Source organism: Lonsdalea iberica (assembly GCF_002111585.1).
Classification (GTDB): Bacteria; Pseudomonadota; Gammaproteobacteria; order Enterobacterales; family Enterobacteriaceae; genus Lonsdalea; species Lonsdalea iberica.
In genome coordinates, this window is the sequence record NZ_LUTP01000025.1 from 1 (window position 1) to 57462 (window position 57462).

The 57462-nt window shown below is 57.5% G+C and carries 47 protein-coding genes, 1 other RNA gene and 1 pseudogene; 17 read left to right on the top strand and 32 right to left on the bottom strand.

Annotated features, from left to right (window positions below; genetic code table 11):
* From urtB to urtE, 4 genes and pseudogenes are all read left to right on the top strand, one after another.
* A pseudogene (gene urtB, locus AU511_RS17545) lies at nt 1-1454 on the top strand (urea ABC transporter permease subunit UrtB); the annotation flags it as partial.
* Nucleotides 1454-2530, top strand: a complete 1077-nt coding sequence (gene urtC / locus AU511_RS10900; protein WP_094101292.1) for an urea ABC transporter permease subunit UrtC — start codon at nt 1454-1456, stop codon at nt 2528-2530. The pseudogene urtB and the gene urtC, both read left to right, overlap by 1 nt.
* On the top strand, nt 2523-3314 hold the full coding sequence (urtD, locus tag AU511_RS10905; RefSeq protein ID WP_094109659.1) for an urea ABC transporter ATP-binding protein UrtD: 792 nt from the start codon (nt 2523-2525) through the stop codon (nt 3312-3314). The genes urtC and urtD overlap by 8 nt, the downstream gene beginning before the upstream one ends.
* A gap of 1 nt (nt 3315) precedes the next feature.
* Complete coding sequence (urtE, locus tag AU511_RS10910) at nt 3316-4014, top strand: urea ABC transporter ATP-binding subunit UrtE (RefSeq protein ID WP_094109660.1); 699 nt, start codon at nt 3316-3318, stop codon at nt 4012-4014.
* Nucleotides 4015-4251: 237 nt separating this feature from the next.
* Here the strand turns inward: urtE and AU511_RS10915 are convergent, their stop codons facing one another.
* The 8 genes from AU511_RS10915 to AU511_RS10950 form a co-directional block, all read right to left on the bottom strand.
* Complete coding sequence (locus tag AU511_RS10915) at nt 4252-5022, bottom strand: SDR family oxidoreductase (protein WP_094109661.1); 771 nt, start codon at nt 5020-5022, stop codon at nt 4252-4254.
* Nucleotides 5023-5047: 25 nt separating this feature from the next.
* Nucleotides 5048-5770 carry a 4'-phosphopantetheinyl transferase family protein gene (locus AU511_RS10920; RefSeq protein WP_094109662.1) on the bottom strand — a complete coding sequence of 241 codons (723 nt, stop codon included), beginning with the start codon at nt 5768-5770 and terminating at the stop codon, nt 5048-5050.
* Between the two features lie 90 nt (nt 5771-5860).
* Nucleotides 5861-7132, bottom strand: a complete 1272-nt coding sequence (locus AU511_RS10925; protein WP_100059668.1) for a NupC/NupG family nucleoside CNT transporter — start codon at nt 7130-7132, stop codon at nt 5861-5863.
* A gap of 396 nt (nt 7133-7528) precedes the next feature.
* Complete coding sequence (locus AU511_RS10930) at nt 7529-8392, bottom strand: TatD family hydrolase (protein WP_094109664.1); 864 nt, start codon at nt 8390-8392, stop codon at nt 7529-7531.
* Between the two features lie 290 nt (nt 8393-8682).
* The gene (locus AU511_RS10935; protein ID WP_071999747.1) at nt 8683-8844 is read right to left on the bottom strand and encodes a DUF1328 domain-containing protein; all 162 of its coding nucleotides are present in this window, start codon (nt 8842-8844) and stop codon (nt 8683-8685) included.
* 247 nt (nt 8845-9091) lie between these two features.
* On the bottom strand, nt 9092-9709 hold the full coding sequence (gene osmY, locus AU511_RS10940) for a molecular chaperone OsmY (RefSeq protein WP_094101298.1): 618 nt from the start codon (nt 9707-9709) through the stop codon (nt 9092-9094).
* A 398-nt stretch (nt 9710-10107) separates the two neighbouring features.
* Entirely contained in the window at nt 10108-11697 is a 1590-nt protein-coding gene (gene prfC, locus AU511_RS10945) for a peptide chain release factor 3 (RefSeq protein WP_094101299.1), read from the bottom strand.
* Nucleotides 11698-11968: 271 nt separating this feature from the next.
* Nucleotides 11969-12652: a YtjB family periplasmic protein gene (locus tag AU511_RS10950; protein WP_094101300.1), complete on the bottom strand. Its 684-nt coding sequence runs from the start codon at nt 12650-12652 to the stop codon at nt 11969-11971.
* Between the two features lie 139 nt (nt 12653-12791).
* Between AU511_RS10950 and serB the strand changes: the two genes are divergently transcribed.
* From serB to nadR, 3 genes are all read left to right on the top strand, one after another.
* A complete protein-coding gene (gene serB, locus AU511_RS10955) occupies nt 12792-13769 on the top strand; it encodes a phosphoserine phosphatase (RefSeq protein ID WP_094109665.1) in 978 nt (325 codons plus the stop codon).
* A 20-nt stretch (nt 13770-13789) separates the two neighbouring features.
* A complete protein-coding gene (radA, locus tag AU511_RS10960; protein WP_094101302.1) occupies nt 13790-15175 on the top strand; it encodes a DNA repair protein RadA in 1386 nt (461 codons plus the stop codon).
* A gap of 74 nt (nt 15176-15249) precedes the next feature.
* A complete protein-coding gene (nadR, locus tag AU511_RS10965; RefSeq protein WP_094101303.1) occupies nt 15250-16494 on the top strand; it encodes a multifunctional transcriptional regulator/nicotinamide-nucleotide adenylyltransferase/ribosylnicotinamide kinase NadR in 1245 nt (414 codons plus the stop codon).
* A gap of 10 nt (nt 16495-16504) precedes the next feature.
* Here nadR and AU511_RS10970 read toward each other — a convergent pair whose 3' ends face one another.
* The 3 genes from AU511_RS10970 to zapA form a co-directional block, all read right to left on the bottom strand.
* Nucleotides 16505-17122, bottom strand: a complete 618-nt coding sequence (locus tag AU511_RS10970; RefSeq protein ID WP_094109666.1) for a 5-formyltetrahydrofolate cyclo-ligase — start codon at nt 17120-17122, stop codon at nt 16505-16507.
* Between the two features lie 39 nt (nt 17123-17161).
* Nucleotides 17162-17344: non-coding RNA, 6S RNA (gene ssrS, locus AU511_RS10975), on the bottom strand.
* Nucleotides 17345-17426: 82 nt separating this feature from the next.
* Complete coding sequence (gene zapA, locus AU511_RS10980; RefSeq protein WP_026739504.1) at nt 17427-17756, bottom strand: cell division protein ZapA; 330 nt, start codon at nt 17754-17756, stop codon at nt 17427-17429.
* A gap of 190 nt (nt 17757-17946) precedes the next feature.
* Here zapA and AU511_RS10985 point away from each other — a divergent pair, with 190 nt between their 5' ends.
* From AU511_RS10985 to AU511_RS11030, 9 genes are all read left to right on the top strand, one after another.
* On the top strand, nt 17947-18528 hold the full coding sequence (locus AU511_RS10985) for a YecA/YgfB family protein (protein WP_094109667.1): 582 nt from the start codon (nt 17947-17949) through the stop codon (nt 18526-18528).
* A 57-nt stretch (nt 18529-18585) separates the two neighbouring features.
* Nucleotides 18586-19911, top strand: a complete 1326-nt coding sequence (gene pepP / locus AU511_RS10990; protein ID WP_094109668.1) for a Xaa-Pro aminopeptidase — start codon at nt 18586-18588, stop codon at nt 19909-19911.
* Nucleotides 19908-21086, top strand: a complete 1179-nt coding sequence (gene ubiH / locus AU511_RS10995) for a 2-octaprenyl-6-methoxyphenyl hydroxylase (RefSeq protein WP_094109669.1) — start codon at nt 19908-19910, stop codon at nt 21084-21086. The genes pepP and ubiH overlap by 4 nt, the downstream gene beginning before the upstream one ends.
* A gap of 35 nt (nt 21087-21121) precedes the next feature.
* Entirely contained in the window at nt 21122-22333 is a 1212-nt protein-coding gene (gene ubiI, locus AU511_RS11000) for an FAD-dependent 2-octaprenylphenol hydroxylase (protein ID WP_094109670.1), read from the top strand.
* A 564-nt stretch (nt 22334-22897) separates the two neighbouring features.
* A complete protein-coding gene (locus tag AU511_RS11005; protein WP_094109685.1) occupies nt 22898-23425 on the top strand; it encodes a DUF1440 domain-containing protein in 528 nt (175 codons plus the stop codon).
* A gap of 1036 nt (nt 23426-24461) precedes the next feature.
* A complete protein-coding gene (locus AU511_RS11015) occupies nt 24462-25097 on the top strand; it encodes a carbonic anhydrase (RefSeq protein ID WP_051616503.1) in 636 nt (211 codons plus the stop codon).
* A complete protein-coding gene (locus AU511_RS11020) occupies nt 25094-26563 on the top strand; it encodes a SulP family inorganic anion transporter (RefSeq protein ID WP_094109672.1) in 1470 nt (489 codons plus the stop codon). The genes AU511_RS11015 and AU511_RS11020 overlap by 4 nt, the downstream gene beginning before the upstream one ends.
* A gap of 414 nt (nt 26564-26977) precedes the next feature.
* Nucleotides 26978-28123, top strand: coding sequence for an MFS transporter (locus tag AU511_RS11025; protein ID WP_240503812.1), 1146 nt, complete (start codon nt 26978-26980; stop codon nt 28121-28123).
* Nucleotides 28124-28186: 63 nt separating this feature from the next.
* A complete protein-coding gene (locus AU511_RS11030) occupies nt 28187-28714 on the top strand; it encodes a chorismate mutase (protein WP_094109674.1) in 528 nt (175 codons plus the stop codon).
* Between the two features lie 345 nt (nt 28715-29059).
* On the opposite strand, the gene uhpC is transcribed toward AU511_RS11030, so the two are convergent.
* The 4 genes from uhpC to AU511_RS11050 all read right to left on the bottom strand — a co-directional run bounded on the left by uhpC (nt 29060) and on the right by AU511_RS11050 (nt 33490).
* The gene (uhpC, locus tag AU511_RS11035; RefSeq protein ID WP_094109675.1) at nt 29060-30391 is read right to left on the bottom strand and encodes an MFS transporter; all 1332 of its coding nucleotides are present in this window, start codon (nt 30389-30391) and stop codon (nt 29060-29062) included.
* Between the two features lie 100 nt (nt 30392-30491).
* Nucleotides 30492-32024: a signal transduction histidine-protein kinase/phosphatase UhpB gene (uhpB, locus tag AU511_RS11040; protein ID WP_094109676.1), complete on the bottom strand. Its 1533-nt coding sequence runs from the start codon at nt 32022-32024 to the stop codon at nt 30492-30494.
* Complete coding sequence (gene uhpA / locus AU511_RS11045) at nt 32024-32614, bottom strand: response regulator transcription factor UhpA (RefSeq protein ID WP_094101315.1); 591 nt, start codon at nt 32612-32614, stop codon at nt 32024-32026. The genes uhpB and uhpA overlap by 1 nt, the downstream gene beginning before the upstream one ends.
* 108 nt (nt 32615-32722) lie before the next feature.
* On the bottom strand, nt 32723-33490 hold the full coding sequence (locus tag AU511_RS11050) for an HNH endonuclease (protein ID WP_094109677.1): 768 nt from the start codon (nt 33488-33490) through the stop codon (nt 32723-32725).
* 150 nt (nt 33491-33640) lie between these two features.
* Here AU511_RS11050 and AU511_RS11055 point away from each other — a divergent pair, with 150 nt between their 5' ends.
* The gene (locus AU511_RS11055; RefSeq protein WP_094109678.1) at nt 33641-34753 is read left to right on the top strand and encodes a DUF1615 domain-containing protein; all 1113 of its coding nucleotides are present in this window, start codon (nt 33641-33643) and stop codon (nt 34751-34753) included.
* 199 nt (nt 34754-34952) lie between these two features.
* Here the strand turns inward: AU511_RS11055 and AU511_RS11060 are convergent, their stop codons facing one another.
* The 17 genes from AU511_RS11060 to AU511_RS17550 form a co-directional block, all read right to left on the bottom strand.
* The gene (locus AU511_RS11060; RefSeq protein ID WP_240503813.1) at nt 34953-36326 is read right to left on the bottom strand and encodes a tetratricopeptide repeat protein; all 1374 of its coding nucleotides are present in this window, start codon (nt 36324-36326) and stop codon (nt 34953-34955) included.
* Nucleotides 36327-36415: 89 nt separating this feature from the next.
* Nucleotides 36416-37831: a VasL domain-containing protein gene (locus tag AU511_RS11065; protein ID WP_094109687.1), complete on the bottom strand. Its 1416-nt coding sequence runs from the start codon at nt 37829-37831 to the stop codon at nt 36416-36418.
* Between the two features lie 48 nt (nt 37832-37879).
* Nucleotides 37880-41383 (bottom strand): type VI secretion system membrane subunit TssM, encoded by a 3504-nt coding sequence (tssM, locus tag AU511_RS11070; RefSeq protein WP_094109679.1) that lies wholly within the window; start codon nt 41381-41383, stop codon nt 37880-37882.
* A gap of 24 nt (nt 41384-41407) precedes the next feature.
* On the bottom strand, nt 41408-42808 hold the full coding sequence (gene tssA / locus AU511_RS11075; RefSeq protein ID WP_094109688.1) for a type VI secretion system protein TssA: 1401 nt from the start codon (nt 42806-42808) through the stop codon (nt 41408-41410).
* A 17-nt stretch (nt 42809-42825) separates the two neighbouring features.
* On the bottom strand, nt 42826-43416 hold the full coding sequence (vasI, locus tag AU511_RS11080) for a type VI secretion system-associated protein VasI (RefSeq protein ID WP_094101319.1): 591 nt from the start codon (nt 43414-43416) through the stop codon (nt 42826-42828).
* Nucleotides 43416-44954: a sigma-54 interaction domain-containing protein gene (locus tag AU511_RS11085; protein WP_094101320.1), complete on the bottom strand. Its 1539-nt coding sequence runs from the start codon at nt 44952-44954 to the stop codon at nt 43416-43418. The genes vasI and AU511_RS11085 overlap by 1 nt, the downstream gene beginning before the upstream one ends.
* 2 nt (nt 44955-44956) lie before the next feature.
* Nucleotides 44957-47590: a type VI secretion system ATPase TssH gene (gene tssH / locus AU511_RS11090; RefSeq protein WP_094109680.1), complete on the bottom strand. Its 2634-nt coding sequence runs from the start codon at nt 47588-47590 to the stop codon at nt 44957-44959.
* A gap of 16 nt (nt 47591-47606) precedes the next feature.
* Nucleotides 47607-48383, bottom strand: coding sequence for a type IVB secretion system protein IcmH/DotU (gene icmH / locus AU511_RS11095; protein WP_094109681.1), 777 nt, complete (start codon nt 48381-48383; stop codon nt 47607-47609).
* 19 nt (nt 48384-48402) lie between these two features.
* Nucleotides 48403-49737: a type VI secretion system baseplate subunit TssK gene (gene tssK, locus AU511_RS11100; protein WP_026739481.1), complete on the bottom strand. Its 1335-nt coding sequence runs from the start codon at nt 49735-49737 to the stop codon at nt 48403-48405.
* A 2-nt stretch (nt 49738-49739) separates the two neighbouring features.
* Nucleotides 49740-50255: a type VI secretion system lipoprotein TssJ gene (gene tssJ, locus AU511_RS11105; protein WP_094102052.1), complete on the bottom strand. Its 516-nt coding sequence runs from the start codon at nt 50253-50255 to the stop codon at nt 49740-49742.
* Nucleotides 50255-51493, bottom strand: a complete 1239-nt coding sequence (gene tagH, locus AU511_RS11110) for a type VI secretion system-associated FHA domain protein TagH (protein ID WP_094109682.1) — start codon at nt 51491-51493, stop codon at nt 50255-50257. Before tagH ends, tssJ begins: the two co-directional genes overlap by 1 nt.
* A 2-nt stretch (nt 51494-51495) precedes the next feature.
* Nucleotides 51496-52494 carry a type VI secretion system baseplate subunit TssG gene (gene tssG, locus AU511_RS11115; RefSeq protein WP_094109683.1) on the bottom strand — a complete coding sequence of 333 codons (999 nt, stop codon included), beginning with the start codon at nt 52492-52494 and terminating at the stop codon, nt 51496-51498.
* Nucleotides 52458-54224 carry a type VI secretion system baseplate subunit TssF gene (tssF, locus tag AU511_RS11120; protein ID WP_094102054.1) on the bottom strand — a complete coding sequence of 589 codons (1767 nt, stop codon included), beginning with the start codon at nt 54222-54224 and terminating at the stop codon, nt 52458-52460. The genes tssG and tssF overlap by 37 nt, the downstream gene beginning before the upstream one ends.
* Nucleotides 54225-54226: 2 nt before the next feature.
* The gene (gene tssE, locus AU511_RS11125) at nt 54227-54661 is read right to left on the bottom strand and encodes a type VI secretion system baseplate subunit TssE (protein ID WP_026739477.1); all 435 of its coding nucleotides are present in this window, start codon (nt 54659-54661) and stop codon (nt 54227-54229) included.
* A 6-nt stretch (nt 54662-54667) separates the two neighbouring features.
* Nucleotides 54668-56146 (bottom strand): type VI secretion system contractile sheath large subunit, encoded by a 1479-nt coding sequence (tssC, locus tag AU511_RS11130; protein ID WP_094109684.1) that lies wholly within the window; start codon nt 56144-56146, stop codon nt 54668-54670.
* A 30-nt stretch (nt 56147-56176) separates the two neighbouring features.
* Nucleotides 56177-56680: a type VI secretion system contractile sheath small subunit gene (gene tssB / locus AU511_RS11135; protein WP_026739475.1), complete on the bottom strand. Its 504-nt coding sequence runs from the start codon at nt 56678-56680 to the stop codon at nt 56177-56179.
* Between the two features lie 600 nt (nt 56681-57280).
* Nucleotides 57281-57462: hypothetical protein (locus tag AU511_RS17550; protein WP_205756448.1), on the bottom strand; the 182-nt coding region annotated here is incomplete at its 5' end.

The window sequence follows — 57462 nt, forward strand, 5'->3', positions numbered from 1 at the left end:
CTTGAACAGTGGGCCGCCGCGCCGCAGGCCGCGCGCCTGCCGTTGCTGGAGGCGCTGCGCCGCGAATCCGTGGTCATCGACCAGAACAAACAGCCTTTCAGCAGACAGGACGACGTCTTCACGCCGCTCGACAGCGCGCGGCAACCGAGCGGCGATACCAAAAAGTTGTTTATGAACAACCGACTGCGCGTATTGGTCGCCAGCTCACTCGCCGCACACCAACTGGTCAGCGATGACCCTACGACCCGCCTGCATGCGGCGCAGCAGCTGCAAAGCACAGGCGCGGCCGCTCTGCTGCCGGTGATCGAACGGCAGCTCGCCGGCGAAACCGACGACCAGGTGCGGGCCTCGCTGGCAATGGCGGCCGCCAATCTCCAGCTCGCCAGCCCCGATGCCGCGGTACGGCTGCAGGCGGTGAAGCAGCTGGGGGAGTCGAGCCATCCCGCCACTCAGGCCCGGCTACAGCGCCTGACGCAGGCCCCCGACGAGCCCGACGCCGCCGTCCGCAACGCCGCCGCGGACAGCCTGCAGCACATCGAACAGCGCCTGATGTGGGGCGAACTGCTCGGTCAGGCATTCACCGGCCTTTCGCTCGGCTCGATCCTGCTGCTTGCCGCCCTCGGTCTCGCAATCACCTACGGGCTACTCGGGGTGATTAATATGGCGCACGGCGAAATGCTGATGCTGGGGCTTACGCCGCCTGGCTGGTGCAGTCGCTGTTTCAACAGTTCGCGCCACAGTGGCTGGCCTGGTATCCCTTGCTGGCGCTGCCCGCGGCCTTTTTTATCACGGCGGCGATAGGTATGGTGCTGGAACGCGTCGTCATCCGCCATTTGTACGGCCGCCCGCTGGAAACCCTGCTCGCCACCTGGGGCATCAGCCTGATGCTGATCCAACTGGTGCGCGCGCTGTTCGGCGCGCAGAATCTGGAAGTCGCCAATCCCGCCTGGCTCTCGGGCGGTCTTCAGGTGTTGCCGAATCTGGTGCTGCCGTTTAACCGTATTGCGGTGATCGTGTTCGTGTTCGCGGTGCTGGGCCTCACCTGGCTGCTGCTGAACAAAACCCGTCTCGGGCTCAATGTGCGCGCTGTCACGCAGAATCGCGCGATGGCGGATTGCTGCGGCGTCCCTACCGGCCGCATCGATATGCTGGCGTTCGGCCTCGGCTCCGGCATCGCCGGACTCGGCGGCGTGGCGCTGTCGCAGTTGGGGAACGTCGGTCCGGAGCTCGGGCAGAGTTACATCATTGACTCTTTCCTCGTCGTGGTGCTGGGCGGCGTCGGTCAGTTGGCAGGCACCGTGGCGGCCGCGTTCGGCCTCGGCATCCTCAACAAAGTATTGGAGCCGCAGATCGGCGCAGTGCTTGGCAAGATTCTGATCCTGGTGCTGATCGTTCTGTTTATCCAGAAACGTCCGCAGGGCCTGTTCGCCGTGAAAGGGAGGGTGATTGACTGATGAGCACGCCACTGACATTAACCCTGGCGCGCAAAGCGCCGCGCCTGACCTTCAGCCTCGGTATCCTGTCAACGCTGGCGCTGCTGGCGCTGCCGTTCTGTGCACTGCTGCCCGCCGACCATCCGCTGGCGATCTCCACCTATACCCTGACGCTGGTCGGCAAAATCCTGTGCTATGCCGTCGTCGCCGTGGCGCTCGACCTCGTATGGGGCTACGCCGGGCTGCTGTCGCTCGGCCACGGGCTGTTTTTTGCGCTGGGCGGTTACGCCATGGGCATGTACCTGATGCGTCAGGCCGCGGGAGACGACCTACCGGCGTTTATGTCGTTTCTGTCCTGGAACGAGTTGCCGTGGTTCTGGGCCGGCACGCAGCATTTCGCCTGGGCGCTGTGCCTGATTATGCTGACGCCCGGTCTGCTGGCGCTGGTGTTCGGCTTCTTCGCCTTCCGCTCGAAAATCAAAGGCGTCTACTTCTCGATCATGACGCAGGCGCTGACCTACGCCGGGATGTTGCTGTTTTTCCGCAACGAAACCGGCTTCGGCGGTAACAACGGGTTTACCGGCTTCACCACCCTGCTCGGCTTTAACGTCAGCGCCACCGGCACGCGCATCGGCCTGTTCGTCGCCACCGTGCTGTTGCTGCTGACCAGCCTCGGCATCGGCTTCGCGCTGGCGCGCAGCAAATTCGGCCGGGTGCTGACGGCGGTGCGCGACGCGGAGAACCGGCTGATGTTCGTCGGGTACGATCCCCGGGGCTTCAAGCTGTTCGTCTGGACGCTCTCAGCGGTATTGTGCGGGCTGGCGGGCGCGCTGTATGTGCCGCAAGTCGGCATCATCAACCCCAGCGAGATGTCGCCGACCAACTCTATCGAGGCCGCCATCTGGGTGGCGCTCGGCGGACGCGGCACGCTGATCGGCCCGCTGCTCGGCGCTGGTATCGTCAACGGCGCAAAAAGTTGGTTCACCATGGCGTTTCCCGAATACTGGCTGTTCTTCCTGGGCCTGATGTTTATCCTAGTCACGCTATTTCTGCCGCGTGGCGTCATTGGCCTGTTGCGCGGGAGGCGTGATGACTGAATCCCTGTTTACCCAACCACTTCCGGCAGATCGCTACCGCCATCAACACGATCCGGTCCTGCTACTGGAGAAGATCAACGTCTCGTTCGACGGCTTCCGCGCGCTGACGGATCTCTCATTGCAGATCGGCGTAGGCGAACTGCGCTGCATCATCGGCCCCAATGGCGCGGGAAAAACCACGCTGATGGATGTGATCACCGGCAAAACACGGCCGGACACCGGCCAGGCGATCTTCGATCAACACATCGATCTGACCCGACTGTCGCCGGTGGAGATCGCGCGTTTGGGCATCGGCCGCAAATTTCAGAAACCCACGGTGTTTGAAGCCCTGACGGTGTTCGACAACCTCGACATCGCGCTGAAAAACGATAAATCCGTCTGGGCCAGCCTGCGCGCGCGGCTGGACGGCGAACAACGGGACCGTATTGACGAGACGCTGACGCTGTTGCGCCTCGACGCGGCGCGCAGTCGCAAAGCCGGGTTGCTGTCGCACGGACAAAAGCAGTTTCTCGAGATTGGCATGCTGCTGGTGCAGGAGCCGCATCTGCTGCTGCTCGACGAACCGGCGGCCGGCATGACGGATGCCGAGACCGAGTACACCGCCGAACTGTTTCGCGGTCTGGCCGGCAAGCACTCGTTGATGGTCGTGGAGCACGATATGGGCTTCGTCGAAACCATCGCCGACCGCGTCACCGTGCTGCATCAGGGCCAGGTGCTGGCCGAGGGGTCGTTGCGCGAAGTGCAGGCGGACGATCGGGTTATCGACGTTTATCTGGGGCGCTGACATGTTACAGGTATCGGAACTGAATCAATATTACGGCGGCAGCCACATCCTGCGCGGCCTGTCGTTCGAGGCCCGGCCCGGCGAAGTCACCTGTCTGCTGGGGCGCAACGGGGTGGGGAAAACGACGCTGCTTAAATGCCTGATGGGCTTGATCCCAGCTAAATCCGGCGAGATCCGCTGGCAGGATCGCGTTATTAACCACCGTAAACCGCATCAGCGGGTCCAGGCCGGCATCGCCTATGTTCCGCAGGGCCGGGAGATCTTTCCACGCCTGACGGTGGAAGAAAATCTGCTGATGGGTCTGGCGCGTTTTTCCGGCGCGCAGGCCAGATCGGCGCCGGAAGAGATCTACCGGCTATTTCCCGTCCTGGAGGAAATGAAAGCGCGGCGCGGCGGCGACCTATCCGGCGGCCAGCAGCAGCAGTTGGCGATCGGCCGCGCCCTGGCCTGCCGGCCGCAGTTGCTGATCCTCGATGAACCCACCGAGGGCATCCAACCTTCCGTGATCAAAGAGATCGGCGCCGTGATCCGACAGTTGTCCCAGCGGGGAGATATGGGGATTTTGTTGGTCGAGCAATTCTACGACTTCGCCGCAGCGCTGGCCGACCGTTATCTGGTCATGTCGCGGGGCGAGATTGTCCAACGCGGTCTGGGGCCGGACATGGAGAAAGACGGCGTGCGCCATCTGGTCGCGATATAGCCGCGGAGGGGCGCTGCTCCGCTTGCAGCAGAGACGTTTCATGCAGCTCATGGGGTCGCCAAGGAACGTAACGCGCACAGAAAAGTCCCCATCGCAGCAACTGTCCCAGGCAGGTATCAGGAATATCCGCGTCATTAATGGCCACACGGCTCTATTCCCCATTGTGCTGGCCGGAAAAGGCGAAAGGATCTGCGAAAGAAGACGCTGCCCGGCCCGCGCAAACGGCGCCAGGGCGCGTCAATCTGCGTTGTCGGGCGACGCCGGATCCGGCGCGTTGAACGCGAGAAACCGCGCGTCGTAATCGTCGCTTCGGGGCGCATCGCGCAGGTGTTGGGCGCGGGCGACGACGATCTCCTCCGCCTCCGGCCTGTCTCGCAGCAACGTCATCGTCTCACGGATAAACGCGTCCAGCGGCATCGCCCGCGGATCGTGTCCCTGCTCGCCCTGCAAATCGGTCTGCACCCAGGGCGGGATGATCTCGATGACCTGCACCGCGCTATCGCGCAGCTGAAAACGCAGCGATTGCGTATAAGAGTGCAGCGCGGCTTTGCTGGCGCAGTAAGTCGGCGTGACCGCCTGGGGCAGAAATGCTAGTTCGGACGTCACGTTGAGAACCGCCGCACGAGGTTGCTGAAGCAGATGCGGCAACAACGCGGTGGTCAGATAGATCGGCCCCAGCAGATTGGTAGAGACCGTCTCCCGCACCGTTTGCCAGTCGCGCCCGGTCACCTCTTCCCGCCGCTGAATACCTGCGTTGTTGATCACGCCATTCAATGTCGGGAAACGCGCCGTCAGCGCCTGAACAAAGGCTTCCACGCCGTCCGGCGAGCGCTGGTCAAGCACGAGATACGCCATGCCCGCATGGGCGAACGCGACCTTGCGCAGACGGGACTCGTCACGCCCCGCGATAACGACCTGGTTCCCGGCCCGATGAAACGCTTCCGCCAATCCGCGACCGATCCCCGATCCGCCGCCGGTAATGAGCAACGTGTTTCCCGTCATCTGCATGATGCGCCCTCCGCCTCCCGATTCATCATTGGTGGTAGATGAAGGTTGTCACATCATTATCACGCAGTTGATACGTCCCGCTGAAGCGGCGTCCTCGCAGGAAGTCCGGCGACAGGTCGCACAGCAGTTCCAATGTGAAAGAGTGACTCGCACGATCCAGCTCCAATATTTTGACATCCAGAAAATCAAAATAGTGTTTTACTTGCGGATACAGTGCCTTATACAAACTTTCTTTGGCGGAAAACGTCAGCGTCAACAACGAGGAAAAGCGACCGGGGAAAACCTCATGCATCCAGTCGAACTCTTCGTCGTTGATGATGCCCGGCCATAGGCTATTCGCCCGCTCTTCGCTCATGAGCGTCTCTATATCCAATCCGACGTAAGAGGCCGTATCCTGACGCATGTGGGCCGCGCAGAGCGCGGAGTCTGCGTTGTGGCTCAATGAGCCGACGATAAAGTCCGGCCACTGCGGCGAACGATCCTCGCCGTTTTTCAACGTGTATCGTTCAATCCCCAAGCGTTCAAGCACTTTGCGAGCGAGATAACGTCCGGCCAGATACTCAGCCCGACGCTTAGGCACTGAGCGGGCAATTTCTGCTGTGAAAGGAATCCCTGCGCGAAAGAACAAATCATCACGATAAGTCCGCAGGGAGAAATGACAGCGAGCCCCTACCCCAGGGTAAATAGCTTCGCTGTCAGCCTGGTGGAACGTAACCCACTCTATATCTTCTATAAAAACAGAAAGCATATTTGTTAACTCTTCAAGCGGAACCTAGTGCATATGCCACTAGTTTACAGTACAGAGAAGCAGCAGCGCTACCTCCCTGTAAAACACTACTCACAAAGCCAGAAAGAAACCGGCGATACTGGCGCTCATCAGATTCGATAACGTTCCCGCCGCAATGGCCTTCATTCCGAAGCGGGCAATGTCCTGACGTCTATTCGGCGCCATGCTGCCCAGACCGCCGATGAGTATGGCGATAGAGGACAAATTGGCGAAGCCGCACAGAGCAAACGAGACAATCGCTTTAGTGTGTGTAGACAGCACCTGTAAACCGGAGGCCGCGACGACATCGTCAGGCTTGAGGTAGGAGCTCAAATTCAAATAGGCCACAAATTCATTAACAACCAGCTTCTGTCCAATGAACGATCCGGCAACGGTCGCTTCACTCCATGGCACGCCGATCAGGAATGCCACGGGTGCGAAAATCCAGCCCAGAACCAGCTCCAGAGACAACTGAGGGTAATCGAACCAGCCTCCAACTCCGCTGAGGATACCGTTAAGTAAAGCAATCAGAGCGATAAAAGCCAGTAACATTGCCCCAACATTTAACGCCAGTTGCAAACCCGACGCCGCACCGCCCGCCGCCGCATCGATCACATTGCCCGGCTTTTGTTCTTCGCCGTCGAAATGCTGAACGTTCTCGCGGTCATGCGTCTGTTCCGTTTCCGGAATAATCAACTTGGCAAACAGCAGACTCCCAGGCGCGGCCATAAAGGAAGCGGCAATCAGATACTCCAGCGGCACGCCCATCTGCGCATAGCCCGCGAGAACGGAGACGGAGATAGAGGCCAGCCCGCCGCACATAACGGCGAACAGTTCGGACTGCGTCATGCCCGCGATGTAAGGACGCACCACCAGCGGCGCCTCCGTCATGCCGACAAAGATATTCGCGGTGGCGGAGAGAGATTCGGTGCGCGAGGTCCGCAACAGCAATTGCAGGCTGCCGCCCAGCAGGCGTACGACCCACTGCATGATGCCGAGGTAATACAGCACCGCGATCAGGGAAGAGAAGAAAACAATCATCGGCAGTACCCGCAGCGCAAAGACAAAACCGCCGCCGCCGAAGATCTCGAACATTTTATCCGAAGCCAAACCGCCGAACATAAATGCGATCCCGTCATTGCCATAGGCGATGACGTTACCTACGCCGGACGTGATACTGGCAAGAACCTGACGCCCCAAGGGAACATATAGCGCCAATACACCAATGCAGACTTGGATCAAAAAAGCGCAGATGACCGTACGAACGTTAATTGCGCTACGGTTATGAGACAGCATGATTCCGACCAGGATCAATACAGCCATCCCCACCAGACTCATCAACATTTCCATGGAAAAATCCCTTTAGTAGAGAAAGTAATGAACTAAGAAAGTGTGTGCTACTGCCTCGGCGCATCCCATGCCTCAGAAAACTTAACAAGCTAAGAAGCCCGGCGACGAAAAGGCATATCGGCAGCAATCAACGATGCATACAACATTAAATGAATAAAAACGTCAAATATTCTTAAATATTGTATATTTTGGGATAAAAGTGCATTATTCCTCTTCTTTCTACTCACTATTCATCACGTTACCTATTGTCATAAAACAAAAAAACCCATCTAACGATGGGAGATAAAGTGATACAGAAGGGAAAAATGAACGAGTCTGGCAGAAATAAAAAGGGACTATTCCGGCATTGTCAAACTGGATGTTAAATTTTTCAACATTGATAACATCTGATCAGGATTTACTCACCTCCGCAGGACCCGTGCCTTTATCCGCAAGATCGAACACACGCCATGTATTCGCCAATAAGGCCGCCACGATTTGCGCCGGGCTTTCTTCTCGCAGTTCACATAATGACGATAAAACGTTGCGGATACGCTCGGGGCGATTGGGCGCGCCCTGATGCCCATACACGGGCATATCCGGCGCATCCGTCTCCAGCAAGAGACTGTCCAGCGGCAATTGCGCGATGGCCTTGCGCGTTTTACTGGCGCGCGGATACGTAATGGTTCCCCCAACGCCGATATAAAAGCCGAGTCGGACGAACGCCATCGCCTGCTCATAGCTGCCTGAAAAACCGTGTACAACGCCCGTACGCGGCAGGGAGCATCGCCGCAGTATCGCCGCCAGACGGTCATGTGTACGCCGGGAGTGCAGTATCGCCGGCAGATCGTAACGACGCGCCAGTGCTAACTGTTCGCCGAGAAAGTGGCACTGGCGATCGAACTGCGGATCGTCCATGTAAAGATCCAACCCCACCTCACCTACCGCCACCAGGTCTTTGCGGTGCGACTGCAACCGGGCATCCAGCAACGCCAAATCCTCGTCGTCATGGCGGGCGATGTACAACGGATGCAGTCCCAGCGCTGCGTGCAGACCAGGCCAGCGTTGGGCGAGTTGTAAGATGAGATCGAAATGATGGGAATCCACCGCGGGGATGATGATGTCAGTAATGCCCGCGTCCTGAGCACGCCGTACGCTGGCCGCCTCGTCGTCCAGAAACAGCGGAACGTCAAAATGACAGTGGGTATCTATCAGCGGACCCGGCGCGTGGGAGCGCAGGTCGGTCTGGCTGGCGGTGTGATCGGAACCCGGCATGATCAATTGACGACCTCTTTGCTGAACAAGAGGGTATGAGGATAGCAGTTACCGAACCTGAACGTCATGCCCCTGCAATAGGGCTAACCGGCAGCAACGCCCATTCATTTCCCTCTCGATTCACCGATGCAGGCCGACAAAGGGGACACCGCCCCATCGGAGTATCGAGCATGACAAAGAAACACCGGTCGCCTGACGAAAAACCGGCCCGCGCATCCTAAGGGATGCCGGGCCAGCGTTATCAGACGTGATGGAGAACAGACCGAAGCGGCAAACTCATGCCGCTATCCTTAGGGTCGCTTACGTCCCATAAAAAGACTGATCAGGAATAGAATGATACCGATCACGAAGACAATTTTAGCGGCACTCGCTGCTACGCCCGCCAGCCCGCCGAAACCTAGCGCGGCGGCGATCAGCGCCACAATCAGAAAAATAATACCCCAACGAAACATACGCTCTCCTTCAATATCCGGTGATTAAGGTGGTGTTGTTGCAGCCTGCGTCATGGTACGCAACGCGTCTATCCGACGGGACAGCGTCATGAGCCCAAAAGCGCTCATTCGTCGGATGGCGCCAAAGCCGCCCTGAGCGAAGATACCGTCGGTGAGTCGTCCTGACAGGCGCGGCGGAGAAATTACCGCCGCGCTGACGTGATCGCGGGTGACCCGTTGAACGGCATAACCCGGAGTCGAAGCTAGATTAGGATTTCACCGTCAGGTCGTTCTTGACGCTTTTAACCCCTTCAACAGCCTTGGCCAAACTTTCCGCCTGAGCCGACTGCGCCGCCGTCGATACCTGACCGGTTAGCTGCACAATACCGTCGTGCGTTTCAACTTTGATGTGGCGAGACGGAACGATGCTGTCCGCCAGAAGTTTCGCTTTAACTTTGCTGGTGGTTACCGTGTCTCCGGCATAAGCGCCGACGGTCTGGGAACCTTTTTCATCTTTGACCTGCAGCTTATCACTGACGGACTTCACGCCTTCGGTCTTGGTCGCGATGCTGACCGCGTGCGCAGAAAGGTCCTGACTGGCGACAAAACCGCTCAGGGTCACGACGCCTTTGGACGTTGCGACGGAGATGTCACCGCTGTCGATGGTTTTATCTTCCAGCAGCGCGCTTTTCACCTTGGCGGTGATCGTGCTGTCATCCAGATAGCTCCCTGCAGAAGTCATGGAGCTATCGACTTTCTGTCCGGTGGTGTCGGCCACGTTCTTCACCTTCTGGCTGAACGTTTCTTGTGCCATCGCCTGACCGCCCAGCAACATGGTACCCAGAACAACGGCCATTACTGATTGTGCAATCTTGGTCTTTTTCATCTAGATCTTCCTTTTTGTTGCCACTATTTCACTGCACGGAATGTGCTCATAAAGAGTCAATCACGAGGCTAGCGCGTCGTTGCCGACATCGGCTACCGAATAGATTGTCATGCCGTAAATTACCTGCACTCCAATATAACTCACTACCTCTCGTTAAATTAACAGTGAAACAAACTAGAAATGTCGTACACATAGTTAACTATAGTCGACTGTGGATAAAAACCCAGGTAACCGAAGGAAAAAGGCCGCAGATTAGAGAGATTCAGATTTGTCTGTGCGGGGAAAGGGTGCCTGACGATGAGGGATTTTTCGTTAATTCACTGAAAAATGGGAACAAAAAAACAAAAAGCCAGGCATATGCCTGGCTTGCGTCATTTGTGTGAATTCTAAGCAGAGAATCAATGTTCCCGTGTTTTATGGAACTGCACGTCCGGGTAGCGATCCTGCGTCAGGTTCAGGTTCACCATCGTGGGGGCCACATAGGTGAGGTTGTCGCCGCCGTCGAGCGCCAGATGCTGCTCGTTCTTACGCTTAAACTCTTCCAGTTTTTTGACGTCGTCGCACTCCACCCAGCGTGCCGTCGAGACGTTGACCGACTCATAAACCGCTTCTACGTTGTACTCCGTCTTCAGACGGGCAACGACCACATCAAACTGCAGCACCCCCACCGCTCCCACGATCAGATCGTTATTGATCAACGGACGGAATACCTGCACAGCGCCCTCTTCGGACAGCTGAACCAATCCTTTCAGCAGCTGTTTCTGCCTCAGCGGATCGCGCAGGCGAATGCGGCGGAACAGTTCAGGGGCAAAGTTCGGAATACCGGTGAACTTCATATCTTCACCCTGCGTGAACGTATCGCCGATTTGGATGGTGCCGTGGTTATGCAAGCCAATGATATCGCCGGGATACGCTTCTTCCACGTGGGAACGGTCGCCCGCCATAAAGGTTAGCGCATCCGCGATCGTCACATCTTTACCAGTCCGCACCTGACGCAGCTTCATACCTTTTTCATATTTACCCGACACCACGCGCATGAAAGCCACGCGGTCACGGTGTTTCGGATCCATATTGGCCTGGATCTTGAAGACAAAACCGGAGAATTTCTCTTCCGACGCAACCACTTCGCGCGCGTTGGTGTTACGCGGCATCGGCGTCGGCGCCCAGTCGACCAACCCGTCCAGCATGTGGTCAACGCCGAAGTTACCCAGCGCGGTGCCGAAGAAGACCGGCGTGAGGTCGCCGCTCAGGAAAGCCTCTTCTTCAAATTCATTGGAAGCGCCTTGCACCAGCTCCAGCTCTTCGCGCAGCTGGGCCGCCAGCTCTTCGCCGACCTCGCTGTCCAGCTCAGGGTTATTCAGCCCTTTGATAACGCGCAATTCCTGGATGGTGTGCCCCATTCCGCGCTGATACAGGTAGGTTTCATCTTTATATAAGTGATAGACCCCTTTAAACATCTTTCCGCAGCCGATAGGCCAGGTGATAGGCGAACAGGCGATGTTCAGCTCGCTTTCCACTTCGTCCAGCAGCTCCATCGGATCGCGGATGTCGCGGTCAAGCTTGTTCATGAAGGTGAGAATCGGGGTATCGCGCAGGCGGGTGACGTCCATCAGTTTACGAGTACGATCTTCCACCCCTTTCGCGGCATCAATCACCATCAGACAGCAGTCGACGGCGGTCAGCGTACGGTAGGTATCTTCCGAGAAGTCTTCATGCCCTGGGGTATCCAGCAAGTTGACCAGGCTATCCCGATAGGGGAACTGCATCACAGACGTCGTGATGGAGATACCACGCTGTTTTTCCATTTCCATCCAGTCGGATTTGGCGTGCTGATTAGAGCCGCGGCCTTTTACCGTACCGGCGGTCTGGATCGCCTGTCCGAACAGCAAAACCTTTTCCGTGATGGTGGTTTTACCGGCGTCAGGGTGGGAAATAATGGCAAAAGTCCGTCGTTTCGAGACTTCGCGGGCAAATTCACTTGGAGACATGTTGTTCAGGCTTCTTCAGGTTAGCACCCGGCGTCAGCATCAGATCGCAGCGATGTCACGTCAGGCAGAGCGGAAATCAATCGTTAAGCGGGGCATTTTCTCTGATTTACCGGTCATAAACAATCGGTGACTGAAAGACGCCCCTTTTCTTTACCGTTTATCGCCCCACATCGGCAAACGAGCCTCACGTCCGCGACGTCTCCGCCGCGAGCGCAGCGGGATCCGTTTTTTTTGATCCGTGGGGGAGTGGCATCGAAGATAGCGTTTTCGTTCAGCGACGTGTGTCGGACTTTCGCGAAATCTGGCCGCTCTCGTCGTCGTCGCTGTCCGGCTCGTCATCTTCAACCGGCGTGTTGGCGGTCAGCAGATAGGGCGACTGCTGCCAACGGGAGCGGCGGTGCTGCAACAGCGTACGCGCGAGAATGATGCCGATGGCCAGCGCCAGCAAAATCATCAGCCGAAGAATGTTGGTCGTGTTGTCCACCTGCTTGGCCTCGGTCGCCAGCACGTGGGTGTCCAGCGTCACGCGGAGAAAGCCAATCGGTCCATCCCTACCGTTGATCTGCTCCACCAGTTGATGGTTGAAGTAACTCCCGGCCCGATTGCCATCGAGCGCCAGCCGGTCACGCAAAGGGATCTGCTCGCCGGCCCGCGATATCAGTGTGCCATCCAGTGCATAGAGGCCGGCATCCAGAATCCGGCTGCGATCGGTCAGATTCCGCAACACGTCGTGGATCCGCTGGCTGTTGTCATCGTTGCCTTCCAGCAACGGGGTCAGGCTGAACGCCACCTGACGAGTCAACGTCCGCGTCAGCTCTTCAACCTGTTCGGAACGAGCCATCTGATGACTAAGACTAAAGTAGGACGATCCCTGCATCAGGATCACCAGCAGCGCCAGACAGATCAGCACAATAGCCGTACGATGTAAGCGAAATTTCAACCGAGCCCGAACCATGGGAACACCTGCGCGATTAGGAGAGTTTAATGTTGCCAGAAGCGTTGACGATAGGATAGCTTGTTCCGTTGTTTTATCATTGTCCTCTTTTGACCGTTCTACTTCGTCAACACAACACCCGCAGGAAAGGATTTACCCCATGTCGAACCGTTTGACCTATCGCGATCTGCCCGTCGAGATCAATTGCTGGCCCAATTTGCCGCTGTCGCTCAGCGGTGACGAAGTCATGCCGCTGGACTATCGGGCGGGCAATACCGGCTGGTTGCTCTACGGCGACACCCTCGACAAAAACGCGTTGTCCCGCATGCAGCATCTGCTGGACGAACCCATGGTCATCGTCAGCGCCTGGAGCGTGGGCGACTATCAGGTCGTTCGACTGGCGGGGATCCTGACGCCGCATATCGCCGAGTCGGCGCACACGCTGGGGCTGGACGTGGCGGCGATGGGCAATCACCCGACGCTGCGATCGCCCGGTTTGCTGGTCATGGACATGGACTCCACGGCGATCCAGATCGAGTGTATTGATGAAATTGCCCGTCTGGCGGGCGTGGGCGATCAGGTGGCGGCGATCACCGAGCGCGCCATGCAAGGCGATCTGGATTTCTCTTCCAGCCTGCGCGAGCGCGTGGGTACGCTGAAAGGCGCGGATGCGAATATCCTCTTGCAGGTTCGTGACACTCTCCCGCTGATGCCCGGCCTGGAACAAATGGTGCAACAGCTACAGGAAGCCGGATGGCATCTGGCGATCGCTTCCGGTGGTTTTACCTTTTTCGCCGATCATCTGCGCTCGAAGCTGGATCTGGTCGCCGCCGTCGCCAATTCCTTGGGCATGCGTGACGGCAAGCTGACGGGCGAAGTCGAAGGCCCGATCGTCGACGCCCAATATAAGGCGGACACCCTGCGGCAGTTAGCCGACAAACTGGAAATTCCTTTGGAGCAGACGATCGCCATCGGCGACGGCGCCAACGATCTTCTGATGATAAAAGCCGCCGGGCTCGGGATTGCCTATCACGCCAAACCCAAGGTCTATGCCCAAACGGCTACCAGCATCCGCTATGCGGATTTGACCGGCGTGCTGTGTATTCTCAGCGGCAGCCTGCGACACGAACAACGTTAAATAAAGAAGTGAGGTAAACCGTGGCAAAAGCCGCTAAACGCGCCTTCGTCTGCAACGAGTGCGGCGCTGATTATCCGCGCTGGCAGGGACAATGCAGCGCCTGTCAGGCCTGGAATACCATCACAGAGGTTCGTCTGGCGGCAGCGCCGTCGTCAGCACGCAGCGACCGCTTCGCCAGCTATGCGGGCGACAGCGCCGGGGTCAGCCGGGTACAGAAACTCTCTGAAATCAGTCTTGAAGCGCTGCCTCGCTTCTCTACCGGCTTTCAGGAGTTTGACCGGGTGTTAGGTGGGGGCGTCGTGCCCGGCAGCGCCATTTTGATCGGCGGCAACCCCGGCGCGGGTAAAAGTACCTTACTATTGCAAACGCTGTGCAAGCTGTCCGAACAGATGAAAACCCTGTACGTGACGGGCGAAGAGTCGTTGCAGCAGGTCGCGATGCGCGCGCACCGGCTCGGCCTCCCCGCGCAGAATCTCAATATGCTGTCGGAAACCAGCATCGAGCAGATCTGCCTGATCGCCGAGCAGGAACAGCCGAAGCTGATGGTCATCGACTCCATTCAGGTGATGCACCTGTCCGATATCCAGTCCTCGCCGGGCAGCGTCTCACAGGTGCGTGAGACCGCCGCCTATCTGACCCGTTTCGCTAAAACCCGCGGAGTGGCGATCGTGATGGTTGGGCACGTCACCAAAGACGGTTCGCTGGCGGGTCCGAAGGTGCTGGAGCACTGTATTGACTGTTCCGTACTGCTGGACGGCGACGCGGACTCCCGTTTCCGCACGCTGCGCAGCCATAAAAACCGTTTCGGCGCCGTCAATGAACTGGGCGTTTTCGCCATGACGGAACAGGGACTGCGTGAAATCAGCAACCCGTCCGCCATTTTCCTGAGCCGGGGCGATGAGATCACCTCCGGTAGCTCGGTGATGGTGGTATGGGAAGGCACCCGGCCGCTGCTGGTGGAGATTCAGGCGCTGGTCGATCACTCGATGATGGCCAACCCCCGTCGAGTCGCGGTGGGGTTGGAGCAAAATCGTCTGGCGATCCTGCTGGCGGTTCTGCATCGCCACGGCGGCCTGCAGATGTCGGATCAGGACGTGTTCGTCAATGTCGTGGGCGGTGTGAAGGTTACCGAAACCAGCGCCGACCTGGCGCTGCTGCTGTCGTTGGTCTCCAGCCTGCGCGATCGCCCGCTGCCGCAGGATCTGGTGGTCTTTGGCGAAGTCGGATTGGCAGGCGAGATCCGACCGGTGCCAAGCGGACAGGAGCGGATCACCGAAGCCGCCAAGCATGGCTTCAAGCGCGCGATCGTGCCTTATGCCAATATGCCCAAGAAGCCGCCGGCCAACATGCAGGTGTTTGGCGTCAAGAAGCTGGCGGACGCGCTTGCCATTCTGGATGAACTCTAACGGCAGATAGCTTTGGATTATGACCCGGCCACTGTGGTATTTTGTTTAGTAAGCTAAACAAGGAGCGCCGGATCATGTCACCATTCGATTACCTCAAATCGGCTATCAGGCAACAGGGCTGTACACTACAGCAGGTTGCCGACGCCACCGGGATGACAAAAGGCTACCTTAGCCAACTGCTGAACGCTAAAATCAAAAGCCCCAGCGCGCAGAAGCTGGAAGCGCTGCATCGATTCCTGGGGCTGGAATTCCCCTACCACCAAAAAAGTATCGGGGTCGTGTTCGGTAAATTTTACCCACTGCATACCGGCCACATCTATCTCATCCAGCGCGCCTGCAGCCAGGTGGATGAACTGCATGTCATCATGGGTTTCGACGAGGAAAGGGATCGCACCCTCTTCGAACACAGCTCCATGTCGCAGCAGCCGACCGTCAGCGACCGCTTGCGCTGGCTGCTGCAAACCTTCAAATATCAGAAAAATATTCATATTCATGCCTTCAACGAAGAAGGCATGGAACCCTACCCGCACGGCTGGGACGTCTGGAGCCAGGGCATCAAAAAATTCATGGCGGAAAAAGGCATCGAACCCAACTTCGTCTACACCAGCGAAGAGCAGGACGCGCCGCAGTACGCACCGCATCTTGGGATCGACGCCGTGTTGGTCGACCCGAAGCGCTCTTTCATGAATATCAGCGGCTCGCAAATCCGACAGAACCCGTTCCGCTACTGGGAATATATTCCTACGGAAGTGAAACCCTTCTTCGTGCGCACCGTGGCGATTCTAGGGGGCGAGTCCAGTGGAAAATCGACGCTGGTCAATAAGTTGTCCAATATCTTCAACACCACCAGCGCCTGGGAATACGGTCGTGACTACGTGTTTTCACATCTGGGCGGCGACGAGATGGCCTTGCAATACTCCGACTACGACAAAATCGCGCTCGGTCAGGCTCAATATATTGATTTTTCGGTTAAATATGCCAATAAAGTGGCCTTTATCGACACCGACTTCATCACTACGCAGGCGTTTTGTAAAAAATATGAAGGACGCGAGCACCCGTTCGTTCAGGCGCTGATTGAGGAGTACCGCTTCGATCTGGTGATTTTGCTGGAAAACAACACGCCGTGGGTGGCGGACGGTCTAAGAAGTCTGGGTAGCACAGCGGACCGCTCTGAGTTCCAAAATCTCCTGAAGGAGATGCTGGCGCAGAATAACGTCGACTATGTCTATGTCACGGAGTCAGACTATGACAGCCGCTTCCTGCGCTGCGTGGAGCTGGTGCAGAACATGTTGGGACATGACAGTCGCAGCATGAATTAGACTAAGCGCTTCACGCCGGCCACTGCCATGCGCGGGACGGCGTGAGGATTTCCGGGAGCGGGACGTCCCAGTGGGCGGCGGGCACCTGCTCGACCTGCTGACAATCGTGAGCGAGTCCGATGGGATATGGCCCGCGCTCCTGCCAATGTTCTAACGTACGATCGTAGAATCCCCCCCCCATGCCTAATCGTTGTCCCCGGTCGTCAAACGCCACCAGCGGCGTCAACAGGATATCCAGCTGGTGCGTCGGCAATACCTGACGCACGTCCAGTCGCGGCTGTAGGATACCGAGCCGGTTGAGCGTCAGCTCCGTGTCAGGTTCGTAGCGCAGAAACAGCAGCTGACCGGCGCTGAACGGATGCAAAACGGGCAGGTAGACCTGTTTGCCCAGCCGCCAGAGCGCGTCAATTAACGGAGTGGTATCCAGCTCGCCGTCAAATGAGAGATACGCCGCCACATGTCGGCCCTGCTGAATTCGAGGATGATTGATGATGCGTTGCGCCGCCTGTTGAGAGAAACTCGCCTGCTGTTCGGCGCTGAGCGCTCGGCGCCGTTGGCGTATACGCTGGCGGAGAGTCTGACGGTCGAGATCGGCGGAGCGATCGGCAGAAGAATCGGGCGTCTGCATATCGGTTATCAGCCTGTAGGAAAAGGATATTAAGAGGAAGGAATCTCCGAGATGCCGCCGCAGGCTGTAACCCTTGAACCCTTGGTTCAAGGTGAACGTCACGTCGCAGTTTTTAGGCTTCTCGGACGGACCGAGCATGCGCACCAACCACAAGCACAACATTCTGTTGGTTGTAAATATCGGCTCAGGGGACTGGCCCGCTGGCAAACATCTCAGAGAAATTTTATTCGTTACTGCTGTTACCCTAACATGTATAACAGCGTTTTGTTACCCGAAATCCACGGCCTTTTACCAAAATGCGCGCTTATTCAAACTGGGCATCCTGACGGTCGGTAATGCGACCTTGCTCCAACAGCGCCTGTTCGATGGTCTGCTGCAGCATGCGAATCCGTTGTTCCATATTGGAGGCATAGTCACGGGTTTTTGTCCGTTCCTGCGCCAGCTCATGGCACACGTTGAGCGCGGCGATAAAGACCAGTTGCTCTGTGTTTGTGACTCTAGTGCGAACTTTGAGATCTTGCAACCGCTGGTTAAGATCTTCCGCAGCCTGATTCAACGCATCCTGTTGTTCTGGCGGACAATTCACTCTTAACGAACGGCCAAAAATTTGAATATCTACCGGTTGTGCAGACATGCCACCTTCCTGCCCTTGTGTCGTTTCGCGCCCGCGCAGTTTGATTACCTGATGCTGCCCGGCAGCTCGTCCAGGTAAAAAGCGGGCGCTACTATATATACCCCAAATAGAAGATACAAGCCCTTTCTGGTATAGCAACGGAGCTTGGTGTTAGCATAACACGAACTCCCCGCAACGACGATGAATGCGCATGTCTATACAGAACAAACTCCCTGGCTACGAAGCCACTGAACAACTACTGCAACAGCACCAGGTCGCCCTGACGACGGCGGAAATGCACGGCCTGATCAGCGGCATTTTGTGCGGCGGCAATCACGACGACAGCTGGAAAACGCTGGTATCGGAACTGACCAACGATGGCCTGTCTTTCCCACAGGCGCTGGCGCAGCCGCTGCTGGAGATTTATCAGATCACTCGCAATACGCTGGAAGATGAAGGCTTCATGTTTCAGCTGTACCTGCCGGACGACACGCAAGACAACGTGACCGTGTTCGAACGCGCCGACGGTCTGGCCGGCTGGGTCAACCACTTCCTGCTCGGACTGGGGGTGGTGCAGCCGCGTCTGGAAAAGACGCAGGGTGAATTAAAAGAGGCGATTGACGATCTGCGTAACATCGCCCAACTGGGCTATGACGAAGACGAAGACCAGGACCAGCTGGCCCAGTCGCTGGAAGAAGTCGTCGAATATGTACGGGTTGCTGCCATAATGTGTCATAACGAGTTCACGCATCCGGTGGTAACCGCCCCCGAACAAAAGCCGACGCTGCACTAACGTTCGGCTATCCGCCTTAAAGGTCAGCGTCCGACGCTGACAATTCAGGAGCAGGTGATGAATCAACAAGAATATCTCCGTCGACGTCAGTCTCTGCTGGAAAAAATGGCGCCTGCCAGCGCCGCGATTATTTTTGCGGCCCCCGAAGCGCAACGTAATGCCGACAGCGACTACCCCTATCGACAGAGCAGCGATTTCTGGTACTTCACCGGCTTTAATGAGCCGGAAGCCGCGCTGTTGCTGATCAAGAGCGACGAAAATCATCATCACAGCGTCCTGTTCAACCGGGTCCGCGATATCACCGCCGAGATCTGGTTCGGACGCCGTCTGGGACAAGATGCCGCACCCGCCAGGCTGGGCGTGGATCGCGCGTTGCCGTTTGAGGAAATGGGCGAACAGCTGCATCTCTTGCTGAACGGCCTGGACGTGGTTTACCACGCGCAGGGGCAGTACCGTTATGCCGACAAGCTGGTATTCAGCGCGCTCGAAACACTGCGCGAGGGTACCCGTAGAGGCTATTCCGCTCCGTCGACGATCACGGACTGGCGCCCGTGGGTGCACGAAATGCGCCTGATTAAGTCACCGGTCGAAATCGACCTGATGCGACGCGCGGGGGAAATTACCGCGCTGGCTCACACCCGGGCAATGCAAACCTGCCGTCCCGGCCTGTATGAGTACCAGTTGGAAGGGGAGATTCACTACGAATTTACCCGCCACGGCGCTCGCTACCCGTCTTACAATACGATTGTGGGCAGCGGTGAAAACGGCTGCATCCTTCATTACACCGAGAACGAGAGCCAAATGCAGGATGGCGATTTGGTGCTGATCGACGCTGGCTGCGAGTATCAAGGGTATGCCGGCGACATCACTCGAACTTTTCCGGTCAACGGTAAATTCACGGCGCCCCAGCGCGAGATCTACAACATCGTGCTTGCCGCCGAAGAACGTGCCATCGAGCTGTATGGCCCTGGGCGCAGCATCCGTGAAGTGAATGAAGAAGTGGTCCGCATCATGCTACAGGGGCTGTTGGACCTCGGTATTTTGCAGGGCGATATTGACGAACTCTATGCCGCCGAAGCGCATCGCGACTTCTATATGCACGGACTGAGCCACTGGCTGGGGCTGGACGTCCATGACGTCGGCGACTACGGGTCGGGCGATCGCGGTCGCATTCTTGCGCCGGGCATGGTGCTGACGGTCGAACCGGGCCTTTATATCGCCCCAGACGCCGACGTACCGCCTGAATACCGCGGCATCGGCATACGTATTGAAGACGACATCGTTATTACCGCCAGCGGCAACGAGGTGCTGACCTCAGGCGTGGTCAAAGATCCGGACGATATCGAAGCGCTGATGGCCGCCGCGGCGAGCACCGTTTCATGAGTATTTTGATCGTCGGCGGAGGCATGGCCGGCGCAACACTGGCGCTCGCGATCTCCACCCTGTCTCAGGGGAAGATCGCCGTCGATCTCATCGAATCCCGCGACCCGCAGGATCGCCAACATCCCGGATTCGACGCTCGCGCCATTGCTCTGTCGGAAGGCACGCGCCAGCAGTTGGAGGCTATCGGCATCTGGCCTGCTCTGGCGGATACCGCCACGCCGATCACCACCGTCCACGTCAGCGATCGCGGACACGCGGGCTACGTCTATTTGCACGCCCGGGACTACCGCGTCGACGCTTTAGGTTATGTCGTTGAGCTGCACGAAGCAGGCAAACGTCTGTTCTCACTTCTGGAGCACGCGCCGGGCATACGTCTCCACTGCCCGGCGACGGTGGTCAACGTCGAACGCGACGCTGATAGCGCCACGCTGACGCTGGACAACGGCGACGCGTTACGCGGCCAGCTGCTGATCGCCGCCGACGGCTCCCACTCTCAGCTAGCTCGCGCTGCGGGGATCCGCTGGGAAGCACACCCTTACGATCAGGTGGCGGTCATCGCCAACGTCGTGACCTCGGAACCACATCACGGACGCGCCTACGAGCGCTTTACCCCGCATGGCCCATTAGCGCTGTTGCCGATGAGTCAAGGGCGCAGCTCGTTGGTCTGGTGCCACCCGCAGGCGCGGCAGGCCGAAGTGGATAGCTGGAGCGACGACACGTTCCGGCGTCAGCTTCAGCTAGCCTTTAGGTGGCGGCTGGGTGCTATTACGCACGTCGGCGAGCGCCACAGCTATCCGCTCGCGCTGCGAACCGCAGAGCGCCACATTAGCCACCGAGTCGCGCTGGTCGGCAACGCGGCACAGACGCTCCATCCTATCGCCGGCCAGGGTTTCAACCTTGGGCTACGCGATGTAATGACACTGGCGGAAACGCTGGTCGACGCCGTGTCTCGCGGAGCAGATCCCGGCAGCTATTCGGTGCTTGATCGCTACGAGCAACGGCGTCAACCGGATCGCGAAACGACCGTCGCGATCACCGACGGACTCGTGCGGATCTTCGCCAACGCGTATATCTCACTGGAAGTGGCGCGTAATCTGGGTTTAATGGCCATGAACAGTTTGCCCGTGCTGCGGGATAGTCTGGCCCGCAGAACGCTGGGCTGGGTGGAACGATAGCCGTCGCCGACGGCAACAACAGGAATTCACGCTTTATGCAATCATTCGACGTGGTAATTGCCGGCGGAGGCATGGTCGGTCTGGCGCTCGCCTGCGGGCTGCAAGGCAGCGGGTTGAGTATCGCCGTACTGGAAAAACAGCCGCTCAATGCGCCCTCCTCCCGGCTGGAGCAGGCACCACGGGTTTCCGCGATCAACGCCGCCAGCGAACAGCTGTTGCGAAAACTCGGCGTGTGGCCAACCATCGCGGCCCAGCACATCAGCCCCTATAACGAGATGTACGTGTGGGATCGGGATAGTTTTGGCAGCATCGGCTTCAACGGCGAAGAAACCGGTTTTTCCCATCTTGGCCACATCATCGAGAACGACGTGATCCAACAGTCGCTGTGGCAACATGCGGAACGCGCGCGCGACGTGACCCTCATCGCCCCCGCCGCGTTGAAACAGGTGGCGTGGGGTGAAAACGAGGCCTTTATCACGCTCGAAGACGGCAGCATGCTGACCGCACGGTTGTTGGTGGGCGCGGATGGTGCGCACTCGTGGCTGCGGCAGCATGCCGATATTCCGCTGACCTTCTGGGATTACGGCCATCATGCGCTGGTCGCCAATATTCGCACCCAGCGCCCGCATGAGTCCGTGGCGCGGCAGGTATTTCACGGCGACGGCATGCTGGCGTTCTTGCCGCTCAGCGATCCGCATCTCTGCTCCATCGTCTGGTCTCTGCCGCCGGAACGCGCGCAGACCCTGCTAGAAGCCCCCGCGGCGACGTTCAATTCGCAGCTGGCCGCCGAGTTTGATATGCGATTGGGATTGTGCGAACTGGAGAGCGAGCGCCAGAGTTTCCCGCTGATGGCCCGCTACGCCCGCAGCTTTGCCGCGCACCGTCTGGTGTTGATGGGCGATGCGGCGCACACTATTCATCCGCTGGCGGGTCAGGGCGTGAATCTGGGCTTTATGGATGTAGCCGAGCTGATGTCCGAGCTAAAACGCTTGCAGGCTCAAGGCAAAGACATCGGCCAGTATCTCTATTTGCGCCGTTACGAGCGTCGTCGCAAACACAGCGCCGCGATGATGCTCGCCAGCATGCAGGGCTTCCGCGATCTGTTCGCCGGTTCGCATCCGGCCAAAAAACTGCTGCGCGATATGGGGCTAAAGCTGGCAGATACCCTACCTGGCATCAAACCGACGCTGGTGCGCCAGGCAATGGGGTTCCACGACATGCCCGAATGGCTGGAGGAACAACGCTAATCCGCCGCTCATCATCAGGAGCGTCTTCGACGCTCCTGATTGCTTTCCCCTCGCTTCATTGACTCCCCGCTCCGCACATCCATCAATACATGCGATCGTCCGCACATTTCTGCGATCCCCCTTCAACGGGCAGATAACAGCGTAACGCGTTATTGAAGATAACCTGGCGGAGATAAACCCAAAATAACAATACCGCACAATAAAGCGGCAAATCATTTCCGACATGATGTTAAAAGCGATCTCACTTATTTCTCATTGGCGAAATAATATAAAAAGGCTATTTACATGATATTACTAACTTAAAATATTCGGCTATAAAATATTCGTGGTTATATTTCTCAGGTGCTGCATTACGCTAACCCTATTGCGCTCTTCCATTAGCATTTCCGCTACACTATCAAGGCGTCACGGCAAGCAGATCCTGTCGACACCTTTCATAGGTAGGTATATGATTGCAACCACATATAATCACAGTTCTTCAGTTTCTGCCGGATATTACCAGCGGGGAGATCTGCCGTTTTTGTTTCCTGTTTTTTGCACCGTTATTGAGGAGAAAATAACATGCTGCAAGCGCGTACCGTTAAAGAAAAAGTATTATTGGCCATATTGGTCGGTATTATTGCGGGCATTATTTGTGCCATTACAAAATTCGGTTGGGAAATTCCTTTTCCACCCAGAACGCCCGCACGCGATCTCACTAACCCGCCACAAGAATTGCTGCAACAGCTGGGTATGTCGTTCCAGCTTTCTCACATTAGCTACATGTTCAACGGCAACCCGCGTCCGATCATGAGCTTCATTATGCACTTCGGTTTTTCAATCACCTTCACCGTGCTGTACTGCATCGCTGCCGAATTCTGCAACAAAATCAAACTGTGGCAGGGCGCATTCTATGGCCTGGTGCTGTGGGCGGTTTTCCACGTAGTTCTGCTGCCGCTATTCGGTACGGTTCCCGCGCCGTGGGATCAGCCGTTTGCTGAACACTTCTCCGAACTATTTGGTCACATGTTCTGCTTCTGGGTGGCCGAGCTTGCCCGCCGCGACCTGCGCAACCGTATGACTCACTTGCCAGACGCCGGCGAGACGCGCTAATTCGCCGTTAAACGCCCGTACGATTCTGCCGCCGCCTGTTCTGGGTAGCGGCATTTTTTTTTCCTCCTCCCTTTCAACGTGATCCTTTCAATCTTCATTAACTGCGTTGATGCTGCCACTCTTTTATCGTCGACGACCACTAGCCTCGGACGGCTTGACTCACGAAGCGCGGCCGCAGCAGCAAGTTCGATCTCGCTGACGTCCAAACTCATTGAAAAAAATTGACGTTAATTTACATAAATAAGGGCAGGAGACTGCGTGACGGCCTCCATCCATCCCATTAGCGCCGAAACATCGCGTGCAGAAACGCTCCATTTTGTCGATTTCCGCCGTTCGGACACGAATTATCCGCCATGATGCATTCTGATTTTCATCATATTTTTTATTTAATTTTTATTACACACATAACCCAACTTACTATCAGGGTATTTTCCGCATGCTATTAAACTGGAAAAAACGCGAGATATGGCTATAGCTATATTAATAGCGAATACATTTTCCCTCATGGGGAAAAATGGAACTCATCCTCTAACCTTAAAAAGATAGAGAAATTTTAAAAAATAATTGAGGTATCAGGATTCGCAGACTTAATGGGGGAGCACACCTCAACAAGGTTGAGGACTAAAACAAATAAAATCAATACATTGAAATAAAACAAATCCATAAAAAACGGCCATTACCCCCAACACCGGCGCTTACAGGCCTTGTCCGTACACAGCAATCGAATAATGACAATATCATTCAGCTTAATTAAGTAAATTAATAGCCAACGACTTGGGCACAACGATACGTCATGTTATCGCCGTTAAGGTAATTAATCTGATTTATGTTCTTTCGACTGGTGAATAATTCTTTTTTTCTTACAATCACAACGAGTTATTTATTTTCATCCGTGCCATCCCCAGAGTTCAGACGATATCCATAATCAGTCATTCAACCTATATTTTTTATTTTTAGATCGCGTATCACTAGGGAAAGAGAAAGCGTGTCCACAAGCTCAACTGATATTCAATTTTTTTCACAGGAGAGATTTATTTTGACGACTTTGAAACCCTTGCTCGCCAAAAATCGCAGTTGGGCGCTGCAACGCCGCCAACGGCACCCGCACTACTTCAAGCAGCATGTCTCGGTCCAGAAGCCACACTCGCTGTGGATCGGCTGTTCAGACAGCCGCGTTCCCGCCGAAGTGCTGACGGGCTCCAGCCCCGGAGAGCTGTTTGTTCATCGCAATATTGCCAACATGGTGAGTCATGAAGACGACAACTTCATGAGCGTGCTGCAATATGCTTTGGAGTACCTTCGCGTTTCACGCATCGTGCTGTGCGGCCACTACTGCTGCGGCGGCGTGCAGGCAGCCATCGAACTGCCGACGATGGCGCTGGATCAAGAGAACTCGGCGCTGTCTAGACGGATCACGTCGCTGCGTTCAACGCTACTCCCCCATCTGTCCGATCATCAGCGTCAGGAAAGCGAGGAAACGCCGGATGAACAAAGAAACCGTTTGGTCGAAGCCAACGTTCGTGAACAGTTTACCCGGCTGGTCCATGCCCCTCCGGTTATCAAAGCCTGGGAGGACGGTATGGAACTGAGCGTGTTCGGCTGCGTCTACGACCTCCATAACGGTCACCTGAAGGAGTTGATTCATCAGAGCAACGGGGAGGGCGCCGCATGAATCTCTCAACGCTCCGTCAAGATATACCCGCGGGTATTGTCGTCTTTCTCGTCGCGCTGCCGCTCTGTCTAGGGATTGCGCAAGCCAGCGGGCTGTCTCCGTTTGTCGGCTTGGTCACCGGCGTCATCGGCGGTCTGGTGGTGACGCTGCTAAGCCCGTCGCGCTATGCCGTCAGCGGCCCGGCCGCGGGGCTGGTTACGATCGTCTCTGGGGCCATCGAATCGCTGGGCTCCTTTGCTGCTCTGCTGTTCGCCATCATGCTGTCGGGCGTATTGCAATACCTGATGGGCATGGCCCGTGTCGGTCGTTTCATTTCGGTGGTGCCCGGCAGCGTGATCCGCGGCATGTTGGCCGCCATCGGTCTCCTGTTGATCATGCAGCAGATCCCGCTGGCGCTGGGGTTAGCCGATCCAAAGCAGATCGGTTCGCTATGGCGCGATCTCGGCTCGCTGCCGTCTTTCAGCGCACCTTTCGTCGCTATCTCAGGGCTACTGCTGCTTTGGTGCTGGGACCATCCCGCCATCAAACAACATAAAATCTTGAGCTGGTTTCCTGGACCGCTGGTTGCCGTTCTCTTTGGCGGCCTATGCGCGCTTTTCGGAGATCGCATCATCCCCGATTTCGCCGCCACGCTGCCGCGCATTCAGCTACCGGAATTTGATAACCTCGGCCAGTTAGCTGCAGAAGTCATCCGTCCCGACTGGCAGGTTTGGAGCAATCCCTCGGTGTATATCGTCGCCGTCACGCTGGCGCTAGTCGCCAGTCTCGAAACGCTGCTCAGTCAGGAGGCCCTGAAGAAAATCAAGCCGCAGACACCGCCGCCCTCGCCGGATAAAGAGCTACGCGCTCAGGGCATCGGGAACCTGCTGAGCGGATTTGTTGGCGGCCTTCCCATCACAGCCGTGATCGTGCGTAGCTCCGTCAACGTGAACGCCGGCGGTCGCAGTAAAATTTCCATTCTGCTGCACGCCGTCTTGCTGTTGCTAAGCGTACGTTACATGAGTCAGCTGCTGAACATTATTCCTCTGGCCAGCCTGGCGGCGGTATTGCTGTATACCGGATACAAGCTGGCGGCACCCGCTCTGTTCGTCTCGCAGTGGAAAAATGGCTGGCAGCAGTTTGCCCCGTTCATCATCACCATCACCGGTATTATCGTATTCGGTATGCTGGCGGGGATCGGGTTGGGGATAGCGTCTCAGCTCGCCATCAGCAGCTATAAGAGCCATCGCAATGCGCTGCAACTCACGCGCTACGGCAACCATTTCGTGCTGCGCTTCCAGAAGAACCTGACGTTCGTACACAATCCGCATCTTCAGTCGTTGCTCAACAAGATCCCTGCGCACAGCGTGGTCATCGTCGAGCATGACAATGCGGACTACATTGATGCGGATGTCAAAAACATGCTGCTAGAGTTTCGGGAAGAGGCGACGCAACGCGGCATTCGTCTGGCGCAGTGGCCGCTGTGACGCGATGAAGTGTCATGTCGTACCACTTCTTCTGCCCAAGGCATCATCTTAAAATCCGGGCCGTTCCGACGGCCCGGTCTCCGCCCCTTTCAACCGCTTCCTCACCGCCGTTTCAAACCCCATTTCCGAGCTAAATAGAAAAAACAATAAGTCCGCAAATTATTCCTAAACAAATTGACAACAAGCGGGGAAAAAATAGATTAAGGTTTACTTTATATCGACCACATCATTATATTGGGGCGTCATAGGCTCTGGCCTTATTTATCATTATGCTTCGGCACGGATTCCCCCTACGAGTGTTTTAATAAAAATTTTTTAATTTAAAAAACAGTCGTACTATTATTCAGGATGACGTAATACATGAATCCTATCCCACTTTTTTTTGTTTATTTAGTCTTTATTGCAGATGGCCTGATGGTGTTTTTGATCCCCATACTGGTCTACGCGGAAACCCAAAGTCTAACCTATTCGGGGCTCGCCTACGCATTGTGGTGGTTGCCCCGGATCGTACTGACCCCATTACTGGGCGCGGGCATCGACCGCTGGGGTGTGAGAACGCTTTCCATCGCCTCAGATTCGGTCAAGGCGCTGTCTTGCTTGCTGTTATGTCTGGTGCTGCACTTTACGCGAGAACCGCTGGTCCTGTCCCTCTGCGCTGGCCTGTTCGGCACCGTCGTATCTGCGGGGAATGCGCAAACAACACTGGCCTTTGAGAAACTGATCGCCACCTTCAGTCAGGACGTGAATAAAGACGCCAATCTGCTGACCCGAGCGGATTTAACCGGTTTTATTGTGGGACCGTTGCTAGGCATCCTATTTTACGACTCGGGCTACATGACGATTTTATTTATTGCGGCAACCGGTTATTTAATCAATGCCTATTATTTTCTGACGACTCAGCATCCCACTCTCGCCACAAAATCCACCTATTTTACCCCACCAAATTTAATTCCTTTATGGGACCTATTAAGAAGCCCGCTTATTATTTTTATGATACTTCTGGCGGCGGGTAATAATTTCTTTGCTGGATTAATTGCCTCGAGCGGTCCGGCCATTATCGAAACAAAAATGGCGTTGCCCATCGAATATTTCGGGCTGCTTCAGATTTTTGCCGGGGCCGCTGGCTTGGTCACGACATTCATTTATGGCGCGGGGAGACAACGTTTCGGGAAAAAGGCGCAGCTGGCGTTCGGTGTTCTTATCATCACGCTGTCGTCGCTTGCGCTGTCCCGTACGATGGACAGGCTAATACCGTTCCTGATCTTTTATTCCCTGTGCATTGCAGGAAAAGTTTTCACTGATAACATCATGCGAACGCTGCGTATCAATCTGATCCCTTCCCGCCAACTGGCCTGCACCTCTTCGCTGATCGTGATGCTGAACCAGTCTATCCTGCCGTTCATGTGGCTGTTTCTGTTTCTCGCCGAACATTATCACCTGCCTATTCAGCGATTTATATATACCGCCGTGGCAATCTCTCTGTTATCGGGGTTGGGGATTGTGCTGGGAATGCGTAAGATACAGCAACAAGCGCACCTCTCGTCATCACAGACCGAATAACGCCACAGGTTTATCGTGACGAGAGTATGGACCTCATCCAGATAGACATAGCAAGGAGCTGCCATGTTACGGAAAACGATGCTTCTCACCCTCGTATTTTGTTGCAACGCCATCGCCGCGGGAACACCGCCGGTCGCCGATCTCATCAATCAACGCCTCAGCTACATGAAGGACGTCGCCGCCGATAAGATGGCGCATCAGCGACCGATTGAAGATTCAAACCAAGAACACAGCGTCCTTGAAATCAGCCTCCGTCAGGCGGAACAATCGGGTCTGGACTGCGCCTCTACCGCCCCTTTCGTACAGGCGCAGATGGACGCGGCCAAAGCGGTGCAGTATCGCTATCGCGCGGACTGGCTCTCTTCTCCCGAGTTGAACTATCAACCGTTACCGTTGGAGACGGTGCGCGCCCATATTGCAGATATCAACGTGCAGCTGCTGCAACAGATAGCCACTATTTTGCAGCAGGATGGCAACCTGCATCGGCTGTCCTATGCTCAGTTCGCACAGTCTCTCACGGATAAAAAGCTGAGCGTCGGCGATAAAAAACGTCTCTACACCACCCTGCAACAAATTCACCTGCATCACTGATCGGTCAGGCGCGCGGCAACCCATCGGCGCGCCATTCCCCCTATTTTCGTCACTCCGTCACGCCGCGATTCACTCGACGCATAGCGAAAACGAGAACCGCACAGCCAACGGGACCGCCCGCTGATATCCCCCAGAAAGAAAAACAGCGCCCCCGCAGAAGAAAATGGGGCGGGAAACCGCTTTGCCATTTCTCTATGGGGGCGCTGCTTCATGCGCTGACGATATGCCGTCTGCGCGTTCTATAAACTCGGCAAGATCAGACGAGGACGTCCGATTGTCGCCGCCCGCCGGGACGACGTTGACCTCGGTCAAAGGCCGCCCGGCAGGCTCCGGCGGTCGCTCGGATCAGACCGCTTTTTTCACGTTATCCTGATTCTGCGCACGCAGGAACGGCAGCAGGAACAGCGCGGACAGGCAGGCCGCGATGGAGATCACGACGAAGAAACCCGCCCAGTGCCATTTTTCCACTACCTGCGCAATCGGATAACCGGACAGCGCCGCGCCCAGATAGGCGAACAGGCCGACAAAACCGGTCGCCGCGCCGGCAGCATCTTTATGAGAGCACTCAGCCGCCGCCATACCGATCAACATCTGCGGGCCAAAGATAAAGAAGCCGATGGCGAAGAAGCAGCCAGCCTGCAGCACATAGCTGATGCCCGGCATCAACCACAGCGCGGCCACGGACAGGAAGATGCCGATGGCGAAGATCAGGTTCATCGGCCCCCGGTTGCCGCGGAACAGTTTGTCGGAACCCCAACCCGCCACCAGTGAACCGATAAATCCGCCCACTTCAAACAGCGACAGCGCCGAGTTCGCCGTCATCAGGGAATAGCCCTTTTCCTGCGTCAGGTAAAGGTTGCCCCAGTCGTTCAACGCCGTACGGACGATGTACACCAGCACATAGGACACCGCCAGCATCCAGATGTACTTGTTGGTTAGCACGTAGCGCTTGATGATCTGACGGTTGGTGAGGCCCTGGCCTTCACACTCCTGCACCAGCTCCATTTCGTCATTACGCCATTTACCGACGCTGGGCAAGCCCATCGTGTTCGGCTTGTCGCGCAGCCGCCAGCACAGCAGCAGACCCAGAGCAATCCCGATGATGCCGGGAATAATCATGCCGTAACGCCAGTTGAAGTGCAGGGAAATAAAGCCGACCAACAGCGGGATCAGCGCCCCGCCAAAGTTATGTGAGGTGTTCCAGATAGCCCACCAGCTACCGCGCTCAGAGCGAGAGTACCAACTGGTGAGAATTTTAGAGCACGGCGGCCATCCCCAGCCCTGGAAGAAGGCGTTGACCATCCACAACGCGCCGAACACCAGCAGCGACGAGCTGAGTCCGAATACGATGTTGATAATGCCGGTCATAATCAGACCAAGCCCCATGAAGTAGCGCGGATTGGAGCGATCGCTGATCATGCCGGAGATAAATTTCGAGCAGCCATAGGTGACGTAGAACAGCGTGCCCAAGATACCGACGTCCGACATACTCAGACCGAGATCCGCCACCATGGCCGGCATGATGAAGGTAAAGCTCTTGCGGGTGAAATAGAAAGCGGCGTAGCCGACATACATGACCCACATCAATTGAATGCGCCAATATTTATAGGCGGCATCGATCTGGGCGCTGTCCTGCACCTGAGGGGCGTCAGGACGGCTTTTCAAAATGAACCACATGAAAACCTCGTTATACTGCTGTAGCGTTAGTGGCGCTTATGGTGCCTCGCGCGCGCCCGATCCGACCAAGCCAATGGCGCATGGAAACTAAGATTTTTTCCTAGTTTTGGTTTTTTTTTCCGAAAATTGCGGGCAGGATCACAACCAGGCGCGTTCCACCTTCATTACGCAAAGCGCATTCGCCGCCGATGGCGCGTACGCGATCCTGAATTCCGCGCAGCCCGTAGCCCGGTTTAACGCTCTCCTCATCCACGCCCCGTCCGTTGTCCTGAATGCTGACGCAGTACTGCCCGGCCGCATTTAGCCGACCGCTAACGTCGATATGCGACGCCTCAGCATGACGGCACGCGTTGGTCACGCCTTCCTGACACAGCCGATAGAGAATGATCTTCAGCGTATCGTCCAGATGCGCATCCGGAATTTGCCAGTCCAGCGAGGTCGTTATCCCCTGATCGGGCGGCACCAAATCGCGCAGCAACGCCGCCAGCGCCCCCGACAGGGGAAGCGCACTTAGCGCGGCGGGCCACAACTGTGCCAGCAGATCATGAATACCGTCGTACACCCGCAGGGCATAGGACTCGATCGCCGATGCGCTGGAGAGCACCCGAGGCTCCTGGGTCAATTTGCTGATGATGCCTGAGTGAGTCCGGATCACGGTGATGGTCTGCCCAACTTCGTCATGCAGCTCGCGGGCAATCTTGCGCCGGGTGTCCTCTTCCGCCGTTACCAGCGAACGGGCCAACCTTCGGTTCTCCTCCAACCGGAGCGCCAACTGATGATTCAGATGGCGCTGACGTTCGATACCCGCCCCCAGCAGCATCCCGGTCAGGCTTTGCGCCAGCAGCGACAACAGCAGGTCGCGATGGGGCCCCATGCCTTGGGGTTCGGATGCAATCAGCACCACGCCGTTAAGCAATGTCGCCAGCAGCGCGCCCTGCCAGCCATAGCGGTAGGACATGAAAACAATGGGGATCGCCAAACAAAACGGCGCAAAGCGCCGCAGTTCGACGTCGTCCGCCTGACGCTGTAGCCAGACGCTAAAGGCGAACAGCACCAGGTATCCGCCCAGATGATGTAACCGCATATTCAACGGCTGGTGAATCAACCCCGGCTCCAGCGGCGCCCAGCGCTGCCGGGACAAATATTGCCAGATTAACAGACAGGTCGGCGCGACCGTCAGTCCACCGCTCAGCCCCAGCAGCAGCGGTTGTACGGGGGCGACGCCCGTGACCAGCGACCAGATCACCGCCTGCAGCGACGCCGCCAGTACGACGACGGCCCCCTGCTGCAAAGGCCACTGCCACTCGGCCTCGCTTTGCAGGGATCGCTGCAGCCACCCGGCCGTCAGGTGCAATAGCCCGAGACTCGCCGGCAGAGCACACAATAGCGCCCCTAGTTCGGCGCTTGCGCCGAACTGCTGATAAAGCATCCACAGCATGACGGCTTCCGCGCACAAGATCCCGCTCCAGCAACGACGCGGCGTTTGCAACAGCACACCGACCCGCAGCCCGAACGGAAACAACATCACGGCCTCGAGCGGATTGGCGACCAGCGCGGTGCCGATCCCCCACAGGCAAAACCAGGCGGCGGCATACAGGAAGAAAATAGATATGGCGAAAACGACGCGCTGCATCAGCACCCCAGCATGCGGTGCGCCAGCTCGACGTTATTGCTCACGCCCAGTTTGGCGAACAGATTGGCGCGATGAACATGTACCGTTTTCGGAGAGAGTCCCAGCTGCGACGCGACCTCGCGCACGTCGTGCCCCTGCGCCAGTAGCATGGCGACTTCGCCTTCGCGCCGCGTCAGCGGATCGACCTGCGAACGCGTCAGCTGACGAGCGATCTCCGGCATCAGATAGACACCGCCCTGACCCACCGTGCGCACCGCCGTCACCAGATCTTCCGGATGACAGCGCTTGGACAGGAATCCGCGCGCGCCACGCTCCAGGGCCAGTTCTACCATGGCCGGGTTATCGTGCATCGACAACATGATCACCGCCAGCCCGTAGGGCAGATCGGCCAACAGATCCAGCCCGCTTTCGTCGGGCATGGAGATATCGCAAATACAGATGTGCGCTTGTAGCCCCGGCAATCCTTTGCGCGCTTCGGCGGCCGAGCTGAACTCGCCCACGACGTCGATATCCTCTTCCAGCGCCAGCAGCTGCACAAATCCTGAACGCACGATGTAGTGGTCATCAATGAAGACAACACGGTAAGTCATATCAGGCTCCGGGGAATGAACGGCAAGGCGGGGATTATACATAATGCCCGGCGCAGGCCACAGCCCCCGCTCGCCTTAACGTCTGGGCGCCGTCACCCGCTCTCAAGCCTATCCCCTGGCCTGAAAAATATGCTGTCGATGGTAGGCCATTTGCGCCATGTCCGGCGGAAACTCGCTGGGGAGGCGGAGCGGGCGCCCCTCATACTGCGCGAAGTAGATCTCGCTGACCGGGCTTTTCAGCTTTTTGATTCTGGGTGAAAGCTGTAGCTCTAATGCCTCGTTAAAGGTGATCAGCCCGGTATCGAAGGCTTTGTCGTGCAGATTGGACAGGCACAGGCCGTTGCTGGGATTCAACCGGTGCTCCTCCGCCGTTTTCCACGGCCGAATATGGCTGGCGACCAGCAGCATCGGTTCGTCCAGACCGGTGATGCAACAGCGTTCGCCGTAGGCGCCCAGTACGCGCTTGCGAAACAGCTGTTGGCCAATACGCGTTTTCACCGGCGTCCAACGTTCCCCGCCCTGGAAATCCTCCGCCGCTTCCTGCGCTTGCGGCGTCACCGCCGGCAATGCAATGCGTGCCATCGCCTGCTCACACTGCTGTTCGAAGCGCGCCGGATCGGCGTTCATTTCCTGCCACATCGCCCGGTCTGCGTTGGACGCGCCGCGCAGGCCGATACGCCCGGAGGCGATAATAAACGGATCGAGACTCGCCAGATTAACCAGCTTCATCGCCAACGCGGAAGGGGTGCGATTCAGCAGTGTGGCATAGTGGATGATGTCAGGATTGCGCGAATGCAGCTTGCCGAACGGCAATTGACTATACAGTGTGAAGGCGACCAGCAGTTGGTCTCGGGTCCAGGGTCGGGCAGCAGCCATCGGCGTTCCGTCGGGTCATGAAGTTATCAAGTTACGCGTAACGCCAACTATGCCAGGTCAAACGAAAAAAAGCATGCGTCGCCGCGCTGGATCATCATCGTGCGCTGCGTTAACGTCATGTCAGCCCTTTAGCCGTTGACCCGAGATAACATGCCGAATCTGCACCGTTTTTCATTTCACTCCCCGCTGCACGCGTTGGGCCTGCTCGCCGTACTGGCGCTGGCCGGCTGCGCCGATAAAGTCGCCCAACCCCCTGCGCCGCGCCCGGCGGATATTCGCGCGCAACTGCTGACGCTGATGCCTGCCAACGTGAGCGATCGACAAGGCTGGGCGGAAGATATCGCCGCCGCCTTCACCGCGCAGCAGCTCGACCCCAGTCCGGAAAACCTCTGTTCCGTCCTCGCCGTCACCGAGCAGGAGTCGACATTCAAAGCCGACCCGCAGGTGCCCGGTTTACCAAAAATCGCCTGGCAGGAGATTAACCGCCGCGCCGAACCGCTGCATATTCCGGCGTTTCTGGTACGTACGGCGTTGTCGATCACCTCGCCTAACGGCAAAACCTATAGCGAGCGGTTAGATAAAGTACGCAGCGAAAAAGAGCTGAGCGCGATCTTTGACGACTTCATCGAGATGGTGCCGATGGGACAGCAGCTGTTCGGCCGCCTGAACCCAGTGCGCACCGGCGGTCCGATGCAGGTCAGCATCGCGTTCGCCGAAGCCCACGCCAAAGGCTACCCCTATCCCATCGACGGCACCGTGCGTCGGGAAGTCTTCAGCCGTCGCGGCGGCATGTACTTCGGCATCATGCATCTGCTGGGCTATCCGGCCAGCTATACGCAGTCGATTTACCGCTTCGCCGACTTTAACGCGGGCTGGTACGCCAGCCGCAACGCGGCGTTTCAACAGACTGTCAGTCGCCTGAGCGGCATTTCTCTGGCGCGGGACGGCGATCTGATCAACTACGGTTCAAACCAGGCGGGGGCAACCGAACTCGCGGTGCGCTCCCTTGGGAAGCGGCTGAAACTGAGCGAGAGCGCGATCCGTCGGGATCTGGAGAAAGGCGATACCGCCGCCTTCGAAAAAACCGACTTGTATCAACACGTCTACACGCTGGCGGACCGCTCGGCGGGCGGAAAAGCGCCACGCGAGATGCTGCCGGGAATTTCGTTGGAAAGCCCCAAAATCACCCGTAAGCTGACCACGGCGTGGTTCGCCAAACGGGTGGATGAGCGACGCCAACAGTGTCTGCGCCGGGTGAAATGAGTCGGTAAACAGTGAAAGTAGCCTGAGCCAAGAGACGGCATCACGCCATCGCCATTCGGTCATCCAACCCGGCGATAGGCGCATCGGGGTGAGCGGCGCGGAAACTCAGCCAGCGCTCAAGAAACGGCATCGCCGCCCACCTTCGACGGCCTCCACCTACGCTCAGGCTGACGCAACGTCGGCGTGTTGGCGGGGAGAGTTATCGGCTATCCCGCTCGCTGGCCATGCCTTTGCCGGAGGACCAGTGCAACGCCAGCTTCTGCGCCGCTTTCACCTCATCCGGCTGCATGCCCTCTTCAAGCGCGTTACGGGCATTGATGGCGTTCACCATACCTTCGGTGGCCGCCAGCGAGAACCAGGCGTAAGCATGAATGCGGTTGCGCGGCACGCCCAGCCCTTCCTGGCGCATCGTGCCCATACGGTACTGGGCCATGCGATTATTGGCGGAAGATGCCTGACGATACTGTTTAACGGCCTCGGCGTAGTCCTCCTTGCCGCCCAGCCCCAAACGCAGCATCTCGCCATAGGCGAGCTGCGCCATAACGTCTCCCTGCGCGGCCGCTTTACCGAACTCGATCCGGGCATTAACCCGATCACCCGTTTGCTGATAATAAAGGCCGAGCTCGTACTGCGCTTTGAGCAAACCTTTCGCCGAGGCGGTCTGCCAGTACGCCACCTTCAGGTCTGCGCTCTGTGACAGAAGGCCGAGCTGGTAGTTGGCTTCCGCCGAACCGCCCGCCGCCGCCTTTTTCAGCAACGCCTCGCCTTGGGGTTTATCAAGCGGGAGTTTGTCGCCGGTCAAATACGCCATTCCCAGCCACAGCTGCGCCTGCGGTTCGCCGCCCAGCGATGCCTTGCGGTACCATTCAAGCGACTCCGGGCCTTGCGTGTGTTGCGCCATCCAATACTGCGCCTGCGGCTGGCCTGCCAGCGCCGCTTTGTAGTACCCGCGCTCAGCCATGTCGCTACGCTGCGTAACGCCCTGGCCTTTTTCATAACGCAGCGCCAGCTGATACTGCGCATCCCGGTTGCCCTGTTCGGCCGAGCGTTCAAACCAGCGAATCGCCTCTTTGGCGGAGTCCGCATGCGCCGCGTACCACTCCGCCATCGCTAGCTGAGCGCCCGCATGACGTTTCCCGGCGGCCGCTTCAAACGCGTCCATGCACTCCGGCGCCAGCGTGTTTTGATGACGGAATTTGCACTGCATCCCCAGACGATAGTTGGCCTCACTATTGCCGAAATACGCCGACTTCTGCCACCAGCGTTCGGCCAACGGCATGTTTTTAGGTTCGCCCAGCCCTTCCTGATACCAGTCGGCGACCTGTAGCGCCGCGGTGCCGCGCACGTCGCTGCTCGCACTCAGTCGCCCCCCTTGCTCCGCCGCCTTCTGCATCCAGCGCATCGCGGCCGGATAGTCCGGCTTGGCAGCCAGTCGTCTCGCCAGCTGATATTGCGCCGTCCCGTTGCCCTCGGAAGCGACGCGCGTCAGGTCTTGCTCGGACAGCGACGACACCGGGGTGCCGCACGCCGTAAGACACCCTGCCGTCAGAAGTAGAACCGCTGTTTTACGCATCATCATTTCGTTTTTACCGTCAATAGATCGCCGCGCCCGGCGTCCGCCGCACGGTACGCGAGAGACGCGGCATCAATGCCCGTGGGCCGTCAGCTGCCCGTATTTTTCTGCTTGAGTTTGAATAGCCGAATACTTAGCGCATCCAGCTCATTTTCCATGCGCTCCAGTTCGCCGGGATTGACCGTGCCTCGTGCCGCTTTCTGCGTTTCCAACTGCTTCAGCCTCTGGGTGAACGGCGTACCGGAGAGCAGGTTTTTCTGGATCTCGTAAAATTGGGATTTCAGATAGGAGATGCTGACCGTTTTGCGCTGCTGCTCCAGTTCCTGCAGCTGCTTGAGCATACCGTCCACGCGAGCCTGCGCCTCCAGATAGGCGGGTGAAGACGTCGGTACATCCTGACGCAACGTCAGCGACTCCTGCCATTGGCGTCCCATCTCTTTAACCGCCAGCGAGTCGGGATAAAGCATCTGCAGCGAGCTCTTCAGGTTCTCGCCGTACTGATAGAGCGATAGCGGCGAGGCGTGTTTGACCTGATCCAGCAGCGCCTGATAGCGCGCGATGACGCGGCCTTCCATCCCTTGCAACGTCTGTTCGCCCAACGAGATGCGCACCTGACGGATACCGTTGTAATCGAGCGTGTCCGGCAGCGCCTGAGCGGGCGGCATTAGCAGCTCGACCGCGGCGTTTTCACGCGCTTGCATCATCTGCCAGCCGAAGACCGCCGCGACAGGCAGCGCGCAGCTCAGCAGTCCGCAGGCAAACCAAAACCACGCCGGTTTATGCTTGCGGCGCGCCTCGATCTTCAGCACGGTCGGTTTGACTTCCCCTTTTTCTCGCCCGACCAGAATACTGCCGGTCGGCACCGCCGGCTGATCGCCCGCATTCGTCGACGCATCGCCGTCCGACTTGAAGTACACCATCGGCGGGATCTGCATGTCCTGTTTGCTGATCTCCTGATCGTCGGAGACGATCACGATCTCCGTTTCATCGAACAGATGGGTATACCCTTCGATGAAGTGAACCAGATTTTCGATACGCGGAACGCGGCTCAGGCCGACGTTATGCAGCTTCTCGCTGATCAGCTGTAGCGAGCGTTCACACCGGTAAATCAGCCGACGATCTTCCTGACTGATGGCATAACCGCGGATCACCTCGCTGACGCGTGCGATAAACCAGTCGATCATTTCGATACGCGCGCGATCTTGATGCACCGGCGGCCAAAAGTTGTCCCACTGGGTCACGATCAGGTTGGCGAGAAACTCGCAGCCTTCGGTAAAACCATTCAGCCCCTGCAGCCGTGACCGCGCGAGGACGAAATAGACGGCGGTCTGTAGATCCACGCCGTGCTTTTCAAAAATGATGCCCGCCATTTTATGGATCAATGACCAGTCCACTTCCGGCCGGGAGGCATGGCTCAGCTTGTTGATTTCGATACGTAAAGTTTCATATTCGGGCAGCATTCGCGGATCGCGGCCGACTGTCAGTGCCTGCTGTGCGTCTTGCATAGTGATGAAATCCATTCAACGGGGGCGCCATCCGCGCCCCCTCAATCATTAATACAGGGATTCAGGCAGTTGGAACTGGCTGAACAGACCACCGGCGAACGGGTTATGGCTGGCGTCGGTGTAAACGCGATAGGACATCGATCCCTGGTCGACGGCGAATTGCACGTCAAACGTGTTCTCGTTGACCTGTCTCAGCTCGCCCGTATTGATCAGGCGGAACATCGCCCACAGTCCGATGTAGCCCAGACTACGCGGCGAACGTTCGCGATTGTCCGGCACCAACGTGATTTTGCTTTCCGCGCCGTCCCGCATGTTGTTTGGCCACACCAGCGGCGTTTTCTGGCGGCGGCCGTGGGAGTACTCCAACAGCTGTCCGTCGAGATTCAGCACGCTACGGCGCTTGTTTGCGGTCAATTCGATAGGCTCCAGCACGAAGTGCACCTCCAGTCCGCCCTGCGCATTGAACAGCGTTTTGCGGATGCGATCGGCGCGATCCAGCTGCTTAACCAGCTCCGTCTGCAACGTGGTGCTCACATCGCCGCTCCCCTGACCTTCGTTCAGGATGGACTTCAGGTTGGCTTGATAGAAGCTGTCCAGCGTGCCGCCGGGAGCAAAGAAGCGCTCCATTTCCGACAGCGCTACGTCCTTGTCCGAGGCAGGATTGAACGGGTAGCGATCCGCCAGCTGATCGTTGAACGGCGTCACCACTTTGTCCTGCCACTCCTGATTCAGCGAAGACATCGCCAGATCCATCACCAGATGCGAACTCTGCTCAGCGATCTGCCCGACCCAGCGGTCCAGCGGCGTCGGCAGGCTGCGCGCGTACTGTTGCAGTGCGAAAGCCGGATCGGCGAAGCGGTTGGTCTGGCGCAGCTGCATCGCTTTGAGCGCCGCCTGCCCCGGATCGCCCGCATTCACGATCTGTTCCAGACTGTGGTAGAACTCCGTCAGCTTCTGGTTCACTTCCTGGATCAGCGCGACCTGATCGCCGCGACCGCTCAGCGCCGAGTTGGTGGTCATAAACGTGCGGCTGATGCGCGCATTCATGAGCTGCGCCGGATCGTTGTCGTTATCCGACAGCTTACGGGCGCGGGTATTGTCGTTAAGGGCGGCGATCACACGTTGGAAAGGCTGATCGTTCCCGGTGATGGCTGTCAGCACGTCCAGCGCCTGCTCCGGCGTTTCCAGCGGCTGCACGTCCAGACCGGCGAGCACTTTCTGCCACTGGTTGACGTAGTCGGTGATATAGCGATCGTTGACCTGACGCTGGATCTCCCTTCGGTCTTCCTCGCTCAGATAGACTTTCTCTCGCTGGCCCAGCACCCATGCATCGAGCGCGGCCAGATCGAACAGCGTCTTATCCTGCTTGACGAAATATTCACTGAAGCCCGCATGGGTCAGCAGCCGCGGCACCGTGCCCGCTTTGTCGTTGCGCAGTGCGAAGACGGTATCGAACACCGGTCCGACTTCATCACGCATCATCATATCCGGCGGCAGCACGTCCAGCGACTTGGTCACCAGACTCTGGTAGATGCGTTGGAACATCGGCAGTTTACTCAGCTCGCGCTGCGCGTCGGCGATAGGCATCCGGAACGGTTCGAAGGCGGCGATCGCCTGCGCGTCTTTTTGCTGACGGGCCTGATGCCAGTCGGTGTGCTCCAGCGCATAGTCCAGGTGCTGCATCAAATGTTCCTGCACCTTGCCTTGACCGGGGAACGCCCGCTGCCAACGCTGTCCCATATACTGCTCGACCACTGATTTGTTGCGACCGGACGCATCATCGATCATCCGCATAATGCGCAGGATCGCCAGCTTCTGTTCACTGCTTTTGGGAGCCTGATTGAGATCGTCTTGCAATCCCTGCATCACCGCCGGCAGGAAGCGCTGACTCAGCAGTTGAAGATAAGTGCCTTCCACGAAAGGACCTATCTTATCGCCCTGATACAGCCCCATTTCCGACAGCACCGGCGTTTTTTCGCGATAGTCGCCGAACGACAGCGTGGCCTCGCGGATCAGGTTAAGACGCGGCAGCTGGCCGGAGCCGAAGCCTTGGTTCTGCTGTCCCGCCAGCTCGGTGGTGTCCGTGAACGCCTGCGCCTTGTTCAGTACGTTGCGCCCGGCCTCTTCGTTCAGCCGGTAGTAGTGATGCCAGCCGACCACCAACAGCGCGGCGAGCACGCCCATGCAACCCATGCCGATCCCGATCCGTCGGCGGCGGTAAAGACTGTGCAGACGGTTCTCCCCAGCCAGATGCGCTTCGGGGAAGATGATGCCGGAAAACAGGCGTTTCACGAAGAAGGTGTTGGACTCCCCCTTCAGGGCCGAATTGACCGGCTCCGGCAACTGATAACGGAAGGTCGCCGCCTGCGCGAAGGCGTCGAACGGCACGCCCTGCTGATAAACGGAGCACGCGTAAACGCCGCGCACCAGCAGTGGTTTGTACTCTTCCGGCGTAATTGCGTCGGCGAGGATCTCCTCAACGTAGTCCTTCAAGCCGGCCAGTTGGCGCGTAAAGCTGAATAGCGCGCTGCGTTGTTCGCTGGTGAGATTGGAGAGCATCTTGCCAGGCAGATTGTCGTTCAGCGCGGACACCCACTTGTCCCAGAACGCATCCAGCTCTTCCTGCCAGCCTTTACCCGCGCTGGCTTTCAGATCGAAGGTCACCCCCAGAATCGACTGACGGGTTTCCTTATCCAACTGACGGTAGACGATGTCGAAGCCGCGCAGCATATCCAGCTTGGTGAGCGCGACATAGATCGGCAGGCGGGTGTTCAGCGTGGTGGCGATTTCCTGAATCCTGCCGCGGATTAGCTGCGCGTAGGCTTGCCGCTCCGGCACGCTGGCGTGAGACAACCAGGCCAGATCCAGCGTCAGCACCAGACCGTTCAGCGGCTGACGCTTACGGTTTTGGCTCAGCCATTGCAGCAGATGCGTCCACAGACGTTCGTGTTTACGTTCTACCGGATCCAGATCGGGATTCGACGGCGCCATCATCTGACCGTCGGGATCGAAGATAATGGCGCTTTCGCCCACCCAGCACTCCACTTCCTGGCCCGCCGCAAAGTCTCGCAGTTCGGCATCCAGATGCGGATTAAGCTTGTTCGCCTCGTTGGCGCGGTGGATCAGGCTGCTTTTACCGCTGCCGGGCAAACCGATCGTCAGATACCACGGCATCTTGTAGAGGATGCCCTTCCCCAGATTTTCGCGCAGCGCCAGCAGCCAGCGATCCAGAAACGCCTGCTGCTTGTCGACGAAGATCTGTTGCGGATCATGGTCGGCGATCTTCTGCTTCTGCTGCTCAGCCCGGATATGGCGAACGCGGCGCCATAGTCGCCAGGCGCTGATGCTGAAACCCAGCCAGAGCCACAGTAGCGTGAAGACGATGCGTGACCAGATCGTATCCAGCGGCCGCGTATCGAATACATGCAGTCGCGGGCCAAGCCACCAGGCCAGCGCCAGTACGACAATCCAGAGCACGATCCCCAGCATGGTCCAGGAGAGCTTTAGCTTCGGCAGCTGTTGCCGCAAAAAGGTAATGATTGTTTTAAACATAAGTGACCATTCACTCCGAATGTCTTATTTTGACCACGAGGTTGCAAAGCGCTCAAGGCGGCTAACCAGTCCCGGCTCCCACTGCGACAGTCCCAATCGCTGGGTTTCTTGCCACAAAGCGTGGTAATGCTGTGTTGCTAACGTCTTCATTCCTTCCTCCGCCAGTAGATCCGCTAAGATCAGCTGGGCGTAGAAACGGCTTCTGGGCTCTTTCATCTTGCCCATTTTCTTATCCAGCAACGTCATGGCGGCATTCAATCCCTTCTCCGCCCGACATTTCGCCGCCTCGGCCGCCAGATCGTCGGATTGTCCGGAGGACGACGTGCTGCTCGCCTGTCCGGCATCCACCCAGTCTCGGCAGGCGTCGGTCAGAAACGGCGTTCCATCATTGAATGTGAGTTCCCTAAGGGTCGGCAGACGCGTCAGGAAGGCGTGCAGCTCATCGGCGATAGCCGAAGCCGTCGCTTTACAGTCCAGCTGAGTGGCGATCTGCGCCGATAGCATGTGCCCTTCAAACCAGTACGGCGCCAATACCAGACTCTGTTCGACTTGCGACCACAGCGCCTTGTCCGCCTGCCCCATCGCCGCCTTGTAGTCGTCCACCCTATCCACCGACATGGGTGCCAGTTGCGTGGCGTTGCCTTTCGACGTCAACGGCGGCGTGGTGATGCCTGACCAGATGGCGTGACGGCGCAGGCGGTATCCCACCGGGGTATCCGCCTGCTGTTCCACCAACAGTTCCGCCACTTTGAGCTGCGTTTGCCGCCAGGCGCGGTCGTCCGAATGATTGATGTCGACGGACGGTTTCGGTTCCGCCTGACCGGACGAAGGCGATGCAGCGCTGGCGGTCGCCTGCGCGCGCGGCGGCTCATTCGCCTTGACCTGCTCAGCGCGACGGCTCTGAGCGCGGCGCAGACTGACCGTCAACTCGTCAAACAGCGCGTTGCCCGGCGCGACGGCGGACCAACGCTGAGCGAACTGCTCCGACAGCGTCAACAGCTGTCCTAACTCGGCCACCGAGGCGTTTTCGGCGACGCGCGGCAGCACGCTGTCGAAACGCTTGGCGGCCTGCGTCATCAAGCGGGTTTTCTGCAACGTGTTTTGGGGCCAAGCCGTCGTCCAGTAAACGTTCACCCAGTCGTCCAGCAGCATCAATGCCGTCGCGAACGGCGTCGCTTTCGCCGGATGCTGTAAACAGCGCAGCAACTGGACGAGGACCCGCATGTCTTTGGTCCGCGTTTCCAGCAGCGTAAGGCACTGCTCCGCCACCGCGTTAATATCCACCTGGCTGTGGGCAAGCGAGCCCAACTTCACCATCTCGGTTTCGATGTCTTCCCAGAGCGGATCATCCGCCGGAACCGCGCCGCTGACCCGGTCTACCGGCAGGGGCGTCAGCAGCCGCTGACACGAGGGATGAGAGTGGATTGCCATGACCTGTTCTCCTACCAACGACATTGCTGACGCAGCGGCTTCAGGGCGTCGCCCAAGCCGGAGAGATCGACCTGCACCGTTCTGCCGCGATCGTCAGACAATATCAGCTCGCGATGGCCGATCCAGCGTTTAAGCTCTTCGATGGCGGGCAGCCCGCGCCCGAACTCCAGCAACATCCCGCGATTGCGGACAAACCAGTTGTCCGCCGTCGGTTCGCCGTCGATGCGCGCCTGAATTTGCTCTCCCGGCCACGCGTTATCCAGCTGCAAGCGCAAATGGGTAATGGCGCTGGAACAGGAGATGGTCAACGTGCCGCCCTCAACGGCGCGGCGCGTCAGCGTCTGACTGTCCGAGGCCTCGTCACGATTCAGAACAAACCCGTCACGGTTGCGATCGGCATACGTCGCGACGAGTTCGTGCCCCTCCGCCGGGCGCGCAGACGCGCCGGCAGACGCCGCCGACGTTCTGCCGATGGCGTCGTAGCAGGCCAACCGCACCTGCGGCACGGTTTCGTGACTGCACTGCTGCAATAGCCGCTCCCAGTGGGGGTCGGGCGCGGTCGTCGCCGACACCAGCAGCGGCAACAGGGATAAAATACTCATCATTTAACCTCCAGCTTCTGGCACTTGTGGTCCAACGTCCGCTTGGGAATGTTGAGACTTTCCGCCACCAGTAAGCGATTTCCCTGGAAATAGCGCATACGCTCGGCGATCACCGCCGCTTCATACTGCTGCGTCGCCACACGCAAATCCCGGATATGGTTGTAGCCGTCTTCCAGCACGATCGGCCCGTTGTCGAGGCGCGTTTTCAGCTCCGGGGGCAACGCCTCCAGACTGATTTCCTGTCCCGCCGGGGTATTGGCGCAGGCCACTTCCAGCAAGTTCTTGAGTTCGCGGACGTTGCCGGGGAAGTCGTAATCGATCAGATGTTTGAGAACGGCGCGCGGCAGCGCGCCAAACGTTTTGCCTTCTTGATGACCAAACAGCGCGATGAAATGTTCACAGAGCAGCGCGATGTCGTCCGGCCGTTCCCGCAGCGGAGAAACCTGAATCGCGCATTGGCAGAGACGGTGATACAAATCCTGCCGAAAGCGTCCTTCGCTGACGTACTGCTCCAGCGGCTGATGCGTCGCCGCAATGAGACGAAAGTCTGAGTGGCACTCTTTATCGCCACCCAACGGGCGGAAGGCGTGCGTTTCCAGCACGCGCAGCAGTTTGGCCTGCATGATCATCGGCATGTCGCCGACCTCATCCAGGAACAGCGTTCCGCCGTTGGCTTGCGCTACCAGACCGTCTTTATTGCTCTGCGCCCCGGAAAAAGCCCCTTTCTGATAGCCGAACAGCTCGCTTTCGATCAGGTTTTCGGGGATCGCGGCGCAGTTGATGGCGATAAATGGTTTGTCGGCGCGAACCGAGCACTGATGCAGCAGACGCGCCACCACATCCTTGCCCGCGCCGGTTTCGCCCTGGATCAGTACCGCCAGATGATGTTGAGCCGCCTGACCGATTTGCTGATGCAATCGGCGGATCGCCGTCGACTGACCGATGAGCGAGGCCTCCAGCAGTTTCTCCTGCTGGCGTTGGAGCGCGCCCTCGCCTTTGATCTGACGCAGCGAGTCGCGCAGCACGGTCTGCTCGCGGCGGCTGCGCCCCAAATCCCGCAACAGGGTCAGCTGATGAGTGAAAATGCGCGCCAGCAGCGGCAGCTCATCTTGCTCATCCCATGCCCGCAGCCGGACGCCGCTGTCGAACAGCGCGAGAACGCCGACCGATTTGCCGTTCTCGCCGTTGACCGGCAAGGCGTACAGACCGCATTGCGCTCCGGCTTCCGCCAGCAGTCCGCGAAACGCGGCGTGCTCTACGCGCGCGCCGCCGTACAGAGAGTCCCAGGTTCTCACCTGATTTTTGTGCAGCACATAAGCCAGAGGATGGCTGAAGTCGTCGACGTCCAGCGTCAACGACACCGGCTTGTCGTGAATCCATCCTTCACAGGTAAACTGCCGCCCGCTGATATCCACCAATCCCAGAAGAGCGCCGCTCGGCCGCCAGTGGTCCCGCAGGGTATCCAGCAACCAATCGCAGAGTTCGGCCTCGTCACGAGGCCGTGTCAGCGAAAGCGCGAATTCAAGGGCTTGCTGCATCCTCAGCCCTCCACCTCTGAAACGAACAGGCCGTCATTCACGCTGAAGCGAATACGCGCGATCGCTTCGCCTGCGGAGATCCGTTGCAGCAGTTGCAACGACACTGGCGGCAGCAAATGACCGTCGATCACGGACTCCAACATACGCGCGCCGTTTTCGCTGCGGTTAGCCAACCGCAAGATCTCTACCGGCACGTCGTCGTCGATCATCACTTCAGCGCCGAAGCGAGCTTTCAGCAGATTGACCAGACGAGACAACTTGCCGTGGACGATTTCGACCAGCGTATCCTGAGCCAGCGGCAGGTAAGGAATGACTTCCATGCGCGCCAGCAGCGCTGGTTTGAAGAAGCCCGCCAGTTCGGGATAGAGCGCATCCAGCAGATCGTCCTGCCGGTCGGCGTAATCCACGATGGTCTGGAAGCCCAGGTTGGAGGTCAGGAAGAAGACGACGTTCTTACAGTCGATGAGTCGACCTTCGCCATCCGCCAGCTCCCCTTTATCGAAGGCCTGATAGAACAGGTTCAGCACGTCAGGATGCGCTTTCTCGACTTCGTCCAGCAGCACAACCGAGTACGGTTTCTGGCGGATGGCTTCCGTCAGGATACCGCCCTCGCCGAAGCCGACGTAGCCCGGAGGCGAGCCAATCAGGCGAGACACCGTGTGTTTCTCCTGATATTCCGACATGTTGATGGTCGTCAGGTAGTTACGGCCGCCGAACATAAGGTCGGCGATCTGTAAGACGGTTTCGGTCTTGCCGACGCCGCTTGGGCCGACCAGCAGGAACGCCCCCAGCGGACGGCCGGGACGTCGCAGATCGGCGCGGGCGGTCAGCAAATGTTTGTGCAGTTGGGCAATCGCCAGGTCCTGCCCTTTAATGTTGGCGCTGAGGTGCGACGGCAACTGGGTAACAACGTCCAGTTCGCCTTGGGAAATGCGGTTCAGCGGCACGCCGGTCCACTCGGCGATCACAGCGGCGACCTGTGATTTATCCACGTGCGCGGAGACCAGAATGGCGTCTTCCTGCAAGGCGGCTAGTGCCTGTTCACGCTCGGCCAGACGCTGCGTGGCGTCCGTCAGCGACAGAGTTTCCTCATCCAGGGTGACCTCGTCGGTCAGTTCATCGGCCAGCAGCGCCGCGCGCAGTGCGATCACCTCGCCGACCAACGCCTGCTGGGCCTGCCAGTCCGTGTTCACGGCGGTCAGCTCCGCTTCATCGGCCTGCTGAGCGTCGCGCAGCAACGCCAGTCTTTCCGCATTGTCGCCCAGACCGATTCGGGTCTGACGCTCCAGCTGAAGAATTTCCTGCGTGCGCTGATGCAGCTGATTCTGCAAATGGCTGATGGCGCGCGGCGGCGTGGTCAGGTTGATGGCGACGCGCGCGCAGGCCGTATCGAGCACGTCGATGGCTTTATCCGGCAGCTGTCGGCCCGAGATATAGCGTGAAGACAGCTGGGCCGCGGCATGCAGCGCCGCTTCGTCGATCAGAACACCGTGCGCCTTTTCGTAAATGCTGCGCAGACCACGCAGGATGACGGTGGCCTCTTCCGCGTCCGGCTCGCCCACTTTGACCATCTGGAAACGGCGCGACAGCGCTGCGTCTTTCTCGACGTATTTCTTATATTCGCTCCAGGTCGTGGCGGCGATGGTCCGCAGCTCGCCGCGCGCCAGCGCCGGTTTGATCAGGTTGGACACGTCCAGCCCGCCGGCCTGATTGCCCGCGCCGATCAGCGTGTGAGCTTCATCAATGAACAGAATGATGGGCTGAGGCGAGGTTTTCACCTCCTGCATCACCCCTTTGAATCGTTTTTCGAATTCGCCTTTGACGGCGGCGCCCGCCTGCATCGCGCCTAAGTCCAGCGACAGCAGCTCGACGTTGCGCATTTTCTCAGGCACCAGATCCGCCACGATACGCAGCGCCAGACCTTCTATCAGCGCGCTTTTACCCACGCCGGCTTCACCCACCACGATCGGGTTGTTCTTGCGGCGGCGCGACAGGATATCAATCATCAGATCTATCTCTTTATCGCGGCACAACACCGGATCCAGCTTACCCGCGCGGGCCTGCTCGGTGACGTTATCAGTAAAGCGAGCCAGCAGCGACGCATCGCCCTGAGGGGCTGACGCCGCGCCGCCCGCGTTGCCGGGAGTCGTAGACGACACTTCCGTTTCCGCGGAGTCTTTCACCCACTCGTCGAACTGCTGACGCAGCAGTTCCCGGTTGACCTTTGCCAGCGATCGCGTGACCGTACCGGCGAGGTAGCGATTGGGAGTCATCAGCAGGACCAGCAGCAGCACACCGCTACGCAGCGTGGCGTGCTGCATCTCGGCGGACGCCAGTAGCCAGCTGTCCTGCAGCCACTCAATCAGCAGCGGCGAAAACGAGGGATAGCCCTGGTCGTACTCTTTATCGACGCCAGACGGCTGCAGCAGCTGCGTCAGCTCATCCACATCCACCTCGGCGCGCTTGAGGATCTGACGCACGTCGCTTAACGGCGTGTCCAACATTTTCAGCAGCAGGTGCTCGACCCGGATTTCCGCGCCCTGGCAATTCACACACAGGGCCGCGGCCTCTTCCAGCATGTGTCGACAAATCGGATTGAGCCGTTCAACCAACACCGGCAGTTCTATTCGAATCATCGTGTGATCTCCTATCTTATTTTAATAATTCCCCCAGCTGACGAAGTACGTCCTGGGTCTGATTGCTGAGCTGATAGTGATAAAGACCGAAGATCGCCGCTAACGCCACGCTGACGCATAAAAACAGCGTGAAGAGCGAAATCTGCCTGCGCATCCGGTAGCCGGAGGATTGCTGCCCCAGATCGAGATGAAAAACGGAGGGCGTCTCGGCCGGTTCCGGATGCAGAATGTCGTGCAGTTTGCGGACAATACCTTCGAATTCGTCGCGGCCTTGCGTCATCACGCGGTAGCGGCCTTCAAATCCCAGGCACAGACAGAGATAGATGAACTCCAGAATGTCCCGGTAATGGACCGGATCGGTCTGCAATTTGCCAAGCAGGACAAAGACCTTCTCACCGCCCCAGGTTTCGTTGTGGAAACGGGTCAGCAGCGAATGCTCCGACCACACGCTCTGGCTGCCCCATTCGCGGCCCATGACGGCCTCGTCGATATAGGTGCAGAGGATGTAGCGAAACGACAAAATGACGCCGTTTTCATAGCCATGCGTAATCAGCTCCTGCTCAATGGCCTGAATTTCCGACACCACTTTCTGGTACAGGTCGGGAACCTGGTCATACGTCGTCAAATGACGCACGCGTTCCACCATGCCCAGCAGCGGCGTCACGGCGTCAATCATGGGGTTGATGCTCTGGCCGCGTAGCCGAAACCAATAGTCTGAGTCCATATCCAGCTGTTGGGCATGGTCGTACAGTAAGTCGCCCAGCAGCTCATTGCGGATCACATCGATCGTCATCTAGCTCTTCCCCCGGTAATTAGCTACGAATAGCCCAAAGCTGCATATCCAGATCCGGGAAGTCCCCGGCAATATGAAACGCCAGCGTATTGTCGCCCACCAGCATCTGCCAGGCGGCGCTCTGCCGATCCAGCTGGAAATAGCTGTAGCCCGCGTGGTACGGCAGCTGACGCGGCGCTACCGGCAGCGGCAGCAGCGGAACGCCCGGCAGCTGCAGGCTGATCAGCTCGCGGATCTTGTCGCTGGACGCCACTTTGGTCTGCTGCAACAGCTGTTTGCGCAGCTGCTCCTGCGGCATTCTGGCGCGTACCGCCAGGACGAAGTCGGCGCTCGCCATCAGTTCGCTGTCGCCGACCATCGCGATCATCACGCCGTACTGGTGTTTACGCAGCTGCAACGAAACGGCACGCGGAGACAGCACGGTGCTCAGCGCCTGACGGAACGCCATCATCAGCGGCTCAAAGCTGCTCTGCTGGTCATCGTGGCGATAGGCGGGAAATTCCGGCGGCAGGCGGGATTCGTCCGTGAACGTCATCAATTCGCCGCAGACCTGTACCAGCGCTTCATGCAGACGCTCCGGATGCAGCGTGCCCATACGCGCCAGATGCGACAACAGCGGCTGCGCGCGGTTGAGCAGCTGCAACATCATGAATTCGGCGACGTCGGCGACGCCCTGCTGTCCCGGCGCGGCAATGCGTTGCGCCAGGCTGCGGGCGCGTTCGGCCACCAGCCCGGCGGACTCGCCGAGGAAGCGCTTGAGCGTCGGGATCGCCGAGATGCTGATGCTGCATGGCATGAAATTCGGGTCCAGCACCAGGCCGCCGTCCGGACGTTTATCCAGAATCTGGGCTATCGCCAGCGAGGCGTAGGCGCTGCGGTCGTCCCGCTCCAGCATCAGGCGCAGACTGACCTGCCCCACTTCCAGCGAGACGACGTCGCCGCCTTCGCTGTGCAGATCGCGCACGTCGTGACGGTGCGCATGCAGACGCGTCGCAATCTGCTGACCGCCGTGGTTAACCTCGCTCACGCCGCTGACGGACAGCGGGATGGCCAGATAGACCTTCTGGTTGACCACCGACGCATCGGTGATCTCCAGCGGCTGCGGCAGCATGTCATCGCTTGGAATGTTAAAGACGGTGCCGTCCGGCATGATCCCGGTAGCGGACACCAGCGCGATACGCCCGAAGTTCAGATACTCTTCGTTAATAGTCAGCGACTGAAGGCCGTAGAAAAAATCGCCCATCGCGCTCAGACGCGCATGCAGGGTGTAATCCGTATGCCTTTGCTGCTGTTGAAAATGCTGAGGTTTGATGAATAAACCTTCACGCCAAATAATCCGATTTCGGCTCGACATAGCTATTCTTCTTCTTTTTGGAGTTCGACTTCATCCAGACGCAGATGCACGAGAATCTGATAGGCCCGTCCGGTATTTTTCAATTTAATCACCTTGCGCCATTCAGCGCTGTCGGGATCCGCATAGCGTGCGACGACGCCGATATAACGGATCTTCTCATCCAGCTTGACCGGCGGCAGATACTTGAACTGTCCCGGCAGCAAGGTGTAGTCCTGGTGGTCGATGTAATTCTTGCCCAGCGATTTCTCCAGATCGGCCGTCACCTGGTCGTAGTCCGTCGCCAGCAGCTTGGAGTCCTCCGACAGCATGACGATCTGAAACTCAATCGGCGCCGCTTCCCCACTCTCATTGGGGTTCACGTCCGGCTCGGCAAGCAGACTGAACCCAGCGGTCGAGGGCTGGCTATCGTTGCTCCCCACCTGAATATCCGGGTTCATCGCAACGTCAGCCATCTTGCCCATTGTGGTACAGCCTGAAAGCAGCAGTAATACCCCGGAAAGCAAGAATGTCCGCAGCATCAGATCAACTCCTGTTGCTCACGGACGACGCGGTCGTAGGCTTGGGAATACACCTGCTGGAACAGCTTCTGGAATCCCTGTTGGCGCTCGGACGTCAGTTCGCGGAAGTAGTGCTGGTACATGGACCAGGCCCAACCGTCGTCCATCGGGTTTTGCTCGCCGGAACGGCGATAGTGTTCGAAGCGCTTGAGCAGCACGTCAGGGGAGAACGCCTGCAAGATGCTGTCCAGCGCGGTCGCGATCGCCTGCTGGTTGGCGACGTGGTGAATACGCACGTTGCGCAGGACCTCGTCGACGGCGGCAGGCGCGGAAAGGTGCACCGGACTTTTCTCTTCGGCGAACAGCAGCGCCAGCGTGTCGTGGTAGTCCAGGCTCAGGCGCAGCGGGTTATCTTCAATTGGACGCAGATGTTTGTCCGATAGCGCCGCCTGATCGGCCTGCAGCGTCAACAACCCTTCAATCATGGCGCGCAGCGTTTTTCCCATTTCTTCCAGGAAGTTGCTGAGATGCTGATTGTTGCCGATGTTCAACGTCTGACCGAGGCCGCGCATCAGCGGGGCCAGCGCGTTTTGATCGATGTTGTCGCCACCGGTCAGCGAATCGAAACGGTCCTGAATAGCGGGTAGCTCGAGAAATTCCTGGTCCATGGTGCCCTCAACGGCTGAAGAAGAAGTAGATGAAACACGAGTCGTGGTGGAGAATTCGGGTGTTCCCCGCGTCTCCTCGGTAAGGAATGCGTTTGCCCCGGTTTGCTCCTGCTGCAACGCCAGCAGCGGGTCGCTGGCCGGGGACGGCGAAGACGCCTGTTCGGTGTTCTCTGCGGCCTTTTCCTGAGCGAGCCAGTCATCCAGCTCATTCTCGGAGCGGTTGCCGATAATCTGCGCCAGCTCCGGCTCCGCGCTGACCTTGCCCATATACACCCGCAGCCTGAACGGTCCGACCGTCAGTTCGTCGCCCTGATCCAGGAAGACTTTTCTTGAACGCCCAATGGGCGACGTCGCGCCGTTGATGAAGGTCTGGCCGCTGAGATCGCACAGGCAGAAGCGCCCGTCATGCACTTCAATACGCGCATGTTCAGGCAGTACCGAGCCCAGCCGATCTTTCAGCTGCCAACTATCTTGCTCCGAGGAGCCCAGCGAGCCGCCGCCTTGATGAAACTGGTATTGAACCTGGGAGTTGCCTTCGAGCTGTTCGCTGTTCAGCACAACCAGAGAAAGTTGTTGATTGAGTTCGTTCACGATTACTCCTGCACGCAAATAGTCACATCAGGCTCGCTCGGCGGCTCGCCGAGAAAGCTGCTCCATCCCAAACGAGCGCTCTGCTCATGTCCCAGGCGAAGCCCTTTCGCTTCTCCTAAACCAAATCCCAGCCGCAAGTCCCACGCGCACTGGTCGCGCAGGATGAAGGAAACGAAGCGCACCAGCGGCTCGAAATGTTCGCCGTTAGGCAGAAACTGCAAAAACTGTGCGAAGCTCAGATTGTTGATTTTCAGCAAGAATTTCCCTGCGCAGTCATTAACCTTGTCGCCGATGACGAAGTCGTTGCCCATCGTGGAGTTGGCCATTCCCAACCGATTTTGCTGGTCCGCATGAATCGGCACTTTGCGCGCCTGCCACGCGATGACATCGACCATTTCGAGGTCGAAACAGTGCGCGACCAGCCCAGCCACCACTTCCGGCGAGCGACTCGGGCTTGCCAGCATCCCGGCGTACGACAGCATTTTGGCCCGGTTAACCGGCAGGCTTTCGCGCACGGCGTCATTGCCCAGCCCCACCAGCGCAAACATCAGCCGCGAAAATCCGTCTTCCCCTTCATCCTGAAAGCGGACGTGGTAACGGTATTTACGCCAGAGGCGATGCAGCAGCGTCAGCAGGCGGTGGTGGAAGAAGTCCAGAAACGCGCCCAGTTTCTGTTCGCCCTGCGCATACTCCCAGGCCAGATCGTCCAGATAGTAGCCAGGCATGGGTGACTGACTGCCATGCAGCCCCATGAACGCGACTTCCAGCACGTGGCCCTGCGTTTCGTCCTGCGTAATGCCTTGTATATCGCTGCTGTGAAAGCCCAGGGACGCGGTGGATTTGAACCTTATGCGCTCCTGTTCAGGGCGGTAGTCCAGCCCCCGCTCCTGATCCACACCTTCCAGTCGATTGACGAGTTCAACCAGCTGGAAAAAATTGAAGCGCGGCGCATCATCCCGAAACATCACATCATGGAGTGCTGACCTATCTGGACTGGCCATTTGTAGCGCTCCTTGTTATCAAGGTTGATGATTTCCAATAGGTGGAAGGCGTTGACACTGGCGTAAAGCGAGAAGAAATGCGCCAGTACGGTGCCGAACAGATACAGCTCGCCCTCGCTGGCAAAGGCAGACTGATACACGGACAGCACCGACTTCAGTCCACGCACCGGCATGCCGCGAATCAGCCGATCTATCGGCGTGGTTTCAATCGACTCGATCCCAGCCAGACGTTTACGGGACGCTTGCTCCGCCTGTTTATCGTGCAGTGCCGGGAAGTCATACGTCCGCAGGATCTGCACCAACGCATCGCGGCGCAGCAGCGAGACATAGTTCAGCGACAGGTTGGAGATCAGCGTCCAGTGCAGGCTGCCGTCTAACGCGGGACGCAGCGGCCGGGTTGGACGGATAATATTTCTGAACGTCGCGAACGACGGCGAGCTGCCGGTTGTCTTGCAGACGGCGCCGACAGGCAGCTGCGACGCTTTGGAGCGGTTGGTACAGGTCAGCGAGACCGAGATGGATTCGTCCATATCGACCGCTTCGGTTTCATCGCCACGCACAAACGACAGCGCATGATCGAAACCGTCGCCGCTGACCGCCTCGCGCACGCGGCTGCGGTAGTACAACGCCAGACGGCCCTTCGCACGCTCGATTTGATGCTGGAAGCTTTCGAACGGCTGATATTGACGCGGCTCGCCACGAGCGCGTCCCATGTGCCCTTCGATCCACCCTTCGACTTTGTCCACCGAGAAAATCTCGTAGGCGTCCGCATGCCGATAGCTGGCCTTGAGCGGGTACTCCGTCTGGCGGCCATTGAGGTTGATCGGCTCGCTGTCATGCTGGAACAGATTGATCGCCGGTACGCAGTTCAGCATGAAAGAGTCAGGACGGATTTTGAGTTCCGCGGGCAGCGGGCAGGCAAAACAGAAATGGATTTTGAAGTCAGTGACCGATAGCGGTTGGTTCGGCCAGTCCGCACCGGAAAGCTGGAAGAACAGGAAGGCTTCTGGGAAGCAGAAAAATTCCTGCAGAATTCGGTAGCCGGAATAGACGTTGCTTGGATAAGGCAGCAGTGCGTCTTCCCGTTCGAAGCCGATGGTTTTTAATGTACTGGCTTCTTGTCTGAATCTTGTCCCATCGATTTCAAGCTCGATGTGGGAGAGCTTACTGGAGAGCCAGAAATAGAGTTCATAGGCGGTGTAGCTGTCGCCTCCCAGATAAAACCGCAGCTTGTCCAATTGCAGCTCGTTGAGCAGCATCGGCCCATGCAGATTGAAGTCCAGGCTGATTTTGGAGAGGTCGTTACCGCTTTGTACGCTGATGTCGCGGATATCCGCAGGATACACCCAGGCGTCATGACAGGTTTGAAAATGGCACACAACGTCGTCGACTGGCTGGCTATCCAGCATACAGCCGCGGCTGATTAAGGCCGGTCGCGCAATGGCTCCAGGGATCACTGAGAACTGCATGATGGTCATGCTGGGAACCGGACGGAGATAGTTCGGCCAAAGCATGCCCAGCAGCCCGTGGGTCAATTCAGGAAATTCATCCTCAATTTTTGCCCGCAAACTTCCCGTCAGAAAAGCAAACCCCTCCAGCAGCCTTTCGACGTCCGGATCGGTGGTTTGTTCTGATAGAAAACGGGTAAGTTCAGGGTGGGCATCGGCAAACTGGCGTCCTTGCAGACGCAGGTAAGCTATTTCATCCCTGAAGTAGTGTTCCAGAAGCATAGTTACGTCATTCTATAATGTCGGTGACTGTCCATATGGATATTGAAGGAAGTGACCTGCTCCAACTGTTCCAACCGTACGTGAGCTGTCACCTGAAACGCCATTTCGAGCGGGCTAGATTGATAGTCGTTGGAACTGACTTCGACGTGAACAATGCGCGGTTCATACTGGCAAATGCATTGCCGTATCGCCTCACGTATCCGACCACGTATATCTGCTCCGCCCTGCGTCGCGTCATTAAAATCAATGACGCCGAGATCAGGCGCACTGCGACAACTTCCCGGACGCGTATTAAGCACTTGGTCGAGTTTGCGTTTTACCGACTCAATCAGGCACTCCAGCTCGTCCTGAGGCGAAGAACTACGACGTTCTTCGCCCCGGATACGATCGAACAGGCTGGCGGCACTCCCTCTATCCCACGAAGAAAGAGAGGCCATCAGGGATTATTCCTTGTCCAAACGTCCCACCAACGACAGTTCAAAATTCGCCCCCATATACTTGAAATGAGGACGTACGGACATCGCGACCTGATACCAACCCGGTTCACCTTCAACATCCAGAACCTTGATCTGAGCGGCACGCAGCGGGCGACGGCTACGAACATCTGCCGGCGGGTTTTCCTGATCGGCAACGTACTGCTTGATCCAGCCGTTCAGTTCACGTTCCAGATCCTGACGCTCTTTCCAGGAACCAATCTGTTCGCGCTGCAGCACTTTGATGTAGTGAGCAAGACGGTTGATAATGAACATGTATGGGAGCTGTGTGCCCAATTTGTAATTGGTTTCCGCCTCTTTCCCTTCTTTGGTGTTCGGGAACACCTTCGGTTTTTGCACCGAATTGGCAGAGAAAAATGCAGCATTATCACTGTCTTTACGCATGGTCAGAGTGATAAAGCCTTCCTCTGCCATTTCGTATTCGCGACGATCGGTGATCAGCACTTCCGTCGGGATCTTGGCCTGCAACTGACCCATCGCTTCATAAACGTGTACCGGCAGGTCGGTGATGGCGCCACCACTCTGCGGACCGATGATGTTCGGGCACCAGCGATATTTCGCGAAGCTATCCGTCAACGCCGTTCCCATCAGGTAGGCCGTGTTGCCCCACAGGTAGTGATCGTGGTCAACGCTGATATCTTCTTTGTAGTTGAACCCTTTAATCGGGTTCTCTACTGGATCGTACGGCAGACGCGCCAGGAAACGCGGTGCAGTCAAGCCCAGATAACGGGAATCTTCAGATTCGCGCAGGGAGCGCCACTTGGTGTAGGCCGGGCCTTCGAAGACGGATTTCAGGTCTTTGATGGTCGGCAGCTCGGTGAAACTGTCAACGCCGAAGAACGTCGGATCAACCGAGGAAATGAACGGGGAATGGGCCATTGCACCCACAGCGCTCGTGTATTGCAGCAGCTTGATATCTGGGGAACTTTGCGTGAAGGCATAGTCACCGATGACCGCGCCGATCGGCTGTCCGCCGAACTGGCCGTAACCGCTGGAGTAGACGTGCTTGTAAAAACCGGACTGAGTGATTTCAGGCGCGAATTCAAAGTCATCCAACAGCTCCTGCTTGGTGGCATGGAGCAACAGGATCTTGATGTTTTCACGGAAATCAGTGCGATCGACCATCAGCTTCAGCGAACGCCAAGAGGACTCCAGTTCCTGAACTTCCTCGGCGTGCAAAATGACATCGACCTGCTTGCTGAGCTTTTTATCTAGCTCAACAATCATGCTATCAACCAGCGCCTTGTTGACCGGCTCGCTCGTATCGCCACTGTCCAGAATATTTGAAATCAGTGCGGCGATACCCTGCTTGGCGACGCTATAGCCTTCATCGACAGGCGTGAGCCGGGCTTGGGCCATGATTTCATCAAGCAAGGAAGGAGTGGCACTGTCTGCGCCCGCCTGTACTTTCTCTTCTACTACTGACATGTTTGTTTCCCTTCTCGTCAATCCAACGTATTACTCAGCAGGTTTCACCAGATCCAGCTCTTTAAGCAGCTGTTCCCGCGCATCTTCGCTGGCCAGCAGATCCTGCAGACGATTACGGAAAGCAGGGATGTTGCCAAGCGGTCCCTTCAGCGCAACCAGCGCTTCACGAAGTTCCAGAAGCTTCTGCAATTCAGGCACTTGTTGAGCAATACGATCGGGGGAGAAATCGGCTAAAGATTCGATATTCAGCTTTACAGGCAGGTCATCCTGGCTCTCTTCTTCCAGGCGATTAGGCACGCTGAAATTGAGTTCCAGTTTGGATTCTTTCATGACGGAAGAAAAATTGTTCTTATCGATCGATACGGTGGAACGCTCCTCAATCGGCGTTTCTTCCGTACGACCCTTCATATTACCAACGACCATCAGGGTCAGCGGCAGTTCAATTTCGCTCTGCTGGCCCCCAGTTGCGGGTACATATTTGATATTAATACGTTCCTTTGGTGCAACGGATGCACCATCAATTCCTTTTCCCATATTCGCATACCAGGTTTAGGCCCTGACTGGCCAGAAAACACATGGTCGATTCCTTCCAGGGTACGTCCGACGTTAATTGGAACAACACTGTTCGGATAAGAAAATAAACTATTTCCCGTTTATCGACCGGTGATAGTACCTAAGTAACTGGATATAACCAATATTACTTCCGCCTGGTATATCCATTACCAAATAGTAAAAAAGCAGTTAGCTTCGAGTTAATTGAGCGGTATAGAACCAAATACTGACGAGGCGATGATACACACACCAGTTACAGGTGGTCAATAATAATATTATTCCGTGTTACCAAAACAAAAATACCTATTAAATCATAAGCATAAATATAAATTCGAAATCAAAAAAAAGAATAAACCAATAAAAAACCAAGTTTTTCGAACATAAGAAAAAGGCACGGCATATACGGCTTAAACTTTAATTAACATGGTTATAGTTTTCATTGTTACTATCCACAAAGGAACTAGCACTACTCAGTTACGTTACATAAAAATGGACACTTTGTTTCAAACATTGTGGCGTTAGTCCTATCAGCGCGATAGTTTGAAGCATCGTTATTTGCCTCATCAAGTTGCAAGCGATTGATTACAAAAGAACATCAGGACGACGATGAAAAATTAAAGTACCGAATTCAACAAATACGGCGTATGACCTCACCCTGAGGTTATCTATTAAAACCACTGTTTCATCAGGATCGATTATTCCGTTATATACGGCATTACGCGCAACACCGTTAACATATTTATCACCAACATCAAAAAAATGAT

Bases quoted from the DNA above. Each gene is read 5' to 3' on its own strand.
- urtC (WP_094101292.1), top strand. From the start codon at position 1,454: ATGAGCACGCCACTGACATTAACCCTGGCGCGCAAAGCGCCGCGCCTG.
- urtD (WP_094109659.1), top strand. From the start codon at position 2,523: ATGACTGAATCCCTGTTTACCCAACCACTTCCGGCAGATCGCTACCGC.
- urtE (WP_094109660.1), top strand. From the start codon at position 3,316: ATGTTACAGGTATCGGAACTGAATCAATATTACGGCGGCAGCCACATC.
- AU511_RS10915 (WP_094109661.1), bottom strand. From the start codon at position 5,022: ATGCAGATGACGGGAAACACGTTGCTCATTACCGGCGGCGGATCGGGG.
- AU511_RS10920 (WP_094109662.1), bottom strand. From the start codon at position 5,770: ATGCTTTCTGTTTTTATAGAAGATATAGAGTGGGTTACGTTCCACCAG.
- AU511_RS10925 (WP_100059668.1), bottom strand. From the start codon at position 7,132: ATGTTGATGAGTCTGGTGGGGATGGCTGTATTGATCCTGGTCGGAATC.
- AU511_RS10930 (WP_094109664.1), bottom strand. From the start codon at position 8,392: ATGCCGGGTTCCGATCACACCGCCAGCCAGACCGACCTGCGCTCCCAC.
- AU511_RS10935 (WP_071999747.1), bottom strand. From the start codon at position 8,844: ATGTTTCGTTGGGGTATTATTTTTCTGATTGTGGCGCTGATCGCCGCC.
- osmY (WP_094101298.1), bottom strand. From the start codon at position 9,709: ATGAAAAAGACCAAGATTGCACAATCAGTAATGGCCGTTGTTCTGGGT.
- prfC (WP_094101299.1), bottom strand. From the start codon at position 11,697: ATGTCTCCAAGTGAATTTGCCCGCGAAGTCTCGAAACGACGGACTTTT.
- AU511_RS10950 (WP_094101300.1), bottom strand. From the start codon at position 12,652: ATGGTTCGGGCTCGGTTGAAATTTCGCTTACATCGTACGGCTATTGTG.
- serB (WP_094109665.1), top strand. From the start codon at position 12,792: ATGTCGAACCGTTTGACCTATCGCGATCTGCCCGTCGAGATCAATTGC.
- nadR (WP_094101303.1), top strand. From the start codon at position 15,250: ATGTCACCATTCGATTACCTCAAATCGGCTATCAGGCAACAGGGCTGT.
- AU511_RS10970 (WP_094109666.1), bottom strand. From the start codon at position 17,122: ATGCAGACGCCCGATTCTTCTGCCGATCGCTCCGCCGATCTCGACCGT.
- zapA (WP_026739504.1), bottom strand. From the start codon at position 17,756: ATGTCTGCACAACCGGTAGATATTCAAATTTTTGGCCGTTCGTTAAGA.
- AU511_RS10985 (WP_094109667.1), top strand. From the start codon at position 17,947: ATGTCTATACAGAACAAACTCCCTGGCTACGAAGCCACTGAACAACTA.
- pepP (WP_094109668.1), top strand. From the start codon at position 18,586: ATGAATCAACAAGAATATCTCCGTCGACGTCAGTCTCTGCTGGAAAAA.
- ubiH (WP_094109669.1), top strand. From the start codon at position 19,908: ATGAGTATTTTGATCGTCGGCGGAGGCATGGCCGGCGCAACACTGGCG.
- ubiI (WP_094109670.1), top strand. From the start codon at position 21,122: ATGCAATCATTCGACGTGGTAATTGCCGGCGGAGGCATGGTCGGTCTG.
- AU511_RS11020 (WP_094109672.1), top strand. From the start codon at position 25,094: ATGAATCTCTCAACGCTCCGTCAAGATATACCCGCGGGTATTGTCGTC.
- AU511_RS11025 (WP_240503812.1), top strand. From the start codon at position 26,978: ATGGTGTTTTTGATCCCCATACTGGTCTACGCGGAAACCCAAAGTCTA.
- AU511_RS11030 (WP_094109674.1), top strand. From the start codon at position 28,187: ATGTTACGGAAAACGATGCTTCTCACCCTCGTATTTTGTTGCAACGCC.
- uhpC (WP_094109675.1), bottom strand. From the start codon at position 30,391: ATGTGGTTCATTTTGAAAAGCCGTCCTGACGCCCCTCAGGTGCAGGAC.
- uhpB (WP_094109676.1), bottom strand. From the start codon at position 32,024: ATGCAGCGCGTCGTTTTCGCCATATCTATTTTCTTCCTGTATGCCGCC.
- uhpA (WP_094101315.1), bottom strand. From the start codon at position 32,614: ATGACTTACCGTGTTGTCTTCATTGATGACCACTACATCGTGCGTTCA.
- AU511_RS11050 (WP_094109677.1), bottom strand. From the start codon at position 33,490: ATGGCTGCTGCCCGACCCTGGACCCGAGACCAACTGCTGGTCGCCTTC.
- AU511_RS11055 (WP_094109678.1), top strand. From the start codon at position 33,641: ATGCCGAATCTGCACCGTTTTTCATTTCACTCCCCGCTGCACGCGTTG.
- AU511_RS11060 (WP_240503813.1), bottom strand. From the start codon at position 36,326: ATGCGTAAAACAGCGGTTCTACTTCTGACGGCAGGGTGTCTTACGGCG.
- AU511_RS11065 (WP_094109687.1), bottom strand. From the start codon at position 37,831: ATGCAAGACGCACAGCAGGCACTGACAGTCGGCCGCGATCCGCGAATG.
- tssM (WP_094109679.1), bottom strand. From the start codon at position 41,383: ATGTTTAAAACAATCATTACCTTTTTGCGGCAACAGCTGCCGAAGCTA.
- vasI (WP_094101319.1), bottom strand. From the start codon at position 43,416: ATGAGTATTTTATCCCTGTTGCCGCTGCTGGTGTCGGCGACGACCGCG.
- AU511_RS11085 (WP_094101320.1), bottom strand. From the start codon at position 44,954: ATGCAGCAAGCCCTTGAATTCGCGCTTTCGCTGACACGGCCTCGTGAC.
- tssH (WP_094109680.1), bottom strand. From the start codon at position 47,590: ATGATTCGAATAGAACTGCCGGTGTTGGTTGAACGGCTCAATCCGATT.
- icmH (WP_094109681.1), bottom strand. From the start codon at position 48,383: ATGACGATCGATGTGATCCGCAATGAGCTGCTGGGCGACTTACTGTAC.
- tssK (WP_026739481.1), bottom strand. From the start codon at position 49,737: ATGTCGAGCCGAAATCGGATTATTTGGCGTGAAGGTTTATTCATCAAA.
- tssJ (WP_094102052.1), bottom strand. From the start codon at position 50,255: ATGCTGCGGACATTCTTGCTTTCCGGGGTATTACTGCTGCTTTCAGGC.
- tssG (WP_094109683.1), bottom strand. From the start codon at position 52,494: ATGGCCAGTCCAGATAGGTCAGCACTCCATGATGTGATGTTTCGGGAT.
- tssF (WP_094102054.1), bottom strand. From the start codon at position 54,224: ATGCTTCTGGAACACTACTTCAGGGATGAAATAGCTTACCTGCGTCTG.
- tssE (WP_026739477.1), bottom strand. From the start codon at position 54,661: ATGGCCTCTCTTTCTTCGTGGGATAGAGGGAGTGCCGCCAGCCTGTTC.
- tssC (WP_094109684.1), bottom strand. From the start codon at position 56,146: ATGTCAGTAGTAGAAGAGAAAGTACAGGCGGGCGCAGACAGTGCCACT.
- tssB (WP_026739475.1), bottom strand. From the start codon at position 56,680: ATGGGAAAAGGAATTGATGGTGCATCCGTTGCACCAAAGGAACGTATT.